Raw genomic sequence first — 57671 nt, forward strand, 5'->3', positions numbered from 1 at the left:
ATACTTAGCTGGACGGCCATTCCAAGCCACCTTAGTGAGTTCCTTGGCCCAACCCTTGGCATTGGTTGATAATTGACCATAATGCTCTTCAATTTCAAAGCTAAAATCTGCCATAATTCTACCTCCTAGTCCTGAGTTTTTAAATCTTGGAAAGTCACCGGAATTACTTGTTCAATTGCCCGGGGCGCCACCTGGACTGAAAAACCTCGACGGCCACCCGAAAACTTAATGGTCTCAAATTCTAAGGCCGATTGATCAAAAACCGTCGTGAGTAATTTTTTCATACCAATCGGTGAACAGCCGCCATGGACATACCCGGTTAAGGGGAGAAGTTCTTTTTCTTTAATCATTTGTATATTTTTTTCTGATACAGCCTTAGCCGCCTTTTTTAAATCCAATTCATGGTCGACCGGCACCACAAAAACATAATTCTGACCACTTTTGCCAACCGTCACCAAGGTTTTAAAAACATCAGGCTGAGCATGGTCTTTCTTAATAGTTTCTGAATCCCATTCAATAGGTTCATAATCAATCTTATGTTGATCTAAGACCCGCATCACATTAGTTTTATGTTTTTTAGACATTCTTTTCCTTCTTTACTGACTATTCAAGGCTAATCTTCAATCATCTCAATATCCGCTCCGAGTGCTTGGAGCTTGCTAACAATATTAGCATAGCCGCGGAGGATATTGGTCACACCTGAAATTGTGGTTTCACCCTCAGCAATTAAACCAGCAATCACTAAACAAGCACCGGCTCGTAAATCAGAAGCTTCAACTGGGGCACCTGATAATTTACATGGACCTTCTAAGCGAATAATATCACCATCCACTTTAATATTAGCCCCCATCCGATTTAATTCAGGGATATGTTTGACTCGTTGCGGATAAATTGTATCAGTGATAGAACCTCGACCTTCTGCTAACAGTAAGAGCGGGGTAATTGGTTGCTGTAAGTCTGTCGCAAAACCTGGATAAGGTAGGGTCTTGATGGTTGGCATGGTTAAAGTATCTTGGGGATGAACAAAAACATAATCTTCCCCAATTTCCAATTTAGCGCCCATTTCATCTAATTTAGCAATATAGGATTCAATGTGTTCATATAAGACATTATTTACCTTAACTCCCCGGCCCATGGCCACAGCCGCAGTAATATAGGTGCCGGCTTCAATCCGGTCTGGAATAATCGTATGGTTGGTCCCATGTAATTGGTCAACCCCTTCAATCCGAATCACATTGGTCCCTGCCCCTTTGATTTTAGCGCCCATCTTATTTAAGAGGGTCACTACATCAATAATCTCCGGTTCACGGGCGGCATTTTCAATGACTGTTTTACCCTTGGCACAAACTGATCCTAGGATTGCATTAATGGTGGCCCCCACTGAAACCACATCCATATAAATCCGACCCCCTTTTAAGCCTTGGTCTGATTTAAGCGTTACTACCCCATATTCTTCAGTCACGTCAGCGCCTAACATACGGAAGGCTTTTAAATGTTGGTCAATTGGACGTGGGCCAAGGAAACAACCTCCCGGTAAGCCAATCACACCATGACCAAACTTACTTAAAGTCGCTCCCATGAAATAATAAGAAGCACGAAGTGATTGAATCTTACCCGTTGGCATTGGAATTGAAACCATGTGGGTCGGATCAATTTTTAAGGTACCATCGTTAAATTCTGTTTTTACATTGAAATCATTTAAGATATCAAGCAAAGAATACACATCTTGTATATCTGGTACGCCTTCAAGCACTACCTCAGAATCGGCAAGAACAGCAGCGGGAATTAAAGCAACCGTAGAGTTCTTAGCGCCATTAATTGTTACTTCCCCTTGTAATTTCTTACCACCACGGATACGTAATTTTTGCATATAATTTCTCCTATCTTTATTTAGACCCCTAGGCCTTGCTTAATTTCTTTATTAATCTTTGATAAAGCATTTAATTGATCTTGGTCTTTTAAATCGGCTAGGGTCATTAACTCACCTAACAAATGATTAATTTCCTCAAGCGATAATTGACCACGTTCTTTAACCCAAGCTTGATCCACAAATACAACTTCATGGGCTGATAAGTTACGTACATATTTTTCCACCGCCCGCATCCGGGTGGCCTTAGCAACAAGATCCTTATCTTGGCTATGGTCGGTGATTAGTTTTAGCAGATGACTTGAGGAAAGATATTGGTCATAGTTAAAATGGTCACCATAATATCTATGAAAAGTTTGATTAACGATATTATCAGAAGCTTCTACCCGACTCTGTTTCCACTGCAAACCTCGGTATAGGTGGCGACCATCGATATCCTCTTTCTTGATAGGTTCAATGAACTGATCTAATTGTGGCATAACTCGTTTTTCAAAAATTAAACGAAAAATATTAACCAAAATTGGGGTTAAGGCACGGAAATAATCGCCATATTCTTGTCGTTTCAATTGAATCTGTAAAGCACGGTAAGCCGCATAAGTCGCTTGTTCTAATGCCTCAGGGCGTAAGAGTTGGTCTTGGTCTAGTTCCTGGGCAAGTTTATCAATGACTGGTAGGTTGCCTTGGACCAAGGCCTGGCCTAAGCGGGCAAAAGCTTGTAAGCTAGCGGGGGCTCCTTCTTTTTGCAAGAGTTTAACTAGCATTGCATAGTCATGCTGGTCTAATAAATAGTCTAAGAGTCCTAAATTTTCTTCTTTTATATGTCCCAATCTGGTCACCTCAACTGTATCTTAGTAATATCTATGATACTATAATTAAGACTTGAATTCGAGTGGATGAACCTACCGCCTATTTTAGCAAGTTTTCCCTGTCATTCTCAACTATTTTTTAGAAAGTGTGATTTAATGCATCCGGAAATTAAAAAAATCTATCAAAATTATCCGCAAATCCCTTATATTAATCCCCAGAGGGACCTCAATACTTGGCTCAAGGACCTAAAAATCGGTAAGGCCAAACTGGTTCCTAAACGCAATATGGAAACGACTCCTGACGGCCTTTTACCCGGCGACCTTATTTTACTCTGGCGAATTGCCTTTGGTACTTTTACCAATAAATCTTGGTTTCCTAAATACTTTGAATATGATTATGGGATCGATGCTCCTAGTCATTTACAGAATTTGCTTGACCAAGGCTACGCCTATATCGAAAGCCCCTTCCAGTCATTAGACCACATCACTGCTGCTGAAGTTAAGAATATACTAAAAAAACATGGCATTAAAGGGTATTCTAAATTAAAACGTGACCAACTTGATCAGCTCTTACAAGCAGAAATCACAGAGGCAGAGCTTGATCAAGAATTTACCGTTCGTGGCTTAGCTCTCACAGAAAAAGGCCAAACAGCCTTAGACAGTAACCCCGACGTTATTGACCGTCACCCTAAGAAAAAGTATTAACTTTAACTATAAACACTAAATAATATAGATAAAAGCGGACCTACTACCTGAAAATCGCTGATTTTCAACAAGTAGATCCGCTCTTTTGCTTTATTTTTTAATTAACTGATTTATATCAGAAATATTTTGATGCTCCGTAATAATTGTGACATGATCGCCTACTTGGATTTGATCAAGTCCTGAAGGGATAATTATTTTTCCTTGGCGATAAATCCCCATAATTAAAGTATTATCCAAGAGATCTAAATCCATTAATCGAGCTCGCGTAATCTCAGCCTCTTGCAAGACCTCAAACTCCATGGCCTCAACGTGTTGATCTTCATCTACTAATTTATACAAGTTGACCACCGATGAATTTTGAGTCGCTTTTAAGGATCGGGTTAAGCGAATAATCCGGTCGGCCACCAATTGTTTAGGTGTGATAATGGTGTCCAATCCTAAGTAGGATAGAGGCTTAAGTAAGTATGGTCGATCAATTTTAGTAATAACCTTAGGAACTTGACGTGACTTAGCATAAAGAGAAACAATCATATTTTCTTCGTCGTTCTGATTAATGGAGACTACGGCATCATAACGGTCGATTCCTTCGGCATCTAAGACTTTTTGGTCAGTATTATCAGCGTGAATCACCTCTACCTTTGGGAAAGCCAAAGCGAGCCGTTGACAATTTTCTAAATCATTTTCAATAACTTTTATTGCTTTCTTCCGTTTACTTAATTGTTCCAATAAGAAATAAGTTAATTGCCCGCCCCCGATGATAAGGACGCTTGAAGCGGTTTTCTTATTAAATTTAAGGGTATTATATAGGTCTTTTAAATCTTTGCGGGCTGCCGTCACATGGATTTCATCCCCACTTTGAATTCGAAAAGATCCATCCGGAATGATAATTTGATTATCGCGTTTCACCATACAAACCAACATAGCGTGTTTGAAGCTACTATTGAACTCATTTAAAGTTTGGCCTTGAATCACACTTTTCTCTTTAACGGTTAGACCAACTAATTGAATATTGCCCTTAGCAAAACTCTCAATACTATTAGCAGTAGGATAAGTTATAATTTGATCAATTAATTTAGCCGCATCCATCTCAGGGTTAATCATTTCTGAAATACCAATGGCTGACTGCATAAATTTAACATCCTCTAAATATTCAGGGTTCCGCACTCGACAAAAGACATGTGGTACCCCAAATTTTTCGGCCATCATGGCTGATATAATATTGGTTTCGTCAGAAGAGGTCACCGCAATAAACAAGTCAGCGGTATCCATGCCAGTTTCATGCATAGCCCGTAAGGAAGTGCCCGAACCTACGATGCCTTGTATATCATAGGTTGAATACAAGTCTTCGACCACCGTATCATCTTGGTCAATCAAAACAATATTGGCCACTTGCCATAAAGACTCACAAATCGCAGCGCCGACCTGGCCACCACCACAGATTACAATTTTCATGGTTCACTCCTTATCCTTTGGCCCAGACTTTATAATTAAACAAAATTAGCACAGGGTATATTTCCAAACGCCCAATAATCATTAAGAAAGTGAGTACAATTTTACTAATCACAGTAAAACCAGCATAAGAACCTGTCGGTCCGACCACACCCATGCCCGGCCCTATATTATTCAAGGTCGCCGAAACTGCTGAGAAGGCGGTCAGGAAAGGACCTTGGGAAACTGAAACAACAAGGACGCCGATAATGAATATTAAACCATATAAGCCGAAATAAAAGAATGTTTGTTTAACATAAGATTCCGCAAGAATCTCCCCATCAATCGTGATGGGTAAGACCCGACGCGGTTGTAAATTCAAGCGTAATTCTCTAATTATAGTTTTGCCATAAATCAATAAACGTGAGACTTTTAACCCGCCTGCCGTCGAACCAGCCATACCCCCGGAAAACATTAAAATCAATAGAATCACATGGGTGAAGAGTGGCCATAAGGCAAAATCCACAGTAGCATAACCAGTAGTAGAAATAATTGTAGAGACTGTAAACAAGGTATCTCTGAATAATACTTCCAAGCTATCATAAGAACCCGATAAGCTAATCATAATTCCGATTATGGCCAATCCTATAATTAAGAGAAATAATCTTAATTCTTCATTTTCAAAAATATCCTTGATTCGACCCAGCATCATAAAATAATAAAGGTTAAAGTTAAAACCAAACAGAATCATAGCAATCGATAGGACATACTCAGCTGCCGGATTATGAAAGTAGGCCACGGATTCCGCTTTGTTAGCAAAACCACCGGTCCCTGCAGCCCCAAAAGCATAAATTAAGGAGTCAAATAAAGACATTCCTGTCAGCATTAAAATTAAGACTAAAACAGCCGTCATTATTAAATAAATCTTATAAAGCATAAAGGCATAATTTTCATTCTTAGCAACTAATTTACCGAATTTTGGTCCCGGTACTTCCGCCCGCATGATATTAACCGTACCCTGACCTTTTTGCGGTACGAAGGCAAAAGCAAAGACTAAGAGACCCATCCCCCCCACCAAATGGGAGAATGAACGCCAAAACAAGGCAGATTGACTTAAAGCTTCAACATTAATTAATATACTAGCTCCTGTGGTCGTAAAGCCAGAAGCCATTTCAAAAACAGCATCGACTAAAGAAGGAATTTGACCTGAGATATAAAGGGGTAAGCCCCCAAAAAAAGAAAGAAAAAGCCAAGCAAGTGAAGTAATGGCTAGACCATCTACAAAAGTATATATAGCCTGATCCGGACTAAGTTTTCTAAGAGCAAAGCCAAGCAGAATAAGGATTGCTTGCACCCAAACATAGGCGGATAAACTTGCCAAGCTTTCACGATAAATTAAGCCTACAATGATTGGGAAAACTAACAAGCCTGCTTCTAAATAGGCAATATTTCCTAAAAAACTAAATACTAACCGTTTATTCATAGTTACTCCTTATCTATGACATTTTCATAATGATTCTAGTGTACCATGATATTTAACTTTGTAAACTCTTAGCCATAAATTAACTTTTACTCCTAAAATTTTAAAAATAACAAAAAAATAGGCAAGGAAACTAGTCGACTAAGACTAGTTCCTTCCCTATCATTTAATAATTACTAAAGCTATTAAGCTTTATTTGAAGAACCAAAGATATCCATGGTTTCTTTAGTTTTAGCAACAATCGCATCAAAACCTGGTTTGATAATTTTACGTGGATCATAAACATCAGCATCGTTATTTAATTTTTCACGCACTGCTTTTGTCCATTGTTGTTGTAATTCAGTATTCACATTGATTTTAGCATGACCACGTTTAATAGCTTCTTTAATTTGATATTCAGGAATACCAGATCCACCGTGTAATACTAATGGAGCACCTGTTAATTCAGAAATTTCTGACATTTCATCAAAACCTAAAACAGGTTCACCAACGTAGTTACCATGAACTGAACCTAAGGCAGCAGCTAGACAGTCAACGCCACCTTCTTTAACCATACGTAAACATTCTTGAGGGTCAGCATAGTTTACACCACCCGTTACGCCATCTTCCACACCGCCAACAGTACCAACTTCAGCTTCCACAGAAACGCCTTTAGAATGAGCATATTCAACAATTTCTTTGGTCATTTCGACGTTTTCATCAATTGGGAAGTGAGAGTGGTCAAACATAACAGATGAGAAACCTGCATCAATATATTCTTTAGCACTTTCAACAGAAGAACCATGATCTAAGTGTAAAGCAACTGGCACAGTAATATTCATTGTTTCTAATAAAGCATTAACCATCGCTGCGACCACTTTAGGTCCGCCCATGTATTTACCAGCACCTTCAGATACACCCAAAATAATTGGTGAATTGTTTTCTTGGGCAGCTGTTAGGACAGCTTGTGTCCATTCAAGGTTATTAATATTGAATTGACCGACTGCATATCCATTTTCTTTGGCTTTATTTAACATTTCCGTCATACTTACTAAACGACTCATTGATAAAGTCCCCCTTAAAATTTTTTCTTACTACATTTCTTATTATAGCTTAAACCTTATAAGATAGCTAGAAAAACCCATTGAAAACTAATCTTTATTTTATATTAATAAGTTCTACTATATTAGACTTATTCAATCTTTCAAATTGATTAAAAATAGAGGATCTCTTTTTATATCTGGACACAAAATGTCCATGTTAGCAAAAAAATTTATTTCAAGTATTTAGATCAAATTTAACCACTAAAAAAGCCAAGTTATTATACCAATAACCTGACTTTATAAGTTTATTTTTATCAATGGAAGCTAAAGAATAAATTAATCTTCTTCCACTTCTTTATCTACGTACTCTTCTTCGTCTTCTTCATCATACTCGTCATCGAAGTCTTCATCCGTTTCAGCTACAAAGTCATCATCGATCTCTTCATTATCAGTACCGAGCTCATCTAAATCAGATGCATAGGCACCTAACTCAGTATCTTCATCTTCAAGGTCTTCATCAGCAACAATTGTTAAATTATCACTAATCTCATCTGCTTCATCTTCTTCATCATCGTCATTGGTTTCATAGACTTCATCTTCATCGATTTGATCATAAATATCATCCACATCTTCAGGATCATCATCATTATAATCAATCATATCTTCATCATCAGAGAAGGCATTCAACTTGCTCTTATTCTTACGACGACGGTGACGTGGTAAATCTTCATCATCTAATGAATTGACAATTTCTTCGTCAATCGCATCAATCGCATACCAAGCTCGTAAGCCCCAACGATTTTCTCCTAGAGAGATAAAACGACCATCAATATTTAAATCGGTATAGAACCGAGCCATTTTTTCTTCTAATTCACTTTCAGATAAGTTTAAATAATCTTGGATTTTAATGAGTAAATTGGTAAATTCATGAACATCACTAGTTTCCTCTAAGATTGCATAAGCTACTTCCACCATGGATAATTCATTCAAGTTTTCACCTTTAAACGCTTGCAATTCCATCTTGCACTTCCTTCCTTACATACCCTTATATATTACCTATTTATCCTTGATAAATCAATTGATAGTCATAATTTCCTATTAAATGTCCCTGATTATATATCCGATACTTTAAGACTACCTGAATTTTATCGGCCACCTCCACTATTTGCAAATGGTCGGTTTGGATTTCTAACCCTAGGGCACCGGCTGGAGACATATAGGTCACCCGTTTTTTTTCACTTGGATCAAAGACCATCCGTCCTTGAGTCTGTCTCATCTCCAAGCTATAATTCTTGTCTGCCTTATCTTGCCATTTTAAATGGACCGTTAAGCCATTTATATCTTGATAGCTTAACTTAGAATAGGTTGACAATTGATAATAATCTGCCTGGGTTTGATGTTGAAAATGGTCACCACCCGCTTGTTCAGCATAACGAATATCTTGTTGTACCAGAATGGCAATTTGTTTTTTCTGCATAAAATCTTCTCCCAGCCCTGATTTAGACTAATATTACTATCAAATATTTGCTATAATTCAATCATACCCTAAGTTAGGGCAAAAGAAAATGAGGAGGCCTAGAATGGCACTTAATTTTTTTAAAACAATCAAACTTTTTGAATGGCAAAGATTCCATGATTTTGATAATCCGGAAAAGGACGACCCTAATAGTGGTCTAGCCTATCAAGATGCCTTTATCCGTTACCTCCCCCAAATCAACCAGGCTCAGTCAAACCAGCCTCAAGCCATTCTACACTACTATCCTTATAACCAAAAAGCCGTCCTCCTAGGTGGTAAAGATACCCGTCTCCCTCAGCTTCAGGCAGGTATTAATTATCTTGAGTCTTTGGGTTACCGCGTCGTTGTTCGGCCTCATGGCGGACTAGCAGTGGTGAATGACCCACAAGTCCTCAATATTGCCATGGTTTTAGATAAAGATTATATTGATTTAACCATTGACAATGCTTATCAACTGATGATTGACCTAGTCCAAGTTTCATTAAACTTACAAGGCTATGCTCACATTAAAATCGAAGCCTATGAAATTGTCGACTCCTACTGTCCTGGTAAATTCGATATCGTGGTCGCTGGCCAAAAAATCGGAGGAATTGCCCAACGTCGCTTCCGCTCAGGTACCACCGTCGCGGCCTATATCTCTATTGGGGGCAACCAAGACCAACGCAGTCTTGATATTAAAGAGTTTTATGCCCGTAGCCAGGCTGACCTTTCTTATCCCCAAGTCAATCTCAATAGTATGACCAGTCTTAGCCAAGTTCTGGGACTAGACATCAGCCTAGCCCAATATACCGCTTGGCTAGACCAAGTTTTTCAAAGTAAAGTTAATTTAACAACGGGAAACTTTAATCATCCCAGCCTTGAAGAAATCTATCAATACCGTTACCAACAAGCCCTTAAACGCAATCAACTCGGTTAACCAGTAAAGGAGTATGCTATGGATCACATCCAAAAAACTAAGAATGAATTAAGCCGTGAAAAAGTCTTCCGTGACCCGGTTCATGATTATGTTCATGTTCGTGACAGCATTATTTTAGACCTCATTAATAGTCGGGAATTTCAACGCCTCCGCCGGATTAAACAATTAGGCACTTCCTCTTATACCTTCCATGGTGCCGAACATACCCGCTTTAACCACTCTTTAGGAGTATATGAACTAACCCGTCGGATTATTAATAATTTTGTGCGCAACTATCCTACCCAAGAACCTGGTGATGGGCTTTGGGATGACTCTGAACGAATGGTCGCCCTCTGTGCAGCCCTACTCCATGACATTGGTCATGGACCATTTTCTCATACCTTTGAGGGTATCTTTAACACCAATCATGAAGCCATAACCCAAGAAATCATCACTTCCCCTACCACTGAAGTTAACCAAATTCTAGCCAGCTTTGACCCTGACCTCCCTTTAAAAGTAGCCCAGGTAATCAACAAAACTTATGCCAATCAACAAGTGGTTCAACTGATTTCGAGTCAGATTGATGCTGACCGAATGGATTATTTACTCAGGGATGCTTATTATGCCGGTGTTTCTTATGGACAGTATGATTTAACTCGGATTTTACGGGTCATCCGTCCCTATGATAACAAGATTATTTTTGACTTCTCGGGCATGCATGCGGTGGAAGATTATATTGTTTCCCGCTATCAAATGTATATGCAAGTTTACTTCCACCCCGTTTCCCGCGGAATGGAAGAGATATTACAAAATCTTTTCCAACGAGCCAAATATTGTTACAGCCACAAGGCTGACCAAATGAAATTCTCGATTAATTTCTTGGTACCATTCCTTAATGACACATGGACCCTGGATGATTATCTTAAATTAGATGATCATCTCATGTCTGCTTATTTTACCCAATGGTTAGAAGAAAACGATCCAATCTTAAAAGATTTAGCCTATCGTTTTCTCAACCGACATCCTTTTAAGTCACTCTTAGTGAGTCAAGAAGACCGGGATGAACTCATGACTGCCTTGCAAAAAGAACTCGTGGCCAAAGGCTATGACCCAGAATATTACTTAGGTGAAAATTCATCCTATGACCTACCATATGATTATTTCCAACCCTATAAGACCAATAGCCAAAAGTCACCAATTGAATTAATCACCAAGAATAACCAAGTGGTCGAACTTTCCCAGGTTTCTGCCATTGTTAAATCACTCGCTGGACGGGAACGGGGCGATTACCGGCTCTACTTCCCACGTGAAGTCTTGCATGCCATTCAAGCTGCCGACCCAGCCAGCCATGATGCTAACCAAGCCAAAATCCTCCAAGCTCACTTGGAAGAAAGTAACGATGTAACTTACCATATTCAACAACGACTATTCTAGAACTAAACTGTTTAAATCAGTACCTAGAACAAATAAAAAGTGACCCTCAAATCTTGGAAAAATGTCCAAGTTTTGAGAGTCACTATTTTTTATCAAGTTTCTTATTAGATAGAAATTAAGGTAAGTGCTTTACACTTAATTATTCTTCACTAGAAGATTCTTGACTTTCTTCTGCTTGACTAGCAGACTCATCACCGGCTTGGTCTTGGTCTAAATTCAAAGGATATTCATCATTTTCAGTCCAAGCTGGTAAGTCAGCCCCATCAGAAACTTCAGCTAATTTATCGCTTACTTCTTGTGAATGATACAATTCGGCTACATGTTTATAAAGCTCATTATCTTTATCAGCAGACCGAGTCGCAATCACATTTTTATAATCAGCCGCTAAACTTTCGATATCATCACCGTCAGAGAAAATCGCATCATCCACTGACAGACCCGCATCCAAGGCAAAGTTATTATTGATGAAAGCTGCGGTTACATCAGGTAGGGCTGCGGCTAATTGGGCCGCATCTAATTCTTCAAATTCAATTTTCTTATCATTCTTGGTGACATCTTTAATAGTTGGTAAAACCCCAGCGGCATCATCGACTTCAATCACACCAGCTTGTTCTAAGGCTAGCAAGGCCCGGCCACCATTGGTTGGATCACTTGGAATCGCAACAGTATCGCCTTCAGCTAATTCATCTAAAGATTTTATTTTTTCAGAATAAGCACGGAGAGGGGCAACATAAGTAAAGGCTAAGGGAACCAAGTCACCTTCATTTGATTGATTCCATTCATTTAAAAAGGCAATATGTTGGAAGGCATTTAAGTCAATCGACCCATCTTGGAGGGCTACATTGGGTTGAACATAATCGGTAAATAAGACGATTTCTAAATCAATGCCTTCTTCTTTGGCCTTTTCTTGCACAACTTTCCAGACATCTTCTTCATATTCAGAAGCGACCCCTACGGATACTTTTTCACCATCAAAGACTTTTTCTTCTTGAGCCAAAGTGGAAGGGGCTAATAAGCCAGCGGCTAATAAACCAGCGGCAGATACTTTAATAAACTTTGCTAAAAATTTTTTCATGATAATGTCTCCTTTTCTTTTTTTGCAACCAAACAACAACCAGGGGAGTAACTTATTCTATCTATTGGATCGTCACCCAATAAAAAACTCCCGTCCTAAGCAAAAGGACGAGAGTTGAACTTCGTGTTACCACCTTAATTTGTTGCCCCATCACTAGGACAACCTCAACCGCTGCAGTTAACTTTTCTCCATTAACAATAGCGGGGCCAGACTAACGGGGGCAACCGTTCAAACTTATTGCCGAAGCATTCAGCTTGACCACTCCGTGGCCATTTTCAATCGCATTCTCCAACTTACTTCCACCAACCGTAAGCTCTCTATCTGGGTCCTTTGATTTACTTTCCACATCATCGTGTTTATTTATCTATATTTTATATCATAAAGCATGCTTTGGTATTTGTCAAAGTTTTTATGAAATTTTTATTATTTATTTTTAATTTTAATCCAGTTTAAATGAGCCTAATCTCATTTATTATGCTGGGTCCGCCGGATTAAGAGGTTAAAAATAACTTGGCTCACCAATACAATAATCAAAATAAGAATCGTGGAAACAATGATAATGTCCATCCGACTCCGTTGATAACCACGGGCAATAGCCATGGTTCCCAAGCCACCCCCACCGACAGAGCCTGCCATGGCGGTCAATCCAATCACTGAAATAACAGTAGAGGCAGATACTCTTAATAAGGCAGCCAAACCTTCTCTGAGATAAACTCGGAAGATAATATCCCAAGGTGATAGTCCCATGGCTTCAGCAGCTTCGACCACCCCACGATCGACTTCCAAAAGGGCAATCTCAACTTGGCGGGCAAAGAAAGGAATAGTTGAGGCCACAATTGGAACAACAGCCGCGGTTGGACCAATCGTGGTCCCAACAATCCCCCGAGTCACCTTAATCAATAAGGCAAGTAGAATAATAAAAGGAATCGACCGGAAAATATTAACTAAGGCATCTAAGAATTTATAGAATCGTTTGGATTCTAAAATTCCGCTCGGACCGGTCACCGTCATAATAATACCCAGAATGAGCCCGAGGCCACCGCCAAAGAGAATGGTAAGTAAAAGCATATAGATACTTTCCCAAGTGGCTTGCACAAACTCTTCGCGGAGATCCCAAGCATAAGGCAATAGTTCTGTCATTTTAGCATTAAAGCTCTCTGAAAATAAGAATAAGGATGTCATTAGATTTTATCCTCCTTTAAGGCTTGAGCCTCGATTAATTCAGATAGGGTCTGAATACCCACACCATGTTCTTCTAAGTAAAATAAGGAAGCCTTAATATCTTGGTCGGCTCCGGTAATACCGACAAAAAGATTACCTACGGGAATGTCCTTTAGAATTTCGACATGGCCAAACAAGATATTAACCTGGACATGATAGTCTTGGACTAACTTAGTAATAAAGGGTTGAGTCGTTGTATCCCCGACATAAGACAAACGAACTAACTGACCTTGTTCACGTAAGCGATTGGTCGATTCGTGCCCAATAACCAAGGCTAATTCTTGGTCCAAATGTGTAGCAGTATTAATAAACTCCTTGGTTAAAGCTTCTTGGGGTTGGGTAAAGATTTCTACAATTGTTCCTTGTTCTAATAAGCGCCCATCCTCCATGACTGCTACCCGGTCACATAAGTCCTTCACCACATTCATTTCATGGGTAATAATCACAATTGTAATATTTAATTGTTGGTTTAGTTCTCTTAGTAACTCTAAGATAGAAGAAGTCGTTTTAGGGTCCAAAGCCGAAGTAGCCTCGTCACAGAGTAATATATCTGGATCATTGGCCAAAGCTCGGGCAATGGCCACCCTTTGCTTTTGTCCGCCTGATAACTGACTCGGATAGGCATCTGACTTATCTCTTAAGCCAACTAAATCCAACAATTCTGCCACCTTGGCCGCCCTTTCTTGCTTATTTAAACTTGAACCTTTTAAAGGAAAAGCCACATTCTCAGCAATGGTCCGTGACTCCATTAAATTAAAATGTTGGAAAATCATGCCGATTTTTTTACGAGCTTGGCGCAATTCACTGGCGGATAAGGCTAACATATCTTGGCCATTCACCTGCACACTGCCCTTAGTCGGTCTTTGTAAGAGATTAATGGTTCGGACTAAGGTTGATTTTCCTGCCCCAGAATAACCTACTATACCAAATATTTCCCCCGCTTGAATATCAATTGATACATCTTTAACTGCAGAGACAACGCGCTTATCACTATGGAAAAGCACATCAATATCTTTTAATTCAATCATGTTCTGAACTCCTTACAATTATTTAAATAAAAAAAGCGTCCTCCTAAAAAGGACGACGTGAATTCGTGTTACCACCTTAATTTGCTATAGTTATCGCTAACTATAACCTCAACCAGTACAAAAACTATACTGCGACCCAACTAACGGGGGCTCCCGTTCACTATTTCAAGTTTGTCATAGTGACCGCTCCATGGCCATTTTCAATAAGCTTCTCATGTTCACTTGCAGCAGATGTGAACTCTCTTAAAAAAGAATCCTTATTTACTTTCCATTTCATTGCGTTTCGATATAACTTATGTGTTAATATTACTGTAAATATGATAATTGTCAACCATAATTATTAAAATTATATCATAAATTTTGTTGACCCTTATCCTATGATCCTAGAAAGGTGATGCATCATGTCTTATCCATTCAATTCAAAAGTCGCCGCTGCTAAAGGCAGTCCCATCCGAGCCTTCAATGAGGAAATCGCTGGGATTAAAGACTTAGTTAAATTCTCTTTAGGTGAGCCCGACTACCCCGTGCCAGCAAAGGTCAAAGCAGCTCTCATCCAAGCAGTCGAAGATGACCTCTCTTCCTACACCCATTCTCGAGGAACCCTCGAATTACGCCAAGCCATCAGTCGGTATATAGAACGACACTACCATACCCATTACCGGCCCGAAGATGAAATTATTGTGGCCCACGGTGCCACAGGCGCTCTTTTTTCAACCTTAACTGCCCTCTTAAACCAAGGCGACCAAGTGATTGCTCCGGCGCCTTACTATGTCGCTTATAAAACCCAAGTAGAATTAAATCGCGCTGAGTTTATTCCTTTAGATACCAGCCAAAATAACTTCCGCTTAACTCCAGCCGATTTAGAGACAGCCATCCAAGCCCATCCCAGAACCAAGCTGATCCTTTTAAATCACCCGTCTAACCCGACTGGAGTAACTTATAACCGCCAAGAGTTACAAGCCCTTGCCCAAGTGATTCAAAAGCATGACTTATTAGTCGTTTCCGATGAAATTTATGCCCAATTGACCTATGACCATGCCCATATCTCCATGGCTGAACTCTTACCTGACCAAACAATCCTCATTAATGGCGCTTCTAAATCCCACGCCATGGTGGGTTGGCGAATGGGGATTATCGCCGGACCAAAAGTTTACTTAGATCAAATCTTTAAAGTACAACAAGCTTCCATTAATACACCCGTCACACCCATTCAAAAAGCAAGCATAGTCGCCTATGACCAGTGTGATGAAGACATTCAAGCCATGGTGCAAGCCTACCGCAAGCGACGCGATTATCTCCTCAAGGCTCTTGCTCCTTTAGGCTTTGCCGCAACGGAACCCCAAGGTGCCTTTTATCTCTTTGTCAAGGTGCCTGACTGGTTTAAAGGAACAGACTATGACTTCTGCTTACAAGTCGCCCAAAAGGTTGCCGTGGGCTTAACCCCTGGTTCTTCATTTGGAGAAGCTGGACAAGGTTATTTTAGAATTTCTTATGCAGCTAGCATGGAAAACCTACATTTACTGATAGATCGGCTCACTCAATTTCAAGACGCTTACCTACAAAGCAATCAATAGAAAGTGAGATGAATTCCCATGACCCAAAAATCAATCGCCATTGTTGGCGGCGGGATTGTCGGGGCAACTGCGGCCTATTACTTAGCCCGCCAAGGTTATCAACCCGTCCTATATGATTGGGGACAAGGACAAGCGACTAAGGCAGCCGCTGGAATCATCAATCCCTGGTTTTCTTTAAGGCGTAATCAGGCTTGGTTCCAATTAGTTGCCCATGGGGCTGAATTCTACCGTCAATTTATGGAAGACCTCAAACAAGATGGCTATCCCCACCAGGCAATTTTCCAAGTTGATGGCGCCCTCATGATTCGTCATTCTGATAAGGGATATGCCAGAGATTTAAAGCAAGCCCAGAAAAAACTCCCCCTATGGCCCGCCATTGGTCAAGTTAAAACCGTTAAGGCTAGAGATTATTTTCCTTTCCTAAAAGATGATTTAAAAGCAACCTATGTTGAGGGGGGTGGCCGGGTTGACGGTGAGCAACTGATTCGAATTCTTCACCGTGCCATTCAAGATCTCGGTGGGACAATCCACTATCAAGCAGTCAACTTGAACCAGAGGAATAATGGTTTAGAAATACAAGTTGAGGGTCAAAGCAAAACATACGACCAGGTCCTACTAGCAGTGGGTGCTTGGTTACCTATACTATTAGAACCCTTAAATTATCAGGTTAAGATTCACCCCCAAAAGGGGCAGCTCTATATTATCCAGGATGCTAACTTTAAAAATCAACATTGGCCCGTGGTCATGCCGCCCGGCTTAGGGGATATCATTCCCTTCAATGATGGCCGGATCATTATTGGCGCCACCCATGAAGAGGACCAAGCCTATAATTTAGACCCCGACCTTTCTCAACTCGAAGCGCTGCGTCAACATGTCAGTCAAATTGCCCCTGACCTCGCAGCCTATCCTATCCAAACATATAAGGTTGGGACTCGAGCCCAATCACAAGATTATTCAGTCGTTCTGGGGCAGGTTCCAGGTCTCAACCAAGTGTGGACCGTTTCAGGATTAGGGTCTTCTGGTTTAACCTCTGGTCCTTACTTAGGTTATCAATGGGCTAAACTGGTAAGTCAAGGTAAGTGGGATATTGACACTACCGCTTATCCAATTGAAGCTTATATTCAAAAACTTTAAAAATTATTTAAATAACGTTTTCATAATGCATTTAATTATACTTTCCCCTCGATATTTGCTATATTGACTAGTGGACGAAGGTTCATAATAAGAAGAAGGAGGAAATTTAATGTTTAAAGAGTTTCGTAATTTTATCGCTAATGATAATGTACTAACTATGGCGGTTGGTATCATCATGGGTTCCGCATTCACTGCTATTATTACAAGTTTAGTTGAAGATATTTTTATGCCAATCATTGCTGCCCTAACTGGTAAGGCTGATGTAACTGGAATTGCCTTAACTATTGGTAACACCCAAATCGGTATTGGTTTATTCTTACAAGCAATTATTAACTTTATCTTAATTGCTTCTTTACTATTCCTTACCCTTAAAGCTTTAGAAAAAGCTCAAGGTAAGAAATTAATTGCACCAGATGAAGAACCAGCTGGCCCAAGTGAAAGTGAACTATTAGAACAAATTTTACTTGAATTAAAAAATAAATAATTTAATAAAAATTTTCAGCCCTGAGCATCTTTGTGCTCAGGGCTTTTTTTACGAAAATAGCTGATTCTATTTGTTTATCTAAAATCGCAAGCTAGGTCATGGTCATTAACCACCCCAATAGCTTGTAAATAAGAATAAATTGTGACTGACCCAATTTGTTTAAAACCATATTTCTTCAAAGCCTGGGTCACCTGGTCACTTAAAGGTGTCCGCTTAGGAACAGGTGTACCTGTCTGACGTTTAACCACTTTTTTCCGGCTAAAGGACCAAATAAACCGGTCAAAACTGCCATAATCCGCTTGAACCTTTAAGAAAGCTTGGGCATTCAAAACCGCTGATTCAATCTTGCGGCGGTTCCGTATAATCTTAGGATTATCACAAAGTTCTTCTAGTTTAGTTACATCATATTGGGAGATAGCTTGATAATCATAATTATCAAAAGCTTGTCTAAAATTGGCTTCCTTGCTTAAAACAAGTTGCCAAGAAAGACCTGTATGAAACATTTCTAATAAGAGCCATTTGAATAAATCATGATCATTATGGCAGGGATTCCCCCAAACCTGGTCATGGTAAGCTATATAGAAATCAGGCTTCCCTTCTACCCAACTACACCGATGCATCCTTTTCCTCCTTAATAAATACCGTAGATAATTTGATACAGCCATACCAGAAATATTAATAATAAATACAGATAATTCAAATGTTTAACCACCAGGAGAAAACCTAAGTAGTCACGAATTAAATAATAAGGCCATAAGTACCAAGCTACCCGCGTACCACGATAAGTAGCCTTCATCCCACTCGCTTGGCCGTAACAATAGGACCTTAGTACATGAAAACGACTGGTAAAAACAATGACTGGGGCAGCTTTTAAAGGACCCACTAGTAGCTCGCGCCCATAATAAAAATTTTGAAAGGTATTATGAGCCAAAGGCTCAAGAATAATTTTATCGCCCGCTACCCCACGTTCTATTAGATAATCGCGCATTTCTGCTGCTTCGCTGGTGTCTCCCCAAGCAATGGGACCCCCTGTAACAAGGAAATAAATCTTATTTTGGTCTGACAAGGGCTGGGCAATGTAGTAGGCCAAAGCCTGGTCAAGCCGACGGGCTAATAGCCGCGGAAACTGTTGGGGATTATCAATTTTTTGCCCCAAGACCATTAAGACTTGACCCTTAACTTTCAAGGGAAAGACTTGTAGAACCCAATTCAATAAACAAAAAGCAAGAAAATTAGCAATAAAATAAAGGGTAATTTCAATGACCATATCAATATAATTTTCAAAGCGAATTTCTTGTAAGTTAAAAGCTCCCCAAACCATAAAAATTATAGCTGCACTTAAAAGCATAACCATCAGGCCCGTAATCACTCGATACCATGCTTGTTCATGTTTTTCCTGCATATCCTTAAAGAGAGTCCCTAAAAGAACCACCAAAAAGATAGGAAGAAAGGCAATCACAAAACCAGAGGCAATATAGACAAACAATCGAATTGTGGCAAAAAACCGCATCGATGAGGTCACCATAAAACCAGTTAAGAGACTCGTTAAGCCATAGAAAATCCACACCATATCAGGATAGGGACCTTGTTTTTTACGGTAAAAAAAGAAAGCCAGACCAAAGAAGATGACTGCTAATCCATAATACATCATCTTCTCCACCTCGCTTACTAATCCTCAATTTGATGATAGGCGTTATAAACGTCTTGTTTTTTAACCTGTCTTTGTTTAGCTACTTTTTTAATTGCATCCTTAGCTAATAAGCCTTCTTGAGCCATCAACATCTCCACTTGCTCTTTATAGGGTAATAATACTTGGTCTGAGACTTGATTGGCTAAGTGCCCCCCTTGAATCAAGACCACTATTTCGCCTTTTAGACTTTCTTGGTCTAGATAAGTCGCTAACTCAGTCTGCGTTCCCCGTAAGAAAGATTCATATAATTTACTCAATTCTCGCGCAATCACCATTTTGGTTTGCGGTCCTAAAACTTGGCCAACTTGTTTTACAAGGTCTTTGACCCGGTAAGGTGACTCATAAAAAATAGCCGTTGCTTGAGCCTGACCCACTGCCTCTAAGACACGGACTTGATCTGACTTATGGCGTGGGAAAAAACCCCAATAGGTAAAACTCGCCGCCTCAAGTCCTGAGGCCACTAGCCCAGTTAAAGCTGCATTGGGACCCGGAAGTGCAATCACTGGCAAGTCATCTGCTAGCAAGGCCTGGACTAAAGGGTGACCCGGATCATTAATCAAAGGCATTCCAGCATCAGATACGAGCGCTAAACGTTTACCTTGGCCAACTTCCTGGCATATAGCTGCAACCCGGTCCTCGCTCGAATGATCGTGGAAACTTTTTAGGGGCTTTTCGATATCATAATACTGTAAAAGCTTAATCGTTTGCCGGGTATCTTCAGCAAGAATATAATCGATTTCCTTGAGTATCTTTACAGCTCGATAGGTCATGTCGGCTAAATTACCTATTGGAGTCGGGACTAAATATAAGCACCCACGGGACAAGTCTTTATAACTTTGTTGAATCTGCATTGACTTCCTCCTTATAGGCTGTCTCCTTGAGTCTTGAGACAAAAATACGCTGACCACTGTTGATATCCCTTTGGCCATGCTGGGCTAAATAAGCTAGTTTCTGTGAGCGACTTTTTTGTTTAAAATAATACTCTGCTTGCATGGCAAGTGACTTGGTCGCCCATTCTTCCGCATAGACCATGGTAACCGGACGACGACTTTGCAAACGGGTGTATTTTGCCCCCTTACCCTGATTGTGGCTTAATAGGCGGGCATCTAAATCAACCGTATAGCCTGCATATAAACTCTGGTCCTGGCATAACAAGACATAAAAATAAAAACCGCGGCCCTGATCAGCCATAATAAATCGCCTGCATTTCTTCACTATAAACATTGGGAGCTTGATAAACAATTAGACCAGGCTCAACTTTGACACCATGACGGCCCCCTTGGTAAATCGCTTCAATTAGAATAATATTTGCCTGACTTCCTACTTTGGGATAGACAAACCGTAACCGGTTGACCGCAAAGCCATATTTTAAAAGGGTCGTAAACAAATCGTCGAGCCGGTCTGGCCGGTGAACAATATAGAGTTTACCTCGGTCACGCATCACTTGCTTAGCCTTAAGTACCCAGTCATCCATGGTTAAGAGAATTTCATGGCGGGCGATAGCATGACTAGACTGATGATGAACTTCTTGTGAGTTAGCCACAATAAAATAGGGTGGATTACAGGATACAATGTCATATTGAATCCCTAGTGGGCGCGTAAAATCCTTGAGGTCCCCTTCAATAAAAGAGACTTTATCGCCTAAATCATTTAATGCAACTGACCGTCTGGCCATATCCACTAGTTCAGATTGAATTTCCAAACCTGTCAAAGGAGAGTGGCTCTTACGCGCTAAGAGTAAGGGAATCACCCCATTGCCACTGCAAAAGTCAATATAATGAAAGGGACGACTATGAGGTAGTTTAATAAAGTCAGCTAATAAGACTGCATCTAAGGAAGAAGCAAAGTAAGCCTTACTTTGGATAAGATGAATATTCTCCCGTTTAAAATAATCTAACCGTTCTTGGTCTTTTAATGGGACTTGCTTTTGAAGAGCCATAAGTGTTATTGCTCCTCAAGACTATCTAAAACGGTCTGACAAAAAATACAAGATTCATCCGAATGACGCGGTGAGCCAAAATACAAATGGCAAATATGGATTCCCTCATCATAAAAGGATTGTAGTCGGGCTTTACCATTAATCGCCGGAGCCGCTGGTTGAGTATCCCCTACCGATAAGTCAGCTAGTTCTTGATTGTTTTGTTCTGGATTTAAATCATTTTGTTTGGCTTCTATGAGTTGGTCATTCAAAGCATGGTTTCTCATCCTTAATTGATTATTTTCAGCGTTTAAGTCATCAATGGCCTTTCTTAATTGAGCAACCTTATCATTTAAACGAATTAAATCGTTCTCGGCCTCATCTAATAAATTAATTATTACTTGATTATCCATGGACTCCCCTCCTTCTATGTCGGCTGTCCTGCTGCTAGGGCTAAATATTCATAAGCCAATTGTGGATTCACATTTGCTTGTATTTTTTCTTTTAAATCTAAGATTAAGCGATTCATTCGAAAAAGTGCCTGCAGAGAGAATTTCTCTTCCTTGAGCCAAGACTTTAACATATAGGTCCCAACTAGGTCTTGTTGATCTGCCCAATCCGGATTGGTCATTAACATAATTAAAGCATGATTTAAGAGCAATAAATAATCCGCACTTAATAGTGCCCTACGATAATTCAAGGAATCATTCCGTTTATTGATAAAAGGCTTTAGACCAGTTTCAACTTGAACAAAGGCTCGTCGGTCTTGCAAGAGGAGTGATTTATAATAATAATGGACTTGCTTCAACCATTTCTCGAAGTCATTGGCTTCATAAGCAGCTACAAAGTTTTCATCAAATTGAGGGCTGAGTCGGGCTAATAAAGCTGCGTGGTCTGTTTGAACACCAGCCGCTAACCACTTGACTTGCTTGGTAGACCCACTTTCTTCTTGGAAATAAATTGCTTGGACTCGCGATTGAATTGTTGGCAGTAAATCCTCAAATTGTTGACAAAATAAAATAATATACACTTGGTCTAAAGGTTCTTCCAAGAAAGTCAACATAGCATTAGCAGAAGAAGCATTTAAGAGTTGTGCCTGGTCTACCACGGCCAACTTGAAATCAACTTCAACAGGTGAGAGGGAAAGCCATTGCTTTAACTCACGTACTTGATCAACTTGAATATTACGCCCATTCGGACTTAATTGATAAAAATCCGCAAACTGACCCTGATCAATCCGCGCATGTAAACTGGCAACTTGATCAGGGTCGGAAAAATCAGCATTAACTAATTCTTTTAGAATGTGACGAACCAAGTCAGATTTTTCCTCATAGGCCAAACCAACAAATGCATAAGCATGGGCTAAATTTTGTTGGGCAATTAACTGGCTAAAGTATGCATCTAACATAGTTCCTCCTTAAGTCTTAGAAACGGTGAAATTCATCAATTGGCATTACAAAGACAATCGCACCACCGACATCTACTTTCACCGGAAAAGAAGCAGTCATATCTAAGTTAATATCATAATTGGCGGGTGTTGCCACATATTGTTCTCTTTGACGGCAGTTATCTTCAATAATGGATAAAACATGTTTCACTTTATCATCTTCAGTACCCACTAAGAAGGTAGTATTGCCAGATTTTAAAAATCCTCCTGTGGTTGATAATTTAGTTGCACGAACATTAGCTTCACGGAAAGCAGAGCCTAAGATAGATTCATCCTGATCTTGAACAATTGCAATAATTAATTTCATCCTACTCACTCCTTTAATATAATAAACCTGAGCTCTTAAGTACTTGAAAGGCATCTTCTACTACCTGGTCAACCGCTTGCCGCGCATCAATCACATGAATTCGATCTTGGTCTGCGGCTAAATCAAGAAAGGCCTGTCGAACCTTATTATGAAAGCTTAGATCTTCTTGGTCTAGGCGGTCAAACTGCCGTTGATTACGTGCTTGATAAATGCGTTTGAGTCCAACTTCTGCTGGGACATCTAACAACAAGGTAATATCGGGTAAGTGACCTTGGATGGCATATTGGTTTATATTCCAAATATCCGTCTGACTCAAATTCCGTCCGACCCCTTGATAGGCCAAGGAGGAATCCACAAAGCGATCAGAAATTACAACTTTACCAGCTGCTAAAGCAGGTAAAATTGTATCTTTTAAGTGTTGTCGTCGCCCAGCTGCATACAAGAGTGCTTCGGTCATGGGATCCATGGCGGTATTATTCACATCTAAAATCACTTGACGAATCTGTTCAGCAATGGGCGAACCCCCAGGTTCCCGGGTTAAAACTAGGTCAAAACCATCTTGGCTTAACCGGGTTGCTAGTCCTTGAATGGCAGATGATTTACCAGAGCCATCCGGGCCCTCAATACTAATAAATAAACCATTTTTTGGCACTTACTCACACCCTCCCTGTCTTAAGCCTTACAACTCCCGACGTCCCTCAATCGCTCGATATAGGGTCATCTCATCGGCATATTCAATATCAGAGCCTACAGCCAAGCCATGCGCTAAACGAGTTACCTTGATACCGGCAGGCTTAATTAGGCGGGCTAGGTACATCGCCGTGGCTTCACCTTCAGCTGTGGCATTGGTTGCAATAATCACTTCTTCAATGGTTGGATCTTCAAGGCGTTTAATTAAAGAAGCTATATTCAAATCATCGGGCCCTGTTCCTTCCATCGGTGACAGGACACCATGTAAAACATGGTATAGTCCATTATATTCTTGCATTCTTTCCATAGACATGACATCGCGGGCATCTTCAACCACCAGAATCTCCTTATGAGATCGACCAGGATCCTGGCAAATAGGACACGGATCTGAATCAGTAATATTGCCACAAACGCTACAATAGGTCAGCTCACGTTTCACATTGATTAAGTTCTGGGCAAACTCTAAGACATCCCGTTCTGGCATATCAAGCACATAAAAAGCTAGACGGGCAGCTGTTTTAGACCCAATACCTGGTAGCTTAGTAAAGGAATTAATTAATTTAGCAATTGGTGCTGGATACTGCATAATCCCCCTGCTTTCTAAGGTCTAAAAAGGTAAGTTTAAGCCTTGGGTAAACCGACCCATTCTTTGTTCGGTCGCTCGGTCCACTTGTCCTAAGGCGTCGTTTACTGTCGCAATGACTAAATCTTGCAACATATCAATATCATCTGGATCAACTAAATCTGCTGCAATATTTAATTCTATAATTTCTTTCTTACCATTTACTTTTACCTGTACTAATCGGTTGGTATCTTGGGCTTCAAAGACTGAAGCTTCGAGATTAGCCTGTTCGGCTTGCATTTCTTTTTGCACCTTTTGCATTTGTTTCATCATGCCTTGCATGTTTCCCATATTTGGCATACCTTTCATGGTAGTCCTCCTCTAATATGATAATTCTTCTTAATCTATAACTAATTATAACATGAAATCCCAACTAAGACTTATCCTGTTGACTTTCTTGCGTCCGTTTTTTCCGGGCTGCTTCATAAGCTTGATAATTCATCTCACTTGCTTGGTAATCCTCATAAGGGTCATACTGGAAGCTTTGCCGGTCTTCCCGCAAAGCCCGCGTATTTTCTTTTTTATTCTTAGCCAGTAAGCGACCAAAATAAGACCGTTGTAAATACCAGTCCTCACTAGAATCCATCTCCATTTGGCGACCCCGCCTTCTTAAGTCATAATTAACCCAGGCAAATACCCCGATGGCAATCACTAAAAATACATAGATCATTGGTCGTCACCTCCTGCTTTTAATCATAAATAATATTAATATTGTCTTCCCCAAAAATATCGATAGCTTTTTGAACCGACGCGGGTAGTGGCGCAGCTGGTTCTGGTTTAGCCTGGTCTTTTACTTCACTGGCTGTTTCAGCAATCGATTCTTGACTACTAGATCCTTGATCATTTTGGTCTAACTGCAAATGATCTTGTCCAGACAAGTCACTGTCTTGCGCTGACTTAGCTTCTTGATTTACTTGAAGGGCTTGATCAGTATAAACATCCGTCCACGACGTAATTTGAGCAACCGAACTCGTCGCACTGGTAGGCATCTCATATTCAATGGTTAATTTTTGATCCTTATAAGGACTTAAATCCACTTGTTTATCCTTAGCACTAGCTAAGATTGTCGTATAATTTCGCCGCGTGGTCGGCCAATCTGCTTGCTTAATAAAGACTAAATCTAAAGTCATCTGCAAGGTTTGTTGGATTCCCGCCCGTAATTGACCAGCTAAATGAGCATTATGTTGCAATAAACCACTATTTTCTTCATTTTCAACACTAATCAAGACCGCGTGGTCATTGGCCGCTAAAGGTTTTGAATTTAAAAGTGGAACCCGATCCTGAGGAGACAAATCTTGAATAATTTGATTCCATTGCTCTTTAATCGCCTCAATGGCTTCCCGGGTCGCTTGATTTAAAACCCCGTAGATTGAATAAAGATCTAAGTGATACTGACTTTGTCTCGTTCTAGGTCTTGGGCGCGGCCGCAGCTTACTAGGCTGAGATACATTTTCCTGAGCTGCTAACTTGTTTTCATTGATTGGATTAACCCGGACTTCTAACTTAGCCCTTAAATCTTTAATCAAGTCTGCTTGGTCGTTCACCACCTGACGTAAGTGGGAAAACTCAGCCTGGAGACTATCAAAAGCTTGTTGAAAGTCACTAGGAATGCTGGTCTCTCCGGTAGAAATACTAGCGGTTTGAGGCTGACCATAGGCTAATTCGACGGTCATCACCTGTAAAAAAATATCCGCTTGGGTTGAGAACCGCATTTGTTGTTGGGCCTGATTTAATTGGTCAATCACCCGGTAATAATAGTCTACAGGAATTGTATCCTTAATTAACTTAAGTTCATCGGCTTTCAAAAGTGTTTGATTGGTCTTGGTATGGAGACTCAAGAGCATATCCCGAGCAAAAACAACCAATTCTTCAATAAAACGATTGGCTTGCTTACCTTGAGCCAATTGTTGATCTAAAAGCTCTAAAGCATGTTGAGCTTGCTGGCTATAAACGGCCATTAAATATTTAACAAATTCTTGCTGGTCCATTGATCCTGAAACCTGCAAGGCATTCTCCACAGAAACTTGATCTCGGTTATAAGATAGGGCCTGGTCTAAGAGACTGAGACTGTCCCGCATACCCCCTCTAGCAGCCCGAGCAATAATTTCTAAGGCCTCTTGGTCATAGGCAATCTTGTCGGTATCGAGAATATAAGCCATCCGGTCAATCAAGTCTTTGTCCGCAATCCGATGAAAATCAAAGCGTTGAGTCCGTGATATAATCGTTGCCGGGATTTTATGCGGTTCAGTTGTCGCCAGAATGAATAAGACATTTGCTGGGGGTTCTTCCAAGGTCTTTAGTAAGGCATTAAAGGCCCCGGTTGTTAACATATGGACTTCATCAATGATATAGACCTTGTATTTTGCTTGACTGGCTGCATAGCGGACATTATCTCTTAAGTCGCGAATTTCTTCGACCCCATTATTAGACGCCGCATCAATTTCAATAATATCTGACATTTGACCTTCATTAATTAACCGACAGGCTTCACACTCATTACAAGGGTTACCATTTTGAGGATTTTGACAGTTAACCGCCTTGGCCAAGATCTTAGCCGCTGAAGTTTTCCCTGTTCCACGCGGCCCCGTAAACAGATAAGCATGACTTAACTGCTGATTCATGACCGCATTTTTTAGGGTTTGTTGGATGACATTTTGGCCAATCAGTTCGTCAAAGGTTTGCGGCCGCCAAACCCGATATAAGGCTTGATAACTCATGATAACTCCTTCCAATATAAGCTATGATAAATAGACTTGATCCAAAATAATAATAGTTTAATTATACCAAATTAGGCACTTAGAATCTTACTTTCAAGCTAAGAAATTGATCAATTCGGTGGATAAAAAAGCTACCATTACTTCTCAATTAGACAATAGCGTGTACTATTTTTATTATAAATTATTTTAGTAAAAAGCAACACTAGAAATCTTAATAATAAGAAAGGGAGCTGGACTTTTAGTCCAACCCCCACTTAATAAACAAATAAAGGCACATGGCTTTGTTACTTATAGCTGCTACCTTCCGGTCCTGACTCGATTCGTAACGCCACCATTGCCGTTCCTTATTATACAAGAAAATTTTTTTGTTGGCAAGTCATGGTTTCCGAGAGCCCTTTCACGTCAGTCAGCCTCTATTTAAGCCTTAAACTAGCATTCTTTGTGCACAAGTGAATACTTATGCACAGGTTTGCCTAGACTTATGCACAGGTTTACTCTTTATGTTCAGTTTGTCTGGCCTTGGACATTTTTTTACGTTGGCGCAAGTCTTTAAAAAATTGGGATAATTTATGACTACATTCCTGCTCTAACACACCTTGAATAACTTGGGCTCGGTGGTTAAAGCGGTCTTCTTCTAACAGATTCATTAAAGTACCTGCACAGCCTGCCTTTAAATCACTGGCGCCATAAATCACTTCTTTAATTCGGCAATTCATCAAGGCCCCAGCACACATAGGGCAAGGTTCTAAGGTTACATATAAACTAGCCTCTTCAAGTCGCCAATGGCCCAATTGCTGATTAGCTGTCTCAATCGCCATTAACTCAGCATGACCCAAGGCACGTTCTTGACTTTCCCTAACATTATGACCGCGGCCAACGATTTGACCTTGATAAACCAGCACCGCGCCAATAGGCACTTCATCAAGTACCAAAGCCTTATCTGCTTCTTTTAGTGCCTCTTGCATCCATGTCTCATGGTGAATTCGGTCGGCTTCTAGTAACTGATCAACATGAATCATAAGCAACCCCCTTTCAATTTAAGATAAAAAGAGTGAGACCAAGAGAGCGGCAACAAGCCTAACCCTTTAAATCTCACCCATGTTAGTTAAAACATACTATTTAAAGTAATCTGCGACCTTATCTGATACTTGATTACCAGCTGCTTTAGCTCGGTCAATAAAATCACTTAAAGAATCTACCGCAGCGTCTTTAGCATCCGTAGCAGAATCGGACAACTTCACTAGGGTAGTAATTTCGGCATCCGATAATTTATCTACCGCATTTACTAAAGCTGGCGATCCATTTAATTTGTTACGAATAAAATATTTTGCTTTTTCACGGTTAAGCGCCCCTTCAACTTTTTCACGGGCAGATTCATCAAGATACAAGTATAGGGCAGCCCCTGCAATCACAACAGTGGCACCTAGAAAAATACCAACTAATTGATATGAACGTTTACTCATAATTTCTCACTCCTTTTCTTTATTATAGCATAGCTTCCGACCCCTAGGCGAACCAGAAGCATTTTACTGGGACACTCGGGGCAAAGCGACTAAGTGCCTCAGTAGTTGAGCGAAGCGACTTAGTGGTCAATAAAAAAAGAGCGGGCATTTCACCCACTCTTATGACTAAATTATTTTGATCGGTTATTAATATTGATTTCGCCTTGGCGGCCACCAATGGTAATGGCATCCCCCAGTTCAATTTCACCTTTTAATAACATTTCACTTAATGAATCTTCAATTTGTTTTTGGATAGCACGACGGATTGGACGAGCACCATATTCTGGGTCAAAACCAGCTTCAGCAATAATATCTACTGCAGTATCAGTAATACGTGCACCAATTTCCATATCACTCAAGCGAGCAATGACTTCTTTGGTTTGTAACTTAACGATTTGACGAATTTCTTCCTTGTTCAAGGCATGGAAGACAATAATTTCGTCAATCCGGTTAATAAATTCTGGTCTAAATCCACGTTTCACTTCTTCCATAATCCGACTTTGCATTGCTTTATGATCTTGTGATACATCTGAAACTCCAAAGCCAACTGACTTATCATCTCTTAGAGCGGTTGCTCCCATATTAGATGTCATAATAATAATCGTATTTCTAAAGTCCACCTTGCGACCCTTACCATCCGTAAGATGACCGTCATCAAACACTTGCAAGAGAATATTAAAGACATCGGGATGGGCTTTCTCTACTTCGTCTAACAAGATAACAGAATAAGGTTTTTGACGAACTTGTTCAGTTAATTGACCCGCTTCATCATAACCAACATATCCTGGAGGGGCTCCCACTAACCGAGACACGGTATGTTTCTCCATGTACTCAGACATATCAACCCGAATCATATTATCTTGAGAACCAAACATAGCGGAAGCTAAGGCTTTGGCTAATTCGGTCTTACCGACCCCGGTTGGACCTAGGAATAAGAAGGAGCCGATAGGGCGGTTTGGATTTTTCAATCCGGAGTAGGCCCGACGGATGGCCCGTGAAACAGAAGATACGGCTTCTTCTTGCCCAATCACTCGTTCGTGTAATTCTTCTTCTAGATGTACAAGACGTTTAGATTCTGTCATCTTCATTTGTTGAACTGGAATACCTGTCGCAAGAGCTAAAACTTCTGCGACATCATCCGCAGTAACTACTTGACGATTATCTTTATCATCACTAGCATCTTTTTCAGCGGCAGCTTCTAACTGGGTTTCAATGTTTTGTTCTTCTTGACGAATGCTAGCAGCCCGCTCAAAATCACGGTCTAGGATGGCAGATTCTTTCTGTTTAGAAAGCTCAGCCAATTGCTTTTCAAGGGCCTTGTATGAAGATTCGGCCACAGAATTATCAATCCGGACCTTAGCGGCGGCTTCATCAATTAAATCAATGGCTTTATCAGGTAAGCGGCGTTCAGATTGGTAACGCACAGATAATTTAACCGCAGCTTGGAGGGCATCATCCGAAATACTAACATGATGGTGGTCTTCGTAACGTTCTTTTAAACCAGCAATAATTTGCAGACTTTCATCCACACTTGGTTCATCAATTTGAACCTTAGAGAAACGACGTTCTAAGGCAGCATCCTTTTCGATGTATTTTTGATATTCATTGAGAGTAGTTGCACCTACCACTTGAATTTCACCCCGGGCTAAGGCTGGTTTTAAGATGTTCGATGCATCGATAGCACCTTCAGCCCCACCGGCTCCGATTAAGGTATGGAGTTCATCAATGAAAAGAATGACATTACTGTCTTCATTTAATTCATCGATAATTTTCTTCATCCGTTCTTCAAATTCGCCCCGATACTTGGTACCAGCCACGAGCGAAGCAATATCTAGCATAACGAGACGTTTCTTAGCAATATCTTGAGGCACTTGGCCACCCACCATGCGTTCAGCTAAACCTTCCGCAATGGCAGTCTTACCAACACCTGGCTCGCCCACAAGAACAGGATTATTCTTAGTCCGACGACTAATAATTTGAACCATCCGTTTAATTTCAGTATCACGGCCCACAACCGGATCTAGCTTATCTTGGCGAGCCAATTCCGTTAAATCACGTGACACAGCGTCTAAGGTTGGGGTTTTACTTTGAGCTTCGGCCTTTTCTTGTTGACGGCGATGGCTGTTGACTGAACGACGGTCTGTCTTATCTAAACCAATCATGTTGTAGGTTTTCTTACGTAAATCATTTAAATCAATGCCTAAGTTCTTTAAGAGGACTGTTGCATAAATTTCTTCCTTCAACATACCTAAAAGTAAGTGTTCAGTCCCAACTTTAGGAGCCCCTAAACGTTTTGCATCATTGGAGGCATTCATAATAATTTTCTTGGCCCGTGGAGAATAAGGAATCACAATTTCCCCTTGCATTCTCGGCACGGCCGTTTGTCCTTGGATAATTTCTAGTTCACGGACTAAGGCATCATAAGTTGCCCCTTGTTCCCGTAAAACTTTACCAGCAATGCCATCCTCTTCTCGGGCTAGCCCCAAGAGGATATGCTCTGTTCCAACCGCTTGGTGGCGTAATAGATAAGCCTGCTCAGCGGCAAAAATCATGGCTTGTCTGGCAGATTCTGTAAATAATTCTTCAAACATATTCTTCACCTCTTATTGATAGGTATATTTTAATTCTTCTAAAACGTGTTTCAAAAAATAGGCTCTGACTTCTTGTTCCTGTTGCGTAACGGGTTGTAATGTAGCCTTGTCTAGGAGGGTCAAAACCAAGCGTCCTTCTCTAGAGGTCAGGATTTCTTGCTTGATTAGCGTTTCAATCATATTCTCAGCCTTACGGTGACTAATCCGATCTCCGACTAATTCAATCATACGATTTAATTGGGCCACATCATCGCTTAATTGAATTTTGAGGATACGGATATAACCGCCACCTCCCCGTTTACTTTCAACCACATAGCCATGCTCTTGGGTAAAGCGCGTATTAATGACGTAATTAATCTGCGAAGGAACACAATCAAAATGTTCCGCAATATCACTGCGCTTAATCTCAAGCTCTTTTTGATTCTTCAAAAATTCTTTTAAATACAACTCAATAATATCGGACATATTCCGACTCATAAGCACCCTCCTTACTAACATTGACTATCTTTGACCATTATATCAAACCCTAACTTAATTACAAGTCTTGTGCTTAATTTTTCGACCATTATTCGTGAAATTATTAATAAATTTTCACTCTCTCTAAGCTATACTTAAAGGTTCATGTAAGCATTCTCTTTATTGTTATACTTGGTTTTATTGTTTTGAAATTATTTCGAAAACGGTTTATTTTCTCGGAAATCCTGACATAATTATAGTGAAAATTTTCTTATAATGTGCTATGCTTCAATTATCAAAATTTTTAGGAGGCGTTTTTTTTTATGCATAAATTTTTAAAAGTGTCATTATCATGTGTGGCAGCCTTATCAATGGCTTCTGCTAGCATGGTAGTCGTACAACCTGGTCTATTTGGAACTAGTATTGTTGCTGCTCAAGAAGGACCAGTTACCTTATACCAAAAATATGGTGCCCCTCATGGTGACAAATCATTTGCTTCTGCTGTTGTAGCAGTTCAAGGTGATAAAATTGTTGCCGTTGACATTGACGAATATCAATTTGTTGAAGGTGACGGCTGGACTGCTGTTCCTAATGCAGATGGCGAATTTGGTAAAGCTTTTCCAGAAGGCCAAACTTTAATTTCTAAAGATGCTAACTCTGATAAATATTCAGAATTAATGGCCGAAAAAGCTCAAGCCACTCAAAAATTATCTGATAACAAACAAGCGATCTATGACTTTGTTAAAGGTAAAAGCATCGATGAATTACAAGCAACTGTTGATGAATTAGCTGGTTTAGGCGAAGACGGCAACGTCTCTGACGTTGTATCTGGTTCTACTTTAGCTGATACAGGCGGTTACATCCAATTAATTATGGATACCGTTAAAGAAGGCCGTTCATATGAAGGCGCTGAAGGATCAGATATCACCCTTAAACAAGGTTTAGCAGCTGCTCATGGCGACAAATCATTCGCTCAAGTAACTGTTGCAATGGCTGGTGACACAATTGTAGGTTCATTCATCGACGAATTCCAATTCGTTGAAGGTGATGGCTGGACTGGCGTACCAAACTCTGACGGTGAATTTGGTAAAGCTTATCCAGAAGGCCAAACTTTAATTTCTAAAATTGATAACAGCGAACAATACTCTAAATTGATGACTGAAAAAGCTCAATCTACTGTAGCTTATGCTGACAACCACAAAGCAATCGCTGACGCTGTTAAAGGTAAAACTGTTGAAGAAGCTAAAGCTTTAGCTGAAGAAGTTAAAGGCCTAGGTGAAGACGGTAACGTATCTGATATCGTCTCAGGCGCAACCCTAGCCGATACCGGCAACTACATCCAAGCAATTGTGGATGTTGCAAGTAAGTAATGCCAAGGCAAACGTAGGTGAGCCGTGGTTCATTAAAAAGACCTCCTCAAAATTGAGGAGGTCTTTTAGCTTTAGCGAGTTACAGACTCAGTTCCAAGGCAAATGCAGGTTAGCCGTGGTTCCTTGTTAAAACCCTGTTGGGAAAGTCTCTCAATAGAGTCTTTTTATTTTGCTTTACTAACATTATATGAAACGCAGTGAGCTACACGTGCATCAAAATTTACTTATCTCTCTGCTCCAACCTTTTGGGGTCACCATAAGCTTCTTGAAAGGATATTTTTTTAAAGTATTAATTTATCAACCTAATAAATATACTAAAAAGATTAAATCCTATATCATATCTAACTCATAAGATTTTTTAAAATTATAACAATTAATTGATATAACTATATATATTAGTCGTACTTATAATGCCTATCCAAAATTATTATAATAATTATTATTGATACGGAAAAAATAGCATATTATAATATATTCGATCCTAGCGATCATATCCTTAAATGAAAGTAGGTCTTTGCTTTGAATAATGATACATGTCACTCTATCGATTTTGCTTTACTCAGAACAAAAATACTACAAGAATATGGTTCTCTAAGTCAATTTTCTCGCGACACAGATATCAATTATAAGACACTCTATAATATTTTACATCAGAAGCATCTACCTAATCATCACATTGTTACCCGTATAAGTGAAATTCTTGATTTCGATGAAGAAACCTATATTGCAGTCTTTGCACCATACATTCTCAATCGACGAAGTCCTTATCCTAGATTACAAATAATTCCTCTCCCAAAAAAAGATAAAGAAGACTGATTAATATAAGCCAACCAAGTCCCAGCCCACCCCGCTGGCCAACTCGGTTGGCTTTTCAATTTATCTAATAATACGCCTCCCCATTCGCCTGCCGCCACAAGACAACTTCCCCTTGCCGCAAGCTCTCAGGAACATTAATAATCTTTTGATTAGATGACCCCCGAAACTGTAAGCTTAAATCCTTCTTATCAATCTCAAAACGACCATCCACCAAGACATCAATCAAGGATAATAACTCTAACTTATCCTCAGAATCGACCATCAACTCTTGCCAGGTATAACCTGTCCAAGACCAAATATCTTTACTAGCACCAAAGCGGTCACGCACCGCCCGGCATAAAGGAATCAAGACATTGGTATTCAACATGGGTTCACCACCCAGTAAGGTTAAACCCTGACAATAAGGAGCCCCTAAATCATCCAAGATTCGTTCCTGCAACTCCAAGGTATAGGGCCTACCATAATTAAAGTTCTGGGCCACCCGGTTATAACACCCCTTACAAGCAAAGGGACAACCCGACACATAAATAGAACACCGGACGCCTTCGCCATCCACGAAATTATAGGGTTTATAATCAGCAATCTTGCCCATACTGAGTTCACTGGCCAACCATTCTTTTGGTTTAGGATTATTCATAGGCCAGCTCCTTCCTATAGGGTCCGATGATCATCAGCCTCTTTGGCTTTTTGATTTCTTAATTGTGTCACTTGACTAGAAGACATATGTTTTACCCGGGTTGAAATTTCTTTATGGCGACCATGCACCATTGGGCGTTTTTGTGGGTTACCTAGATAACCACAGGTCCGTTTAACCACATCACAAGTTTCAGAATTGTGGTTACCACATTGTGGACACTTAAAGCCAAATTCTGTTGGGGTAAAGTCCCCGTCAAAGCCACATTCATAACAATGATCAATTGGTGTATTTGTTCCCAAATAGCCAATCTTATCATAGGCATAATCCCAAACGGCTTCCAAAGCTTTAGGATTTTGCCGCATATTAGGGTATTCACAGTAATGGATAAAGCCACCGCCACAATATTGGGGATAATCTTTTTCAAAATCAATCTTTTCAAAGGGGGTTGGGTTCTTCCGAATATCATAGTGGAAAGAATTGGTATAGTACTCCTTATCGGTAATATCTTTGACCTTCCCAAATAATTCAGTATCCAAACGACAGAAGCGGTCGGTTAAAGATTCGGATGGGGTTGAATAAACGGAGAAATGATAGCCATATTGGTCCCCTAAAGCATCGGCTTTAGCCTTCAACCGTTTCATGATTTCTAAAGTAAAGGCCTTGGCTTTGGGATTATGCTCCCAATCAGGGCCGTAGAAGACCGTTGCCACTTCATAAAGACCAATATAACCTAAAGAAACAGTAGCCCGTTTATTCTTGAAGAGTTCATCCACGGCTTGATCAGGACGGAGCCGTTTGCCAAAGGCCCCATATTGATAAAGAATGGGAGCCATTTCAGGGGTCGCTTCTTTAACCCGTTGGACCCGGTAAACCATAGCATCCGCCACAATATCCAAACGTTCTGCCAATAAGTCCCAGAAAGCGGCTTGGTCATGAGCAGTTTCTAGGGCAATCCGCGGTAAGTTTATGGTAACTACCCCTAAGTTCATTCGGCCATCATTGACTTCATGACATTCTTCATCCTTCCAACCTTGTAAGAAAGAACGACATCCCATCGGCACTTTAAATGACCCGGTAATATCAATAATCTTGCCATACATCAAGACATCTGGATACATCCGCTTGGTGGCACATTCCAAGGCTAATTGCTTCACATCATAGTTAGGGTCTTTAGGGCATAAATTAACCCCATCTTTCAAAGTAAAGACCAGTTTAGGGAAAATAGCCGTCCGTGCTTCCTTACCAATCCCTTTAATCCGGACTTGTAAAATCGCCTTTTGGATTTCACGTTCGATCCAAGAGGTTCCTAAACCAAAGCCAAGAGTCGTAAATGGCGTTTGACCTTGTGAAGTATACAAAGTATTAATTTCATACTCTAAAGACTGCATAGCATCATAAATATCTTTTTTGGTCTTAGCTACCGCAAATTCCTCTTGTTTTTCTGGATTGTCAATCCATTCTTGCGCTAATTGACGGTTTTTTTCTAAATTCAGTTGAGCATAAGGAGCCAAGACTTCATCAATCCGATTAGCTGAGGTTCCACCATACTGACTGGAAGCCACATTGGCAATGATTTGGGCCATTTGGGCGGTTGCCGTTTGAATAGACTTAGGTGGTTCAACCTCCGCATTCCCAATCGTAAAGCCGTTTTCGAACATATTCTTAAAATCGATTAAACTACAATTTGACATGGGCATGTAAGGATGATAATCCAAGTCATGGTAGTGAATTTGACCCTTTTGGTGGGCATTAGCCACATGGGGCGGTAACATTTGTAAGCCAATCGCCTTGGCTGTAATCCCAGCGGTTAAGTCGCGCTTGGTATTAAAAACCCGACTATCCTTATTGGCATTTTCATTAACCACGGTCTTATCTTGATCTAATAAAGACTGGATACGGTGATTAATATTCGTGGCATCAGCCCGGGCAAAATCTTGCTTAACCCGGTAGTCAATATAGGCATGAGCCACCTCAGGCATATTTGATTGTAGTAAGTGTTGTTCAACAATACTTTGTATTTCATAAATATTAATATCGCGTGTAAATCGTTCTTGAATCGTCGTCAAAATTTCGGCCACCAAAGCTTCAATCTCGACCAAACGTTGGCTTGATACTTGACCTTCCACTTCAGTGACAGCTTTTTCAATGGCCACTTGAATTTTAGACGCATCAAAGGCAACCTGCCGCTTATCCCGTTTAATCACTTGCATTGAAGCTAAGCCCATGTAAGTTTCTTTTCTATCTAATAATTCCATCTTAGCAAACCCCTATATCTTGTGTTTTTATTTTTATATAACATATATATTGTGGTTCATCTGGAGAATAATGTCAATACAAGATTGCGTTTTGTTTTACAACTATAAACTTACCTTATACAGGGTTAACACTTTTTTATTGACCATAAAACGCTTACAAGTTACAATAACAATAGTTTCAACTTGTGAACTAAAATTCTATATATTCGAAAGGAGATATGTAATATGGATATTGTTTCACGCGTCCAAGAATCCTTTGATCGTCAGACCTTTTTAAAGAGTATGGGGGCACGATTGGATACTGTTGAGGAAGGAAAAGTTTCAATCTATTTAGAAAAAAATGAAAACTTGACTCAACAAACAGGCTTCCTCCATGCCGGTGTAACCACTTCTATTGCAGATTCGGCCGCTGGGTATGCCGCCCTGACCATGTTACCTGAAGGTTGTGAGGTTCTCAGTATTGAGTTCAAGGTCAATTTGTTACGCCCTGCCGCCAGCGATCGGTTTCTGGCCACCGGTCGAGTGATTAAAGCGGGCAAGCAAGTCTCCGTTGTAGAAGCCGATGTGGTTGATTTAGACTCTGGCAAACAAGTGCTTCAATTCCAGGGGACCATGATTGCGGTTAATCCTTAATTAGTAGGACTCAGTCTTTTAAAGCAGTTATAACCATCATCACTGCGCTAAAACATCTAATATTTAAGTATATAAACGGGACTGGGCATTTTTGCCCAGTCCCGCCCTATTTATTTGCTTATTTTATGCCTTAATTTACTTTTGCCCTCGTTTAAATAAACGTTTCAAAGAAAAGACTGGAACATTGCGGACAATTTTCTCATTGCCTAAATAAGTTCGCATAGCTTTCAAACTTTTACCGGCATCCTTCACAATAAAGTTGAAGCTGACACCTTGGTCTGTATCAATAAAGAAGCCTCGAATATAACGGTCGCCAAAGAATAATTGGGCTCTGACTTTTTCAATACTGACCCAAGGAATCTGTAGAAAGGATTCCGGATTACGTTCATTATAGAATTCAAAGGCTTGGTCCCCAATTAAAATATCGCCATGTTTACTGCCAACCCCCCCTGACATAAGATTGGCTTTGGTGTTAAAATCGACCTTTCGGTTAAGAGATTGTACCATTGTCATGCTCCTTTACTAAGCTTTATTTTAGCATAGGCCTGGTTTAATTTAAATATCCCTCAATGAAAGAAAACCTCTTGTCATTCTGACCCAAGAAGTCAGACGACAAGAGATTTTTATAGAATAGAGAAGTTTCTAGAAGATACCTACTAAGTGGCCTAAGATACCAATGGCAAATAAACCAAAGATAATAATGATTGGAGAAACATTTTTCTTCAACAACCACATACATGCAAAGGTTAGTAGTAAGGCTGCGAAACCAGGAATTAATTGGTCTAAGTTATTTTGGAGCGTCGTTACCTTTTCAGGTGAAATAGACATTCCAGAAGCAACTTGACCTAAGATTTCTTGTAATTTACCTCCATCCACGGCACCATCAGGGAACTCAACATAAGCTCCTTCAGATAAAGGCACGCGGGAAACAACCATTGGGAAGTTAATTGAGGTCCAACGTTGTACCAAGATACCCATGATAAACATACCTAAGATAGAAGCGCCTTTGGTAATCGTTTGAAGCAACCCACCAGAAAGGTCTTTGGTAATTTCAGAACCAGATTTGTAGCCTAATTCTTGGGTATACCATAAAAAGGCCATCCGGATAATGTTCCAAGCAATAAAGAAGAATAAAGGTGCAATAATAGATCCACCGGTTGCTAGAGAAGCGGCAATTGCTCCTAGAATTGGCCGTACGGTAAACCAGAAGACTGGGTCACCAATACCTGCTAGCGGACCCATCATACCGATTTTAACCCCTTGGATGGCTGCATCATCAATATCAGCTCCATTTGCTTTTTCCTCTTCAATCGCTAAGGTTACCCCTAAGATTGGCGAAGCTAAGTATGGATGAGTATTAAAGAATTCCATGTGACGTTTTAATGCCGCTACTGCATCATCATGTTGTGGATATAATTTCTTTAACGCTGGGATTAAAGCATAAGCCCAACCCCCATTTTGCATCCGTTCGTAATTCCAAGAACCTTGGAGGAATTGAGAACGTAACATAACGCTACGACGGTCTGCTTTAGATAAAGTAATACGTTTTTCTTCAGTCATCTGTCTTTTCCTCCTTAATAATCATTTAAAATATCGCCTAATGGGTCACCTGAGTTAGATGAACCACCGTTACCGCCATCACCTTTATTCTTGCTTAGGTTTAAGTAGATAATTGCCAAGCAGAGACCGATAATACCAGTTGCAATTAGAGTTAATTCATTTAATGGAGCTAAGGCAAAGCCTAAGAAGAAGAAAGGCCATACTTCTCGGGTTGCCATTAAGTTAATAACCATAGCATAACCAACCGCTACGACAAACCCACCACCAATCGTCATACCAGAAGTAAACCATACAGGTAATGAACCTAAAACTGATTGAACCGCAGCAGATGGAATGAAGAGCAAGGCACCTGCAGGTAAAGCAATCCGAAGACCTTGACATGCTAGAGCAATATAATGCCATAAAGACACACCATTAAAATCACCTTTTTCAGCCGCTTTGTCTGCTTGGTGAACAATCACCACAGATAAAGTCCGTACAACCATAGTTAAGACTAAACCAACAGTTGCTAAGGTAATGGCAGCTGCAATGGCCACATTCCGGCCATCAGCTGAGAAGTCGCCCGCTTTAACAAAAATAATAGCAGAAGCCACAGAGGCTAAGGCAGCATCGGGTGCGATTGCCGCACCAATATTAGCCCAACCTAAGGCGATTAATTGTAAAGCGCCCCCTAAGATAATACATTCAGCTAAATGACCAGTAGCTAAGCCAACTAAAGAACAAGCAATAATTGGTTGATGGAATTGGAATTGGTCAAGAACCCCTTCCATCCCAGCTAAAAAAGCCACAATTAAAACTAAGACAATGGATAGTAAATTAAAGTCCATTTTAATCCTCCTTCTAAAGTGCTAAGCCAGAACCAGCTTTATCAGCGATTAATTTGAATAAGTCGCCTGATTTATCTGCTGGAACTTTACGAACATCGAATTTAACGCCGTAGTCTTTTAATTTCTTATAAGTATCCACGTCAGCTTGATCAACGGATAAAACATTATTCAACATGACTTTACCAGTTGAATGGGCCATGGAACCAACATTAATCGTTGGAATCTCAACACCTTTTTCTACTGCTTCTAATGCATCTTGCGGTGTTTCGAACAGAAGCATGGCACGAGTGGCTCCGAAACGAGGGTCCTTATAAACTTGGACCAACTTATCGACCGGAATAACGTGAGCATGCACCCCTGCAGGGGCTGCTTGTTCGATTAGCTTTTTACGTAAATCATCGTGAGCTACACGGTCAGACACCACAATAATCCGGTCTGGATTGGTAGTCTTTGTCCAAGATGTTGCAACTTGACCATGTAAGAGACGAGTATCAATCCGGGCAAGGACAAATTTAATTTGACCATCACCAAGAACAGTGCCTTCTGGAATTTCACCTTCAGCTGTTGTAGCTTGAGCCACTTCTGCTTCTGGGGCAGCCTCAACCACATCAATTGCTTCCGGTCTTACCTTAACTCCTTCGCGCGCTGTCTTAAGAATCGCACTTGCAACTTCATGGGCCGTATTCATACTGAACCGACTGGCATAGGCTTCAATTAACATTGGCAAGTTCAAACCAGCGACAATGGCACGTTTTTCTGTATCTTTTTCAAATAAAATATTGGCTTGATTGAAGGGACTGCCGCCCCATAAATCAACTAAGAACAGAATTTCGTCACCATCTATCCGGTCGATTGCTTCCGACAATTTCTTTTGCAAATCATCGGGTCCTTCATTTGGCATAAAAGTAACTGATTCAACATTTTCTTGTTCACCAAAAATCATTGAACCAGATTGCTTAATGCCATCTGCAAATTCACCGTGACTTGCGATGATAATTCCTACCATCAAATTACCTCCTTTTTTTAAATAATGAAATAAATAATTCCTCTCATATTATAGCACTTCCACTCAGGCAGACAAGTATAATTTTTTCACAATCACTTTCAAGCAAACTTCCTTTAGAACAGGATTTTAATAGAAAAAAAACAAAGACTTGTCTAATTATTTTTAACAAAACTCATGGTTTAAAGGCAAGGATAACCTCCACAAAAAAAGAATAGAAAAGGCATATAAAACATCTACCTTTTCCATTCTTTACCTATAAATTTTATGAAAATTTCTTTGTTTTAGAGAGGTCTAACCACGGTGTAATCTTGCCCAAGATAGCTGGTTGACTGGCTCCCGTTACCGATGGGACATTCGAAGGCCGCCCATGGAAGGTCTGGTTACCTAAAATCACAAAGGCAATGGCTTCTTTAGCTTCAGAAGAATAACCTAAGTCTTCTTGCCGAATAACTTCCACTTTCGGCATTAGCTCTTTAAGATACCGGATTAATTGCGGATTATAAGCACCGCCACCGCTCACAATTAATCGGTCAACTTGAGGCACCGCTGGAATATGTCCATCTAAATGAAAAGCAATACAAGCGGCACTATACCAAGTTACTGTAGCAATAAAATCAAGTGGACTAATTTGAGGGAAAGCATCAATCAATTCTTGCGTGAAGGCTCGACCAAATAGCTCCCGCCCGGTTGATTTAGGTAAGGGGGCTTGCAAATAAGGATGCGCCATGAGATGCTGGGCTAATTTTTCTTGTACTTGACCTTGGCTAGCCCGGTTTCCATCCTTATCATAAGTCTGATTAAATAAAATTTGCATGGCTTCATTAATCACCATATTCCCCGGCCCTGTGTCAAAAGCCACCAGATCCGATAAACGCCCACTCTTAGGTAGAATCGTTACATTCCCAATTCCTCCAATATTTTGTAAGGCTTGAGTCCGACTTGGATCCTGATACAAGACCCATTCAGCATAAGGAACTAAGGGCGCACCGGCACCGCCTAAGGCCACATCCATGGGCCTAAAATCACTAATCACGGGACACTGGCACAAGGCCGCAATTTCACTGGCCTCCCCTAATTGCAGGGTATGGCGGATATTATTTTGATTAGACGTATCATGGTAAAGGGTTTGACCATGTGAAGCAATAAAAGCTAAGTTTTTACTGTCTAAGTCATTTTGCTGACACACCCTTAAGACTGCTTGACCGAAAACTTGTCCTAATTCAACATTTAACCGACTGATATCAGCCAAGGACACTTGGTCACGATTTAATGCCTGGCTTAGGTTAGCCAAAGTTTGTGGTTCAAAGGCGATAGTATCAAATGCCAGCAGCTTAACCTGGGTCTTTTGGTCAAGACCTTCAATCTCACAGATAGCCACATCGATGCCATCTAAGGATGTCCCTGACATAATCCCTGCAGCAAGCATAAGTCACCTCACTTAATATTATTTACGATTTCCCGACTAGCTAGTAAACTGGCCTTAGTCTCATCTAAATGCCGGGTCACTAATCCATAGTATAAAATATCCGTTATAATCAAGGAAGCAAACCGTGATTGAATGGCACCTAAGCGAATATTACCTTCCTTGGCTGGAATATACAAGGAACAATCAGCCAATTTAGCCAAATAAGAATTCAAATGGAAACCCGTCACGGCAATTATTTTTGCTCCCTTAGCCTTAGCTTGGTCAGCTGCCACTGTCACTGTATTGGTCATACCCGAATAAGAAACCGCCAACAAGACATCATCCTGATTAATATGGGCAAACTGAGCGAGTAGGATATGATGGTCTGGATTATGAATTACTTGTTTGCCCATGCGGGTTAGTTTATGCAAGAAATCTGTCACCACCACACTGGAACCGCCTACCCCAACCATATAGATACGTTGGGCTTGATCTAGCCAAGTAATCGCTTGGTCTAAGTCACTCTGGTTTAACAAGGATAAGGTACCTTGGAGACTTTGCTCCACTAATTGACCCTCTTTTTGAATTAAACTCGTAACCGATTCATTGGCTTCTAGTATATTAGCAGGATCATTCTTTACTTGTTCACTACGAGCGAGTGCTATCTTTAAGTCACGAATGCCACTATAACCTAATTTGCGGGCAAAACGATTCCAGGCTGAAGGAGAAGTACTCGTTAGATGAGCAAGGTCGGCTGAAGATGACTCAACGATTTGATTCGGTTGAGCTAGAATAAAATCAGCTATTCTAACTTCCGTCTCTGTCAACTGATCATAGGATTGTTTAATCCGGTAAATTGTGCTCAACAGCCTCATCCTTCCTAAATTAAATCTTTAGCAATTAAATAAGCACCATATTCAGGCGCTTGTAAGGGCGCTTGTAACTGAAATTTCGACGCCAAACTAGTCTGAAAGGCTTGGCGTAAGATGTCTTTACTTTCCCAAAGTCCTCCAACCGTTGAGACAGGACAACCCTGAGGAAAATGACTGGCTAAGGCTTGGACTAATCGTCCCAGTTCTAAACCAGCTTTTTCAAACAGGTCTTGCATATGTGGGTCACCTTCTTTAGCGAGTTTGGCTGCATCTTTAGCGAGTTGAGCAACTTGACTACGATGACCTACAAAATGATCATTACTGTATTTAATTAAATCTAGAGGCTCATTCAACTGAAACTTATCCCATAAGTAGTCATGGAGAATCGTTTTTTCTAGCCGTCCATCCAACTGTTGGCTAAAAAGTTCTAACAAATGCTGGCCAATCCAATAAGAAGAACCTTCATCGCCAAAGAAATATCCCCAACCGCCGGCTCTTAAAATTTCTTGGCCGACTTTGGCATAGGCGATTGACCCTGTACCCGCAATGACAATAATTCCGTCTTGACCACCCAAAGCACCATATAAGGCAATTTCAGCATCACTCACTAAATGATAAGAATAGGGAGACAAAGCCGATGCTGTAACTAATTCAAGTTCCCGCTTCATAACTTGGTTGCCGTAACCAGCTAAACCTAAAGAGATAAATAAATCTTGCGGTGAAATATCTAAATCTTTGATTAAGTTTTGCACGCCTTGATATAAGGTGAGACGGGCCTGATTTTGGCTCACTTGCATTAAATGGCAAGACCCACTTTGAAAGGTTTTTAGGGGAATCCCCATTACATCATAGAGGACAAACTTAGTCTTGGTCCCGCCCCCATCCACTCCAATGATATATTTCATAGCTAAGCTCTTTTCAATTTAAATTTCTGCCATGGTTTGATTTCATCCAAAATAAAAACTTCCTCAGGACGAATATGACCGACCACATTAGATTTACCAGAATTCTGCATGTCCTTCAGCGCAATCTGTAATTCACCGGCATAATGACCGTATTCAGAACTTTCGATGATGACATCGCCCCGTTTAATCGTATCCACGGCGTTAAAAACAGGGAAGTCATAGCCTTTATACTTAACTCGACTTTGGGTGGACCGTAAGAAGTATTGACTTTGATCACCTCGGTTGAAATGAAATTCATCAAAGAGAATCTTACTTTCGATATCACCTAAAGAAGCCACTGGATCTACATCGAGGGTAACCAAAGACAAGTCTAATTGACCCACTGCTTTTAGTTCTTCCTCTGAAGCATAGCAATTAGATATCAGAATATCATCCACCGCATTCATAGCTAAAAGGTGTTTTACTTGTACATCCAAAGGTAAATGACGGTGGCCTTCTAAAGTAGGTAGTCCATCTTCCACCGGCCAGGGACCAAAGCTGTTTTCTACCTGACTGGTCACAAAAGCAGCCGTCCGCAGACCATAGTGTTTGAAACGTTGGCTGGTCCGTTTAAAAAAATCTAGTCCCAAACCAGAATAATTATGGGGATAAAAGTTATGACAACCGTACAATTGATAAGCATTAGGTTGGAAATCCATAATCGTATCAATCGTATGAACATCATTGGACATATTTATTTCGACTTTTAGCCCTTGTGGATTAAAGGTCATCATGGCTTCTTCCGCCCCAGAAAAACCGGCATCCAACCGTAATCCATCCGCCCCAATTTCCCTAAAGAAGGACAAATCTTGGTAAGAAATCCCTAATTGACTAAAAATCCGCGGGGCAATATCCACAATCACTTCAAAGCCCTTAGCCTTAGCATAATCATTAATTTCTTTAAAATTAGCTTTTACAAGGTCTACATCACCATCCACTTGTAAGAGGGAGGAAAAGACCCGGCTAAAGCCATATTTGGCGGCTAAGTCCAAATACTCTTTCACTCGTTGTGGTTCACTTTTTTCAGGATAAATTGAAATTCCTAATTTTCGCATAATAAACTCCTTTTTGATAAAAAACGGGTAATGAAAAGAAGAGTCTAGGACTATCTTTTTATACCCGTTCTTACTTCGATTAACTTACTCGGCTTATTCTGCCGTGATATCTTGGCCGGCTTCTTCTTTTAAGAGTTGACGGTCATAAATTTTAACGAATGGATAGTATCCAACAACGGATACAAGAATTAAAACGATACTCAAGATAATGGCTCGCCAGTCGGTACCGGTTGCCAAGAAAGCCCCAATTGGACCAGGCAAGGTCCAAGCTGGACTAGATACCACTGGATTCACCAAACCTAATTTAGTGGCAAACCAAGAAATAACTAATGAAACAAGGGGTACTAAGTTAAATGGAATAATTATGGTTGGGTTCAAAACTATCGGTAAACCAAAGATAATTGGTTCATTGATATTAAAGATAGCTGGCACAATCGCTGTCCGACCTAAAGTCTTCAAGTATTTAGATTTGGCCATGAAAACTAAGAGAATGGCCAAGCCTAAAGCAGAACCAGCGCCACCAATCCAAACAAACCATTGATAGAAGGGTTCAGCGGCAATATTTGGAATCGTTGTTTTATCGGCAAAAGCTTGAATATTTTCATCTAAGAGAATGAGCCAAACTGGACGTACAAGCGAACCTACGATGGAAGCACCGTGGATCCCAAATGACCAGAAGAAGGTAGTCAAGAATACAATCACGATGGCAGATGGCAAGGTATCAGAGGCATGAACTAAAGGTGTAACTATCTTAGCCACAATACCATGCACATCAATGTCTAAGAACATGGTAATTGTTGCAACCACTAAAAGGATAATTGCAGCTGGGGTTAAAGATTCAAAGGACCGCGCCACAGAGGCTGGAACTTGCGGTGGCATTGAAATTTTAAAGCCAGATGTTTGCGTAAGTCGGTAAACTTCAACCGCAAAGAAAGCCGCCAAAATCCCTATGAACATCCCGGCTGAACCTAGGTTTGGCATCGGAATCACTAAGCCAGCTGGCACCTGTGCCACAAAATCAGCTAACTCTTGGTTGTTCTCAGCTAATTTAGTAATGCCTTCGGTCACAGCAGGACTCATTTTAGGAATAATAGTAAGTAAGAAGGCTAGTTCAGAAAGAATCCCACCTGAAAGACCATCCAAATCATAAGAGCGTGATAGAGAGAAACCAATGCCAAAGACCGCATAAAGGGTCATGATGTACATAGACATCCGGTAGGGTAAAAGAATCTTAAATTGGTTTTCCATAATAAATTGAGTAAAACCCCACTCCGCCGGTAATGAATTCGGTAAGAAAGCGATAACCATAAACATAGACGAAACAATAATTAAAGGTAAAGTGGCGACGATACCATCCCGAACCGCTCTAAGGTGGCGTTGTTCCGCTAACTTAGCCATCGGGGTTGAAAACTTAGTATCTAGAATATCTGCTAATTTTTCAAACATTGACTTTCCTCCTAATCTAAAATGTCACCGAGTTCATCGGTAATTTGTTTTAATAAGAATTTGCCGCCAATTGGAGTATAACCCTTAGGGGCAACAAGAAGAATTGGCACATTATTTTGATCAGCCAACTCTTTTAAATGATCAAAGCGATGGCGAATTTGTGGAGCGACTAAGGCTAAGACATAATCCTTAGTAATCTCCTCTTCAAAAGCTTGACTGGATGTTTCATGAACTTCAACATCCTTACCGGCCGCTTGGGCCGCATCTTGTAACGATTTAGCTGCAATGGCAGATGACATCCCACCCGCACAGGCTAATAATACTTTCTTCATTTGTATCCCTCCTACATAATAATGCCCGCAAAGGCAAAGATAAATAAAATAAAACCACACACTAGACTTGCCGCCCCAGCCAACAGATAAAATTGTTTATCTAAGGGCTTTTTTAATACTAATCGATATTGACTAAATACTGTTCCAAACCCTGCCAAAAGGCCACCTAGGATAACCGTCCACCAATTATAATTTGAGGTGACTTGTTTAAGTGCCAAAGGCACCAGGGTAACCGCTAAAATCAGAAACAGTAACATTAAAAGTGAACTTTGATAAGAAAAACGTGGCAGTTCATTTTTTGCCCTATCTTGTGGCTTAGTGTTTTTAGTCATGTCCTTGCTCCAAGGCATAGAGACGCTTGTTCATCTTGATGATGTTTTCAGCCAAAGATCTAACTTCTAAAGAAGTCATCAAATGGTCTTGGGCATGGACAAATAAGACCGTCACCTCATGGTGTTTACCGGCTGCCTCTTCTTGAATCAAATTGGTTTGAATTTGATGGGCGCCCTTGAGCTCTTCATCAGCTTCAGCCAATAACTTATCGGCAGCTGCAAAATCACCTGCTTCTGACTTAGCAATCGCTTCATAAACCAAGCCTTTGGCGTTCCCTCCCTTAGCAATAATTTCAAAAATAATTAATTCCATATCTTCCATTTTTTCACCTATTTTCTAAAATTAACCGAACATGACCGTCTTTAGCCGCCAATTCAGCTTGGGCTTGGGCCCGATCTACTTGTAATTTATGCATAACCAAGGCTGTCTTAACATGATAATCAGCTGCTTCTAGTAAAGCCTTATAATCTATATCTTCGTGAATCAGGGCTTTTAAAATATTAATGGCCCGCTTTTCAAGTTTCTGGTTGGAGGTTTTTAAGTCTACCATGTAATTCTGGTAGGCCTTACCACTTCTAACCATGGCTGCCGTAGAAATCATATTTAAGACCATTTTCTGCGCAGAACCGGCCTTTAGCCGGGTTGAGCCAGCCAAAACTTCCGGACCTGTAACAACCTCTACGGGGAAATCAACCAAACTTGAAACTTTAGCTCCCGCCACGCAGGAAACTGATCCAGTAGAAGCACCCACTTCTTTAGCATAAGAAAGGGCTCCTAGGACAAAGGGGGTTCGGCCACTAGCTGCTATACCAATGACGATATCTTGAGCTGTCATGCCTTTGGCCTGAAGAGCTTCTTGACCTGCTTGGGGACTGTCTTCCACGCCTTCCTTGGCTTTAAAAATCGCTTCCTTGCCCCCGGCAATCACACCTTGGAATAGTTGAGCTGACACTCCAAAAGTAGGCGGACACTCGGAAGCATCTAAAATACCTAACCGTCCAGAGGTACCCGCGCCAACATAAAAGACCCGCCCCCCAGCCTGTAAAGCTTGGTAGGCCGCTTCAGCTAAACGACCTATCTGGTCCTGGGCCTCATGGACCGCATCGATGACAGCCTGGTCTTCCTGATTCATCAGGGCTACGATTTGCTGACTGGTCATTTGATCTAGGTCACGCGAACGCGGATTATTCCCCTCAGTATTCAAACTTTCAATCACTTCATTTTCCATACGCCACCTCTTTTCTTAATAGCGCTTTCAAAGATACTCATACTATACCATACTTTACAATTGATGAAAATAATTTCTTGAAATTTAATAAATAATTTGGAAAATATTTTTAGAAGTCTAATTTACTTTCAGGCTCTTACTCGTAATATAAAAAGAGCTAGGGATACATTATCCCTAGCTCTTTAAGTCTATTTAATTTATTCATTTAACTTGCTTTTACCAAGCTTATGCACCGTCAGAAAGTATTAATAATAAAACAAAATCAATTGTGGCTGGACAAGGAAGCCCAGCTCTTCTAGCCTAACATTTACATTTAGGTCCTTCAATGGCTAATAAATCAGATTTCATTTGCACCCCACCAGCATAGCCCTTCAAATCACCATTTGATCCAACCACCCGATGACAAGGAATTAGCATCAATAGCTTATTATCCCGACAAGCAGCACCCACCGCGCGAACAGCATTGGGTTGACCAATTATTTCAGCCACTTCTTGATAAGTCTTTGTTTGGCCGTAGGGAATATCTAATAAAGCAGACCATACTTTCTTTTGGAAGTCTGTTCCGTCTAACAGGTAAGGTAGGTTAAATTCTTTACGTTTTCCTTCCATAAATTCAGATAACTCAATAAAAGCCTGATCAGACAAGGAGCTCGTTTGACTAGAACCATCAAAATTATCAACATTCGCAATGGATAGTATTTGATCCTCTGTGTATTCAATTTGTAATAACCCATACGGAAATGGATAAATAGCAATTTGGTTCATGGTAATCTCCTTAAACTCAATAAAAGTTATCACTATTACTATAACAATTTACGTTGAATAATCAATAAGTTTTCGCAGATTACAGAAATATATTTAAGGTAATTTTGCTTTTATTCTGCCTTTTCTTGAGCTTCTTTCACTAAATCCCAAGCCGCAATTGATCCACCTTCGGTAACTTCTTCAATTTTCTTAGCCACATCATCGGTTTGGAAAAGTTCAACAACTTTTTGATATAAGGGATTATCTTTATCTTCTTCCCGCGCTGCAATAATATTCACCCGGTCAACATTTATAGTTTCTGGTGTATCCCCATAAACATAGATGGCATCACTCGGTTTAAAGTTAGATGCTGATAGGAATGAATCATCAATAAAGGCTGCATCCACATCTGGGACAGAAGCTGGAATTTGAGCGCCATCTAATTCAATAATATCTAAATGTTTAGGGTTTTCTTCAATATCAGACACAGTTGGTAATAATTCCCCATTATCCTTTAAGCTAATTAAACCAGCCCTTTCTAAGGTTTGTAAATTATAACCTAGACTAGTTGGCGCAGAGTTCACAGCGATTTTTGCCCCCTCAGGAAGATCATCAAAGGATTGATATTTTTCTGAATAAACCCGAGTTGGTACCGCAACTGTATAACCTATCGTTACGATATGACCATCATTTTCTTTATTCCAATTTTCTAAGAAAACTTCATGTTGGAAGGCATTTAAATCGATTGATCCATCGGTTAGGGCGGTATTTGGAATATTATAGTCAGTTAATAATACGACCTCAATATTAATTCCTTCTTCTTCCTTAGCTTTTTCAGCGACATACTTCCAAATATCTTCGTACAGTTCACCTACCACACCGACTTTAACGGTTTGACCCTCAAATTCTTTATCCGCTGCTTTGACACTGGCAGGCGCAAAAATTGAGACTAAAACAGCTAAACTACAAATAAATGAAATAATTTTTTTCATATTAATCCTTCTTTCTTTATTCTCAACAACAAACAACAAAAAGTGGAAAATAAAAAGAGAGACCCATCCAAAAGGACGAATCTCTCGTGTTACCACCTTTAATTTATTATAACATCACTGTTATAACCTTCTTAAGTACTGCCATCATACATAGATCGCTAATACTCGTATTCAATATCGGGAATACCCGCACACCTTTTACTGCAGCTCAAGGCATGACCTCTCCAAGACCATTTTCGTTTAATTATCACCATCTGTTTCCACCAACCACAGACTCTCTAAAGGTTGCCTTAAACTACTTATCTCTTCAATGAGAAAAATATTAAATTTATGCTTATAAATTTAACGGTTTTTATCATCATTGTCAAGGAAAATTTTCATAAATTTATTTAGGGACTCCAATCTAACTCAAATAAAAAAACCCCTTCACTTTTATGAAGAGGTGTTTGTCGTCACTTATGCCAACTGCAGGAATCGAACCTGTGACCTACGCGTTACGAGTGCGTTGCTCTACCTACTGAGCTAAGTTGGCATTCATTTTAAAAGCGTAATATAAAAAGCAAATGAGCTGTACAGGGCTCGAACCTGTGACCCTCTGATTAAAAGTCAGATGCTCTACCAACTGAGCTAACAGCTCTTAAATAATTACGACTCATATATGATAAATTAAAAAGCCTTGTTGGTCAAGGCTTTTTATGATTAATCTATAAACTAGCCTAATCTACCTTATGACGTTCAATAAAGTCAACTCGACCAGACCCTACGGAATAACGTTGGTAATGGGCGCGATTTTTTTGGTAGAAATTTTGATGGTATTCTTCAGCTTCATAAAAAGGCTGGGCTGGTTCAATCGGTACAACAATTGGTTTTTGATAGCGTCCGCTTTGGTCTAAGGCTTCTTTGGAAGCTTGAGCCTGGGCCTTTTGTTCTTCGGTGGTATAGAAGATTACTGGCCGGTAAGAAGAGCCTCGGTCCCCAAATTGACCGTCAGCATCGGTAGGATCCATGCTCGACCAATAAATATCTAACATAGTTTGATAGGAAATTTTTTCTGGATCATAGACAATTTTTACCGCTTCGGTATGGCCTGTTTTACCCGTACAGACTTGTTCATAGGTCGGATTTTCAACATGGCCACCGGTATAACCTGACCGCACCGACTCTACCCCATCCCATTGGTCAAAGGGATGAACCATACACCAAAAACATCCTCCCGCAAAAATTGCAACTTGTTTGTCACTCATCAAATCATCCTCTCTAATTAAATAAGTTAATGAAGAAGGCTCTCAGCTCCCGCATCAGGTCATCAAAACCAGCTTTCAAACTCCGCCAGAATTTAATCCAAGCTGAGGCCTCTTCGATATCTTCTGCCACCACAATATCAGTCGCATTTCCCTTAGCCGATGGTAGTGAAGCCAATGGCTCACTCTTTTGGGCTTTGACTTGCATCTGGCCTACCACGGTTTTATGATTAACCGGAGCGACTAGGAAACCAGCTGGATTAAAATATTGATAATCAGGTAAAAATTCATAACTTAACTGAGGCGCTGTATCAATAATTGGAACCACCAGATTAAAATCTTGGACATATTTGAAAGCCGTGGTGGTTTCGACCCCACCTTGGACCCGAGTCTGATTAATATGGTCTGCTGGGTCCCCCGCCTTCGCAATGGCTTCTAAACGATAGGCTGAAAAGCTTTGATTAAATAGGTCTATCATATCTTGATACATAGCTACTGGGTCTTCTTGGCCTAAACTGATTCCAATCACTCTTAAGCCATCTTTTTCAGCAGTGGCTACTATTGACGCTTGGGCTTCATGGGAGTCATCCACCATTAAACCATCGGCCAAATCATAGTTATACTCACCACCCGAAACCAGTAAATTAGCATTATTCATATCAAAGGCATCATCACTGTCTTTCACAAAGACATCCACATCTTTTTGACTATAATTTAAGATATCAGGATAAACATCCATCAAATGATAGACAATCGTCGCCACGACCTCGGTCGACATCCGATTGACTTCTTTATTTTTCTCACGGTCATCTGTATAAGGCGCATACGAGTCATTAATTTGTGTCTGGGTCATACCAGTTGCATTGAAGATTTCAAAATCATTCAAATGCCACTGACTCAGTTGCTGGCGCATCAATTCAACAAATTTACCCTCATCCGGCTCAATTAATTGGGCCAGAGCTAGGGTGGCACCATTTGCAGACTGAATGACCACCGCTTGGATTAAGTCTTCCACCTTATATGGATAATCTTGACGGAGGGGAACATTGTTAATATCGTAATTTTGGCTAATATAAAATGCCTGATCAGAAATGGGTACCTCGGTATCCATCGAAATATTCCCTTGTTTGACAGCATCCAACACCAAATAAAGAGTTAATAATTTACTTAAATCACCAACTTCAACCAATTTATCTGTGTTTTGTTCAAAAAGTATCTGCCCATTATGGCCTTCAATGACCATGGCAGATAGATCTTGGTCCACATTAAAGTTATCAAATCGGGCTTGAGCAAATGTTGTAAGGGGGGAAATAAATATGGTTATGATTACACTGACAAGGGTTAACCATTGATAAATTCGTGCCATTTCAAGCCTCTCTTTCCTAATTACTTAACTTTTATTGTAGCATGTTTTGCAAAAGCATAACATGCTTTATTCAAATTGTTATAAAAAGGCAAAATCTAGCCTTTAATTCCAAAAAAGAAGCGGGCAAACCGCATGAAAACCAGAGATTTTCTACTGCTTGCCCGCTCCCAAATCTATTGACGTGAATAATTTGGTGCTTCCTTGGTAATGTTAACATCGTGGGGATGAGACTCAATGAGTCCAGCTCCTGACATCCGAATAAATTGAGCTTCTTCTCGTAACTCGGCTAAGTTTGCCGCACCCACATAACCCATACCTGACCGGATGCCCCCAACCATTTGGAAGACAATATCTTGGACACTTCCCTTATAAGCGACCCGGCCTTCGATTCCTTCAGGAACTAATTTATTGGCTTCAGTTTGTGATTGGAAATACCGGTCACTTGATCCTTTTTCCATGGCTGCTAGAGACCCCATGCCCCGGTATGATTTGAACCGCCGACCTTGATAAATTTCAAATTCACCTGGCGATTCATCGGTACCAGCCAACATAGATCCCATCATCACCGCATGACCCCCAGCTGCCATAGCCTTGACCATGTCGCCAGAATATTTAATTCCACCATCCGCAATAATGGTCTTACCAAATTCTTTAGCAGCATGGGCGGCATCATAAACCGCGGTTAATTGTGGTACACCAACACCGGCAACTACCCGGGTAGTACAAATAGAACCAGGACCAATCCCAACTTTAACCACATCTACTCCTGCTTCAAATAGGGCTTTGGCGCCTTCATAAGTGGCTACGTTGCCTGCAATAATGGTTACTTCTGGGAAGGTTTTGCGAATTTGAGCAATTTTACGGAGGACTCCGGCAGAATGACCATGAGCGGTATCCACAACAATGGCATCCACTTGAGCTTGAACTAAAGCTTCAGCTCGTTCAAAGGTATCATTGGTGATTCCAACCGCGGCAGCAACCAATAAACGTCCGTGTTGGTCCTTAGCCGCATTCGGAAACTCAATTACCTTTTCAATATCTTTAATGGTAATTAAACCAGATAATTTACCTTCTTGATCAACCAAGGGTAATTTTTCAATCCGGTATCGATCTAAAATATGTTCGGCTTCCTCTAAGGACGTCCCAACTGGAGCGGTAATTAACTCTTCTTTAGGTGTCATCACATTTTCAATGGCTTGGTCAAAATTTTTGATAAAGCGCATATCCCGATTGGTAATGATTCCCACCAAGGTCAAATCACTTTCAGAGGCTACCAAGGGAACCCCAGAAATCCGATAACGACCCATCAATTCTTCAGCTTCTCGGACCATATGTTGGGGCGTTAAATAGAAAGGATCTAAAATAACCCCATTTTCTGACCGTTTAACTTTACGAACTTCTTCTGCTTGGGCTGCAATCGACATATTTTTATGAATAACGCCTAAGCCTCCTTGACGCGCCATCGCAATCGCCATTGGTGCTTCGGTCACGGTATCCATACTAGCTGAAATAATCGGCACATTTAATTTCAAATTGGGTGCTAATTCAACGGATAAGTCTACATCATTCGGTAAAACGTCACTCTTAGCGGGGACCAATAACACATCATCAAAAGTATAACCTTCACGGGCAAATTTGCTTTCCCAAGCAGTCATTCAATCGACCTCCTATAATAATTAATTTGCTGCTTTGAATATTTTATCTAAAGTACCACTTTTATGATAAGGCTTCAAGTGATTTCTAAACTTTATTTAAGATTTGCTGTAATCTGTTCGAGTAAATCAATTTGGGTGAGGGTTTCTTGGTCTTCGACCAGCTTGGCCTGGCCATGAACTAGACTTTGGTATACTCCATCATAAATTCGGCCATAATCACCCACTTCTGAAATAACCTTCTCTTCATGGTAATTGTCTTGGTCATCAACATAAGTGAGCGTCCCATAATGTTCTGGTAAATCCACCCCAAAATCTTCATGACCTGGACCTGGTAAATAAAATAATTTCAAATGTTCTTCTTGTCGGTCTTTGCTGGCTTTCACAAACATTCCTTTAGAGCCATAAGCAACAAAAGATGGACGTGCTTTAATTCTAAAGTAAGAAGACTTGACCGAAACCTTCAAAGGGAAGTCATAATACATATCTACATCAAAATAATCATTCATTCTACCAGATCCCAATAACTGTTTAACATCATAATGGACCGCTTGCGGCCGACCAAAATAAGAAATCACCTGGTCTAGGGTATGACAAGCATGCCCATAAACAAAAGAATTAATCCGCTCATAGTGGTCAACTGATTGGGGCGTTTGCGGGCGGAAATAATCAAAAGACATTTCAATCTCATGCAGGTCACCAAGTTTACCACTTTCAATGACTTTTTGTAGGGTTAAAAAGTCCGAATCAAACCGTCGATTTTGGTAGGCTTGAATAAATAGACCCTTGGCTTGGGCTAAGTCAAATAAGTCTTGGGCTTCCTGGCGGGTTTCGGTGAAAGGTTTTTCTAAGAGAACATTTTTTCCTGCTTCTAAAGTTTCTTTCGCCAGTTGAAAATGGGTAGGTGAAGGGGTGGTAATCACCACCAAATCAATCTCTGGATCTTGATAAATAGTCTGGAGATCATGGACATAATTAACACCCGGAATGGGCATCCAAGTTCCTTTATTCGTTCTTGAGTAAATTGTTTTAACCTTAAAGGTGTCGGTCCGAGTCAATACAAAGGGTAAATGATAGCGATTAGTTGATTTACCATTCCCAATATAAGCTAGTGTTAACATAAGTTCCTCCTTACGAACTTTGAAAAAAAGAACCAGACCACGACTTTCAAACTGGGTGGGCTAGTTCTCTATATAAGTTTAAAAAACAGTTCCTTTGATATTTAACTTTTTCTTTAGGTAGAATCGTAATGCCAAAGTGACTGCCCCTAGGACAATATAAACTGTACTTGGTAAGATTGGATTAATCACTTTTGGTAACAAGGCTCCGGAGAAGGAGACTGCCGCAAACCAAAGCATCATCGTTGAAACTGAAATCAAGAAATAACGACCGTAACCTTTTTGCCCCTTAGGCGCATCAGGATTCGGCAAGTTTTTGGCGGTCATCATCATAGCAAAACCAGCCACTAAATAATTCAAGATTAAGGTGATGATGCCCATATGCACAGCATTGGGAGCCTGTTGGGGCCGCATCATAGAAAGACCCGTTAAAAGGGTAAAGACAGAGCCTAATAAGAGGGCACCATCCAAAAATAATAACTTGTCTTCCGATTGTTCCTTGCTATCCGTTTCCACCTTAAGGTCTTTACCACTAATGGATTGGATGACCTCTGTGGGAGTGCCATAAATTTGTTTAGCTGTTTGGCCACGTTTTTGGCCGTCTAATAGGGTCTCTACCATCTCTTGGTAAACATTACCCCGCACTTCATAATGAGTATCTTGGGCTAAGTGGCGATCAATGGTCTTCATAAACTGTTGGTTCTTCTTAGTTAATTGGAAGAAATCTTGGTTAGGGACACCTGCTAAAACTTGGGCCGCTTGGTCAAGGGCCGCTTGGACTTCTGGTTCAACCCCAACTTGGTCTTCATTTTCAACTTCTGCATCTACCAATTCAACTTCTTCCACCGTGGCTGCCGGTCCTTCTAATTGTTCTTGGCTATCTTCCACGTCTTGCTTTACTTTAAATTGTTCTTCGGTCATCCTGGTCCTCCTTAATTAAACATTAAATCTAAAGAGCATAATGTCGCCATCTTTAACTACATATTCCTTACCTTCAGATCGATAATGGCCTGCTTCTTTGGCTGCTTGAACAGACCCATAAGCCATTAAATCATCATAATGGAGGGTTTCGGCGCGGATAAAACCTCGTTCAAAGTCAGTATGGATAATACCAGCAGCTTGGGGAGCCTTCATACCTTGTTTAAAGGTCCAAGCTCTTACTTCTTGCTCCCCAGCAGTGAAATAAGTTCCTAAACCTAATAAGTGATAGGTTGCCTGAATCAAACGGTCTAAACCAGATTCAGGCATCCCAAAGTCTTCTAAGAAAGCCGCTTTTTCCTGATCATCTAAGACGGCAATTTCTTCTTCTAAAGAGGCACACACAGGTACGACTTCAGCTCCTTGACTGGCCGCTAATTCTTGGACTTGAGCTAGGAATGGATTGGCTGATGGATCCGCCACCTCTTCTTCACCAATATTGGCAACATACAGCATTTTTTTTCGGGTTAGTAAGAAGAGGTTACGAACGATTGGTTCTTGTTCTTTAGTGAATTCTAAGGCATTTGCCATTTGGTTGGCTTCCAAACCAGCTTTTAGTTTGGTTAACACTTCTAACTCTGCCATGGCCTCTGCATCTTTGGTCTTGGCTTGTTTTTCTACCCGGCCAATCCGTTTATCAATGGATTCTAAGTCAGCCAAGATTAATTCCAAATTAATCGTTTCAATATCAGAGATAGGATCAACTTTACCCGAAACGTGGGTAATATTCCCATCTTCAAAACAACGAACTACATGACAAATGGCATCCACTTGCCGGATATTAGACAAGAATTTATTTCCTAAACCTTCCCCCTTTGAAGCCCCTTTAACAATACCGGCAATATCAGTAAATTCAAAGGTAGTCGCAACGGTTTTCTTAGGGTTAACAATTTTGGTAATATCATCCAGACGTTTATCTGGAACTTCTACCACCCCAACATTAGGGTCAATCGTAGCAAAAGGATAGTTAGCGGCCTCAACACCAGCTTTGGTAATGGCATTAAATAAAGTTGACTTACCCACATTGGGTAGACCAACAATTCCTGCGGTTAATGGCATGAATTCACACTCTTTCTTTCTAAATTAAGCTTCACTTGAATCTTGATGTTTAACCAAGACTTTTTTTAATTTCTTATCGAAATCTCTCCGGGTCAGGGTCACCACGTGTTGACAATTTTCACAGCGGATTCGAATATCCATTCCCATCCGGATAATCTGCCAGCGATTGCTTTGACAGGCATGGGGTTTCTTC

The 57671-nt window shown here is 40.4% G+C and carries 61 protein-coding genes, 2 tRNA genes, 1 other RNA gene and 3 other annotated features (2 of these 67 only partly in view); of the genes, 8 read left to right on the forward strand and 56 right to left on the reverse strand.

Annotation, left to right across the window (positions count from 1 at the left end; translation table 11 throughout):
- The 4 genes in view from HMPREF9257_RS07555 to HMPREF9257_RS07570 are tightly spaced (at most 29 nt apart) and all read right to left on the reverse strand, a layout consistent with a single transcriptional unit that may run on beyond the window.
- Window positions 1–114, reverse strand: the 5' portion of a protein-coding gene (locus HMPREF9257_RS07555; RefSeq protein WP_006418847.1) for a YdbC family protein. The gene continues 111 nt to the left of window position 1, outside the view; only the first 114 of its 225 coding nucleotides appear in the window; it begins with the start codon at window positions 112–114; its stop codon lies off the left edge, out of view.
- 11 nt (window positions 115–125) lie between these two features.
- Window positions 126–584: an aminoacyl-tRNA deacylase gene (locus HMPREF9257_RS07560; RefSeq protein WP_006418941.1), complete on the reverse strand. Its 459-nt coding sequence runs from the start codon at window positions 582–584 to the stop codon at window positions 126–128.
- Window positions 585–613: 29 nt separating this feature from the next.
- Complete coding sequence (locus tag HMPREF9257_RS07565; RefSeq protein WP_006418728.1) at window positions 614–1870, reverse strand: UDP-N-acetylglucosamine 1-carboxyvinyltransferase; 1257 nt, start codon at window positions 1868–1870, stop codon at window positions 614–616.
- Between the two features lie 20 nt (window positions 1871–1890).
- Window positions 1891–2694: a hypothetical protein gene (locus HMPREF9257_RS07570; RefSeq protein ID WP_006418836.1), complete on the reverse strand. Its 804-nt coding sequence runs from the start codon at window positions 2692–2694 to the stop codon at window positions 1891–1893.
- A gap of 135 nt (window positions 2695–2829) precedes the next feature.
- Between HMPREF9257_RS07570 and HMPREF9257_RS07575 the strand changes: the two genes are divergently transcribed.
- Window positions 2830–3378, forward strand: coding sequence for a hypothetical protein (locus HMPREF9257_RS07575; protein WP_006418968.1), 549 nt, complete (start codon window positions 2830–2832; stop codon window positions 3376–3378).
- Window positions 3379–3468: 90 nt separating this feature from the next.
- Here HMPREF9257_RS07575 and trkA read toward each other — a convergent pair whose 3' ends face one another.
- From trkA to HMPREF9257_RS07600, 5 genes are all read right to left on the reverse strand, one after another.
- A complete protein-coding gene (gene trkA / locus HMPREF9257_RS07580) occupies window positions 3469–4830 on the reverse strand; it encodes a Trk system potassium transporter TrkA (protein WP_006418771.1) in 1362 nt (453 codons plus the stop codon).
- A 10-nt stretch (window positions 4831–4840) separates the two neighbouring features.
- Entirely contained in the window at window positions 4841–6289 is a 1449-nt protein-coding gene (locus HMPREF9257_RS07585; protein ID WP_006418818.1) for a TrkH family potassium uptake protein, read from the reverse strand.
- Between the two features lie 182 nt (window positions 6290–6471).
- Window positions 6472–7329: a class II fructose-1,6-bisphosphate aldolase gene (gene fba, locus HMPREF9257_RS07590; RefSeq protein WP_006418899.1), complete on the reverse strand. Its 858-nt coding sequence runs from the start codon at window positions 7327–7329 to the stop codon at window positions 6472–6474.
- Window positions 7330–7644: 315 nt separating this feature from the next.
- Complete coding sequence (rpoE, locus tag HMPREF9257_RS07595) at window positions 7645–8328, reverse strand: DNA-directed RNA polymerase subunit delta (protein WP_006418838.1); 684 nt, start codon at window positions 8326–8328, stop codon at window positions 7645–7647.
- A gap of 40 nt (window positions 8329–8368) precedes the next feature.
- Window positions 8369–8785 (reverse strand): YwiB family protein, encoded by a 417-nt coding sequence (locus tag HMPREF9257_RS07600; protein ID WP_006418775.1) that lies wholly within the window; start codon window positions 8783–8785, stop codon window positions 8369–8371.
- 103 nt (window positions 8786–8888) lie between these two features.
- On the opposite strand from HMPREF9257_RS07600, the gene HMPREF9257_RS07605 reads away from it, so the two are divergent.
- Both HMPREF9257_RS07605 and HMPREF9257_RS07610 read left to right on the forward strand, forming a co-directional pair.
- Window positions 8889–9740: a lipoate--protein ligase family protein gene (locus tag HMPREF9257_RS07605; protein ID WP_006418835.1), complete on the forward strand. Its 852-nt coding sequence runs from the start codon at window positions 8889–8891 to the stop codon at window positions 9738–9740.
- An 18-nt stretch (window positions 9741–9758) separates the two neighbouring features.
- Entirely contained in the window at window positions 9759–11153 is a 1395-nt protein-coding gene (locus HMPREF9257_RS07610) for an HD domain-containing protein (RefSeq protein WP_006418870.1), read from the forward strand.
- Window positions 11154–11292: 139 nt separating this feature from the next.
- Here the strand turns inward: HMPREF9257_RS07610 and HMPREF9257_RS07615 are convergent, their stop codons facing one another.
- The 3 genes from HMPREF9257_RS07615 to HMPREF9257_RS07625 form a co-directional block, all read right to left on the reverse strand.
- Window positions 11293–12228, reverse strand: a complete 936-nt coding sequence (locus tag HMPREF9257_RS07615) for a MetQ/NlpA family ABC transporter substrate-binding protein (RefSeq protein WP_006418945.1) — start codon at window positions 12226–12228, stop codon at window positions 11293–11295.
- 100 nt (window positions 12229–12328) lie between these two features.
- Window positions 12329–12588, reverse strand: a binding site (T-box leader).
- A 105-nt stretch (window positions 12589–12693) separates the two neighbouring features.
- Window positions 12694–13410 (reverse strand): methionine ABC transporter permease, encoded by a 717-nt coding sequence (locus HMPREF9257_RS07620; RefSeq protein ID WP_006418758.1) that lies wholly within the window; start codon window positions 13408–13410, stop codon window positions 12694–12696.
- Window positions 13410–14477, reverse strand: coding sequence for a methionine ABC transporter ATP-binding protein (locus HMPREF9257_RS07625; protein ID WP_006418964.1), 1068 nt, complete (start codon window positions 14475–14477; stop codon window positions 13410–13412). Before HMPREF9257_RS07625 ends, HMPREF9257_RS07620 begins: the two co-directional genes overlap by 1 nt.
- 45 nt (window positions 14478–14522) lie before the next feature.
- Window positions 14523–14763, reverse strand: a binding site (T-box leader).
- A gap of 115 nt (window positions 14764–14878) precedes the next feature.
- Between HMPREF9257_RS07625 and HMPREF9257_RS07630 the strand changes: the two genes are divergently transcribed.
- From HMPREF9257_RS07630 to mscL, 3 genes are all read left to right on the forward strand, one after another.
- Window positions 14879–16051, forward strand: a complete 1173-nt coding sequence (locus HMPREF9257_RS07630) for an aminotransferase class I/II-fold pyridoxal phosphate-dependent enzyme (protein ID WP_006418788.1) — start codon at window positions 14879–14881, stop codon at window positions 16049–16051.
- Window positions 16052–16069: 18 nt separating this feature from the next.
- A complete protein-coding gene (locus HMPREF9257_RS07635; protein ID WP_006418714.1) occupies window positions 16070–17185 on the forward strand; it encodes an NAD(P)/FAD-dependent oxidoreductase in 1116 nt (371 codons plus the stop codon).
- Between the two features lie 109 nt (window positions 17186–17294).
- Entirely contained in the window at window positions 17295–17669 is a 375-nt protein-coding gene (gene mscL / locus HMPREF9257_RS07640) for a large conductance mechanosensitive channel protein MscL (protein WP_006418747.1), read from the forward strand.
- 74 nt (window positions 17670–17743) lie between these two features.
- Here the strand turns inward: mscL and HMPREF9257_RS07645 are convergent, their stop codons facing one another.
- From HMPREF9257_RS07645 to HMPREF9257_RS07725, 18 genes are all read right to left on the reverse strand, one after another.
- The gene (locus HMPREF9257_RS07645; protein ID WP_006418978.1) at window positions 17744–18289 is read right to left on the reverse strand and encodes a DNA-3-methyladenine glycosylase I; all 546 of its coding nucleotides are present in this window, start codon (window positions 18287–18289) and stop codon (window positions 17744–17746) included.
- An 11-nt stretch (window positions 18290–18300) separates the two neighbouring features.
- On the reverse strand, window positions 18301–19320 hold the full coding sequence (locus tag HMPREF9257_RS07650) for a YdcF family protein (protein ID WP_006418880.1): 1020 nt from the start codon (window positions 19318–19320) through the stop codon (window positions 18301–18303).
- A 17-nt stretch (window positions 19321–19337) separates the two neighbouring features.
- Window positions 19338–20210 (reverse strand): 16S rRNA (cytidine(1402)-2'-O)-methyltransferase, encoded by an 873-nt coding sequence (rsmI, locus tag HMPREF9257_RS07655; protein WP_006418783.1) that lies wholly within the window; start codon window positions 20208–20210, stop codon window positions 19338–19340.
- The gene (locus HMPREF9257_RS07660) at window positions 20188–20550 is read right to left on the reverse strand and encodes a GIY-YIG nuclease family protein (protein ID WP_006418961.1); all 363 of its coding nucleotides are present in this window, start codon (window positions 20548–20550) and stop codon (window positions 20188–20190) included. Before HMPREF9257_RS07660 ends, rsmI begins: the two co-directional genes overlap by 23 nt.
- Window positions 20543–21298 (reverse strand): tRNA1(Val) (adenine(37)-N6)-methyltransferase, encoded by a 756-nt coding sequence (locus HMPREF9257_RS07665; protein ID WP_006418937.1) that lies wholly within the window; start codon window positions 21296–21298, stop codon window positions 20543–20545. Before HMPREF9257_RS07665 ends, HMPREF9257_RS07660 begins: the two co-directional genes overlap by 8 nt.
- 5 nt (window positions 21299–21303) lie before the next feature.
- Complete coding sequence (locus HMPREF9257_RS07670; RefSeq protein WP_006418817.1) at window positions 21304–21690, reverse strand: initiation control protein YabA; 387 nt, start codon at window positions 21688–21690, stop codon at window positions 21304–21306.
- A gap of 14 nt (window positions 21691–21704) precedes the next feature.
- The gene (locus HMPREF9257_RS07675; protein ID WP_006418781.1) at window positions 21705–22685 is read right to left on the reverse strand and encodes a hypothetical protein; all 981 of its coding nucleotides are present in this window, start codon (window positions 22683–22685) and stop codon (window positions 21705–21707) included.
- A 16-nt stretch (window positions 22686–22701) separates the two neighbouring features.
- Window positions 22702–23031 (reverse strand): cyclic-di-AMP receptor, encoded by a 330-nt coding sequence (locus HMPREF9257_RS07680; protein WP_006418956.1) that lies wholly within the window; start codon window positions 23029–23031, stop codon window positions 22702–22704.
- A gap of 13 nt (window positions 23032–23044) precedes the next feature.
- The gene (tmk, locus tag HMPREF9257_RS07685) at window positions 23045–23683 is read right to left on the reverse strand and encodes a dTMP kinase (protein ID WP_006418887.1); all 639 of its coding nucleotides are present in this window, start codon (window positions 23681–23683) and stop codon (window positions 23045–23047) included.
- Between the two features lie 27 nt (window positions 23684–23710).
- A complete protein-coding gene (recR, locus tag HMPREF9257_RS07690) occupies window positions 23711–24307 on the reverse strand; it encodes a recombination mediator RecR (protein ID WP_006418767.1) in 597 nt (198 codons plus the stop codon).
- Between the two features lie 21 nt (window positions 24308–24328).
- Complete coding sequence (locus HMPREF9257_RS07695) at window positions 24329–24643, reverse strand: YbaB/EbfC family nucleoid-associated protein (protein ID WP_028124838.1); 315 nt, start codon at window positions 24641–24643, stop codon at window positions 24329–24331.
- A gap of 73 nt (window positions 24644–24716) precedes the next feature.
- The gene (locus tag HMPREF9257_RS07700) at window positions 24717–25013 is read right to left on the reverse strand and encodes a hypothetical protein (RefSeq protein ID WP_006418979.1); all 297 of its coding nucleotides are present in this window, start codon (window positions 25011–25013) and stop codon (window positions 24717–24719) included.
- Between the two features lie 19 nt (window positions 25014–25032).
- Entirely contained in the window at window positions 25033–27060 is a 2028-nt protein-coding gene (dnaX, locus tag HMPREF9257_RS07705; protein ID WP_006418795.1) for a DNA polymerase III subunit gamma/tau, read from the reverse strand.
- A 252-nt stretch (window positions 27061–27312) separates the two neighbouring features.
- An RNA gene (gene ffs / locus HMPREF9257_RS09030) (signal recognition particle sRNA small type) lies at window positions 27313–27407 on the reverse strand.
- A gap of 144 nt (window positions 27408–27551) precedes the next feature.
- Window positions 27552–28079: a tRNA adenosine(34) deaminase TadA gene (gene tadA, locus HMPREF9257_RS07710; RefSeq protein ID WP_006418834.1), complete on the reverse strand. Its 528-nt coding sequence runs from the start codon at window positions 28077–28079 to the stop codon at window positions 27552–27554.
- Between the two features lie 96 nt (window positions 28080–28175).
- Window positions 28176–28523 carry a hypothetical protein gene (locus HMPREF9257_RS07715; RefSeq protein ID WP_006418914.1) on the reverse strand — a complete coding sequence of 116 codons (348 nt, stop codon included), beginning with the start codon at window positions 28521–28523 and terminating at the stop codon, window positions 28176–28178.
- A gap of 170 nt (window positions 28524–28693) precedes the next feature.
- Window positions 28694–31153, reverse strand: a complete 2460-nt coding sequence (locus HMPREF9257_RS07720) for an ATP-dependent Clp protease ATP-binding subunit (protein ID WP_006418729.1) — start codon at window positions 31151–31153, stop codon at window positions 28694–28696.
- 12 nt (window positions 31154–31165) lie between these two features.
- Entirely contained in the window at window positions 31166–31630 is a 465-nt protein-coding gene (locus HMPREF9257_RS07725) for a CtsR family transcriptional regulator (RefSeq protein WP_006418791.1), read from the reverse strand.
- 302 nt (window positions 31631–31932) lie between these two features.
- Between HMPREF9257_RS07725 and HMPREF9257_RS07730 the strand changes: the two genes are divergently transcribed.
- Window positions 31933–32979 carry a hypothetical protein gene (locus HMPREF9257_RS07730; RefSeq protein ID WP_006418920.1) on the forward strand — a complete coding sequence of 349 codons (1047 nt, stop codon included), beginning with the start codon at window positions 31933–31935 and terminating at the stop codon, window positions 32977–32979.
- An 880-nt stretch (window positions 32980–33859) separates the two neighbouring features.
- Here HMPREF9257_RS07730 and nrdG read toward each other — a convergent pair.
- Both nrdG and nrdD read right to left on the reverse strand, forming a co-directional pair.
- Window positions 33860–34432 (reverse strand): anaerobic ribonucleoside-triphosphate reductase activating protein, encoded by a 573-nt coding sequence (nrdG, locus tag HMPREF9257_RS07740; protein ID WP_006418801.1) that lies wholly within the window; start codon window positions 34430–34432, stop codon window positions 33860–33862.
- Between the two features lie 14 nt (window positions 34433–34446).
- Window positions 34447–36687: an anaerobic ribonucleoside-triphosphate reductase gene (nrdD, locus tag HMPREF9257_RS07745; protein ID WP_006418942.1), complete on the reverse strand. Its 2241-nt coding sequence runs from the start codon at window positions 36685–36687 to the stop codon at window positions 34447–34449.
- Between the two features lie 225 nt (window positions 36688–36912).
- Between nrdD and HMPREF9257_RS07750 the strand changes: the two genes are divergently transcribed.
- Window positions 36913–37320: a PaaI family thioesterase gene (locus HMPREF9257_RS07750; RefSeq protein WP_006418980.1), complete on the forward strand. Its 408-nt coding sequence runs from the start codon at window positions 36913–36915 to the stop codon at window positions 37318–37320.
- Between the two features lie 135 nt (window positions 37321–37455).
- Here HMPREF9257_RS07750 and HMPREF9257_RS07755 read toward each other — a convergent pair whose 3' ends face one another.
- The 24 genes from HMPREF9257_RS07755 to HMPREF9257_RS07870 all read right to left on the reverse strand — a co-directional run.
- A complete protein-coding gene (locus HMPREF9257_RS07755; RefSeq protein ID WP_006418773.1) occupies window positions 37456–37827 on the reverse strand; it encodes a DUF956 family protein in 372 nt (123 codons plus the stop codon).
- Window positions 37828–37962: 135 nt separating this feature from the next.
- Window positions 37963–38880, reverse strand: coding sequence for a PTS system mannose/fructose/sorbose family transporter subunit IID (locus HMPREF9257_RS07760; protein ID WP_006418927.1), 918 nt, complete (start codon window positions 38878–38880; stop codon window positions 37963–37965).
- Between the two features lie 14 nt (window positions 38881–38894).
- On the reverse strand, window positions 38895–39707 hold the full coding sequence (locus HMPREF9257_RS07765) for a PTS mannose/fructose/sorbose transporter subunit IIC (protein WP_006418850.1): 813 nt from the start codon (window positions 39705–39707) through the stop codon (window positions 38895–38897).
- 13 nt (window positions 39708–39720) lie between these two features.
- Window positions 39721–40713, reverse strand: coding sequence for a mannose/fructose/sorbose PTS transporter subunit IIA (locus HMPREF9257_RS07770; protein ID WP_006418823.1), 993 nt, complete (start codon window positions 40711–40713; stop codon window positions 39721–39723).
- A gap of 262 nt (window positions 40714–40975) precedes the next feature.
- Entirely contained in the window at window positions 40976–42139 is a 1164-nt protein-coding gene (gene anmK, locus HMPREF9257_RS07775) for an anhydro-N-acetylmuramic acid kinase AnmK (protein WP_006418759.1), read from the reverse strand.
- A gap of 8 nt (window positions 42140–42147) precedes the next feature.
- Window positions 42148–42984, reverse strand: coding sequence for a MurR/RpiR family transcriptional regulator (locus tag HMPREF9257_RS07780; protein WP_006418915.1), 837 nt, complete (start codon window positions 42982–42984; stop codon window positions 42148–42150).
- A gap of 14 nt (window positions 42985–42998) precedes the next feature.
- The gene (locus tag HMPREF9257_RS07785; RefSeq protein ID WP_006418787.1) at window positions 42999–43895 is read right to left on the reverse strand and encodes an N-acetylglucosamine kinase; all 897 of its coding nucleotides are present in this window, start codon (window positions 43893–43895) and stop codon (window positions 42999–43001) included.
- Between the two features lie 2 nt (window positions 43896–43897).
- Window positions 43898–44989 carry a DUF871 domain-containing protein gene (locus tag HMPREF9257_RS07790; RefSeq protein ID WP_006418872.1) on the reverse strand — a complete coding sequence of 364 codons (1092 nt, stop codon included), beginning with the start codon at window positions 44987–44989 and terminating at the stop codon, window positions 43898–43900.
- 93 nt (window positions 44990–45082) lie between these two features.
- Window positions 45083–46435, reverse strand: a complete 1353-nt coding sequence (locus HMPREF9257_RS07795; RefSeq protein WP_006418789.1) for a PTS sugar transporter subunit IIC — start codon at window positions 46433–46435, stop codon at window positions 45083–45085.
- 11 nt (window positions 46436–46446) lie between these two features.
- Window positions 46447–46767, reverse strand: coding sequence for a PTS sugar transporter subunit IIB (locus HMPREF9257_RS07800; protein WP_006418800.1), 321 nt, complete (start codon window positions 46765–46767; stop codon window positions 46447–46449).
- A gap of 11 nt (window positions 46768–46778) precedes the next feature.
- A complete protein-coding gene (locus tag HMPREF9257_RS07805; protein WP_006418724.1) occupies window positions 46779–47099 on the reverse strand; it encodes a hypothetical protein in 321 nt (106 codons plus the stop codon).
- On the reverse strand, window positions 47092–47421 hold the full coding sequence (locus HMPREF9257_RS07810) for a PTS lactose/cellobiose transporter subunit IIA (RefSeq protein WP_006418910.1): 330 nt from the start codon (window positions 47419–47421) through the stop codon (window positions 47092–47094). The genes HMPREF9257_RS07805 and HMPREF9257_RS07810 overlap by 8 nt, the downstream gene beginning before the upstream one ends.
- 4 nt (window positions 47422–47425) lie before the next feature.
- The gene (gene murQ / locus HMPREF9257_RS07815; protein ID WP_006418852.1) at window positions 47426–48328 is read right to left on the reverse strand and encodes an N-acetylmuramic acid 6-phosphate etherase; all 903 of its coding nucleotides are present in this window, start codon (window positions 48326–48328) and stop codon (window positions 47426–47428) included.
- A gap of 300 nt (window positions 48329–48628) precedes the next feature.
- Window positions 48629–49093 carry a methylated-DNA--[protein]-cysteine S-methyltransferase gene (locus HMPREF9257_RS07820; protein ID WP_006418723.1) on the reverse strand — a complete coding sequence of 155 codons (465 nt, stop codon included), beginning with the start codon at window positions 49091–49093 and terminating at the stop codon, window positions 48629–48631.
- A 110-nt stretch (window positions 49094–49203) separates the two neighbouring features.
- A complete protein-coding gene (locus tag HMPREF9257_RS07825; protein WP_006418830.1) occupies window positions 49204–50064 on the reverse strand; it encodes a MetQ/NlpA family ABC transporter substrate-binding protein in 861 nt (286 codons plus the stop codon).
- 68 nt (window positions 50065–50132) lie between these two features.
- Window positions 50133–50384 (reverse strand) — a binding site (T-box leader).
- 139 nt (window positions 50385–50523) lie between these two features.
- A tRNA-Thr gene (locus HMPREF9257_RS07830) sits at window positions 50524–50596 on the reverse strand.
- Window positions 50597–50628: 32 nt separating this feature from the next.
- Window positions 50629–50701: transfer RNA gene (locus tag HMPREF9257_RS07835), tRNA-Lys, on the reverse strand.
- A gap of 79 nt (window positions 50702–50780) precedes the next feature.
- The gene (gene msrA / locus HMPREF9257_RS07840; protein ID WP_006418894.1) at window positions 50781–51308 is read right to left on the reverse strand and encodes a peptide-methionine (S)-S-oxide reductase MsrA; all 528 of its coding nucleotides are present in this window, start codon (window positions 51306–51308) and stop codon (window positions 50781–50783) included.
- Window positions 51309–51321: 13 nt separating this feature from the next.
- On the reverse strand, window positions 51322–52671 hold the full coding sequence (locus HMPREF9257_RS07845; RefSeq protein WP_006418949.1) for a D-alanyl-D-alanine carboxypeptidase family protein: 1350 nt from the start codon (window positions 52669–52671) through the stop codon (window positions 51322–51324).
- A gap of 173 nt (window positions 52672–52844) precedes the next feature.
- Window positions 52845–54326: an IMP dehydrogenase gene (gene guaB / locus HMPREF9257_RS07850; RefSeq protein ID WP_006418757.1), complete on the reverse strand. Its 1482-nt coding sequence runs from the start codon at window positions 54324–54326 to the stop codon at window positions 52845–52847.
- A gap of 92 nt (window positions 54327–54418) precedes the next feature.
- On the reverse strand, window positions 54419–55444 hold the full coding sequence (locus HMPREF9257_RS07855) for a Gfo/Idh/MocA family oxidoreductase (RefSeq protein WP_006418869.1): 1026 nt from the start codon (window positions 55442–55444) through the stop codon (window positions 54419–54421).
- Between the two features lie 78 nt (window positions 55445–55522).
- The gene (locus HMPREF9257_RS07860) at window positions 55523–56362 is read right to left on the reverse strand and encodes a DUF1129 domain-containing protein (protein ID WP_006418806.1); all 840 of its coding nucleotides are present in this window, start codon (window positions 56360–56362) and stop codon (window positions 55523–55525) included.
- A gap of 15 nt (window positions 56363–56377) precedes the next feature.
- Window positions 56378–57478: a redox-regulated ATPase YchF gene (gene ychF, locus HMPREF9257_RS07865; protein WP_006418748.1), complete on the reverse strand. Its 1101-nt coding sequence runs from the start codon at window positions 57476–57478 to the stop codon at window positions 56378–56380.
- A 24-nt stretch (window positions 57479–57502) separates the two neighbouring features.
- A protein-coding gene (locus HMPREF9257_RS07870) for a DUF951 domain-containing protein (protein ID WP_006418745.1) crosses the window boundary here: on the reverse strand, window positions 57503–57671 show its 3' portion. Its footprint extends 41 nt past the window's final position; only the last 169 of its 210 coding nucleotides appear in the window; the start codon falls outside the window, past its right edge — the gene reads right to left on this strand; the stop codon is at window positions 57503–57505.

This window comes from Eremococcus coleocola ACS-139-V-Col8 (assembly GCF_000183205.1).
In the GTDB taxonomy this organism is placed as follows: domain Bacteria; phylum Bacillota; class Bacilli; order Lactobacillales; family Aerococcaceae; genus Eremococcus; species Eremococcus coleocola.

Coding starts and splice junctions, on each gene's coding strand:
- HMPREF9257_RS07560 (WP_006418941.1), bottom strand. CDS start 584: ATGTCTAAAAAACATAAAACTAATGTGATGCGGGTCTTAGATCAACAT.
- HMPREF9257_RS07565 (WP_006418728.1), bottom strand. CDS start 1,870: ATGCAAAAATTACGTATCCGTGGTGGTAAGAAATTACAAGGGGAAGTA.
- HMPREF9257_RS07575 (WP_006418968.1), top strand. CDS start 2,830: ATGCATCCGGAAATTAAAAAAATCTATCAAAATTATCCGCAAATCCCT.
- trkA (WP_006418771.1), bottom strand. CDS start 4,830: ATGAAAATTGTAATCTGTGGTGGTGGCCAGGTCGGCGCTGCGATTTGT.
- HMPREF9257_RS07585 (WP_006418818.1), bottom strand. CDS start 6,289: ATGAATAAACGGTTAGTATTTAGTTTTTTAGGAAATATTGCCTATTTA.
- fba (WP_006418899.1), bottom strand. CDS start 7,329: ATGAGTCGTTTAGTAAGTATGACGGAAATGTTAAATAAAGCCAAAGAA.
- rpoE (WP_006418838.1), bottom strand. CDS start 8,328: ATGGAATTGCAAGCGTTTAAAGGTGAAAACTTGAATGAATTATCCATG.
- HMPREF9257_RS07600 (WP_006418775.1), bottom strand. CDS start 8,785: ATGCAGAAAAAACAAATTGCCATTCTGGTACAACAAGATATTCGTTAT.
- HMPREF9257_RS07605 (WP_006418835.1), top strand. CDS start 8,889: ATGGCACTTAATTTTTTTAAAACAATCAAACTTTTTGAATGGCAAAGA.
- HMPREF9257_RS07610 (WP_006418870.1), top strand. CDS start 9,759: ATGGATCACATCCAAAAAACTAAGAATGAATTAAGCCGTGAAAAAGTC.
- HMPREF9257_RS07615 (WP_006418945.1), bottom strand. CDS start 12,228: ATGAAAAAATTTTTAGCAAAGTTTATTAAAGTATCTGCCGCTGGTTTA.
- HMPREF9257_RS07620 (WP_006418758.1), bottom strand. CDS start 13,410: ATGACATCCTTATTCTTATTTTCAGAGAGCTTTAATGCTAAAATGACA.
- HMPREF9257_RS07625 (WP_006418964.1), bottom strand. CDS start 14,477: ATGATTGAATTAAAAGATATTGATGTGCTTTTCCATAGTGATAAGCGC.
- HMPREF9257_RS07630 (WP_006418788.1), top strand. CDS start 14,879: ATGTCTTATCCATTCAATTCAAAAGTCGCCGCTGCTAAAGGCAGTCCC.
- HMPREF9257_RS07635 (WP_006418714.1), top strand. CDS start 16,070: ATGACCCAAAAATCAATCGCCATTGTTGGCGGCGGGATTGTCGGGGCA.
- mscL (WP_006418747.1), top strand. CDS start 17,295: ATGTTTAAAGAGTTTCGTAATTTTATCGCTAATGATAATGTACTAACT.
- HMPREF9257_RS07645 (WP_006418978.1), bottom strand. CDS start 18,289: ATGCATCGGTGTAGTTGGGTAGAAGGGAAGCCTGATTTCTATATAGCT.
- HMPREF9257_RS07650 (WP_006418880.1), bottom strand. CDS start 19,320: ATGATGTATTATGGATTAGCAGTCATCTTCTTTGGTCTGGCTTTCTTT.
- rsmI (WP_006418783.1), bottom strand. CDS start 20,210: ATGCAGATTCAACAAAGTTATAAAGACTTGTCCCGTGGGTGCTTATAT.
- HMPREF9257_RS07660 (WP_006418961.1), bottom strand. CDS start 20,550: ATGGCTGATCAGGGCCGCGGTTTTTATTTTTATGTCTTGTTATGCCAG.
- HMPREF9257_RS07665 (WP_006418937.1), bottom strand. CDS start 21,298: ATGGCTCTTCAAAAGCAAGTCCCATTAAAAGACCAAGAACGGTTAGAT.
- HMPREF9257_RS07670 (WP_006418817.1), bottom strand. CDS start 21,690: ATGGATAATCAAGTAATAATTAATTTATTAGATGAGGCCGAGAACGAT.
- HMPREF9257_RS07675 (WP_006418781.1), bottom strand. CDS start 22,685: ATGTTAGATGCATACTTTAGCCAGTTAATTGCCCAACAAAATTTAGCC.
- HMPREF9257_RS07680 (WP_006418956.1), bottom strand. CDS start 23,031: ATGAAATTAATTATTGCAATTGTTCAAGATCAGGATGAATCTATCTTA.
- recR (WP_006418767.1), bottom strand. CDS start 24,307: ATGCAGTATCCAGCACCAATTGCTAAATTAATTAATTCCTTTACTAAG.
- HMPREF9257_RS07695 (WP_028124838.1), bottom strand. CDS start 24,643: ATGCCAAATATGGGAAACATGCAAGGCATGATGAAACAAATGCAAAAG.
- HMPREF9257_RS07700 (WP_006418979.1), bottom strand. CDS start 25,013: ATGATCTATGTATTTTTAGTGATTGCCATCGGGGTATTTGCCTGGGTT.
- dnaX (WP_006418795.1), bottom strand. CDS start 27,060: ATGAGTTATCAAGCCTTATATCGGGTTTGGCGGCCGCAAACCTTTGAC.
- tadA (WP_006418834.1), bottom strand. CDS start 28,079: ATGATTCATGTTGATCAGTTACTAGAAGCCGACCGAATTCACCATGAG.
- HMPREF9257_RS07715 (WP_006418914.1), bottom strand. CDS start 28,523: ATGAGTAAACGTTCATATCAATTAGTTGGTATTTTTCTAGGTGCCACT.
- HMPREF9257_RS07720 (WP_006418729.1), bottom strand. CDS start 31,153: ATGTTTGAAGAATTATTTACAGAATCTGCCAGACAAGCCATGATTTTT.
- HMPREF9257_RS07725 (WP_006418791.1), bottom strand. CDS start 31,630: ATGAGTCGGAATATGTCCGATATTATTGAGTTGTATTTAAAAGAATTT.
- HMPREF9257_RS07730 (WP_006418920.1), top strand. CDS start 31,933: ATGCATAAATTTTTAAAAGTGTCATTATCATGTGTGGCAGCCTTATCA.
- nrdG (WP_006418801.1), bottom strand. CDS start 34,432: ATGAATAATCCTAAACCAAAAGAATGGTTGGCCAGTGAACTCAGTATG.
- nrdD (WP_006418942.1), bottom strand. CDS start 36,687: ATGGAATTATTAGATAGAAAAGAAACTTACATGGGCTTAGCTTCAATG.
- HMPREF9257_RS07750 (WP_006418980.1), top strand. CDS start 36,913: ATGGATATTGTTTCACGCGTCCAAGAATCCTTTGATCGTCAGACCTTT.
- HMPREF9257_RS07755 (WP_006418773.1), bottom strand. CDS start 37,827: ATGGTACAATCTCTTAACCGAAAGGTCGATTTTAACACCAAAGCCAAT.
- HMPREF9257_RS07760 (WP_006418927.1), bottom strand. CDS start 38,880: ATGACTGAAGAAAAACGTATTACTTTATCTAAAGCAGACCGTCGTAGC.
- HMPREF9257_RS07765 (WP_006418850.1), bottom strand. CDS start 39,707: ATGGACTTTAATTTACTATCCATTGTCTTAGTTTTAATTGTGGCTTTT.
- HMPREF9257_RS07770 (WP_006418823.1), bottom strand. CDS start 40,713: ATGGTAGGAATTATCATCGCAAGTCACGGTGAATTTGCAGATGGCATT.
- anmK (WP_006418759.1), bottom strand. CDS start 42,139: ATGCTTGCTGCAGGGATTATGTCAGGGACATCCTTAGATGGCATCGAT.
- HMPREF9257_RS07785 (WP_006418787.1), bottom strand. CDS start 43,895: ATGAAATATATCATTGGAGTGGATGGGGGCGGGACCAAGACTAAGTTT.
- HMPREF9257_RS07790 (WP_006418872.1), bottom strand. CDS start 44,989: ATGCGAAAATTAGGAATTTCAATTTATCCTGAAAAAAGTGAACCACAA.
- HMPREF9257_RS07795 (WP_006418789.1), bottom strand. CDS start 46,435: ATGTTTGAAAAATTAGCAGATATTCTAGATACTAAGTTTTCAACCCCG.
- HMPREF9257_RS07800 (WP_006418800.1), bottom strand. CDS start 46,767: ATGAAGAAAGTATTATTAGCCTGTGCGGGTGGGATGTCATCTGCCATT.
- HMPREF9257_RS07805 (WP_006418724.1), bottom strand. CDS start 47,099: ATGACTAAAAACACTAAGCCACAAGATAGGGCAAAAAATGAACTGCCA.
- HMPREF9257_RS07810 (WP_006418910.1), bottom strand. CDS start 47,421: ATGGAAGATATGGAATTAATTATTTTTGAAATTATTGCTAAGGGAGGG.
- murQ (WP_006418852.1), bottom strand. CDS start 48,328: ATGGAAAATGAAGTGATTGAAAGTTTGAATACTGAGGGGAATAATCCG.
- HMPREF9257_RS07820 (WP_006418723.1), bottom strand. CDS start 49,093: ATGAACCAAATTGCTATTTATCCATTTCCGTATGGGTTATTACAAATT.
- HMPREF9257_RS07825 (WP_006418830.1), bottom strand. CDS start 50,064: ATGAAAAAAATTATTTCATTTATTTGTAGTTTAGCTGTTTTAGTCTCA.
- msrA (WP_006418894.1), bottom strand. CDS start 51,308: ATGAGTGACAAACAAGTTGCAATTTTTGCGGGAGGATGTTTTTGGTGT.
- HMPREF9257_RS07845 (WP_006418949.1), bottom strand. CDS start 52,671: ATGGCACGAATTTATCAATGGTTAACCCTTGTCAGTGTAATCATAACC.
- guaB (WP_006418757.1), bottom strand. CDS start 54,326: ATGACTGCTTGGGAAAGCAAATTTGCCCGTGAAGGTTATACTTTTGAT.
- HMPREF9257_RS07855 (WP_006418869.1), bottom strand. CDS start 55,444: ATGTTAACACTAGCTTATATTGGGAATGGTAAATCAACTAATCGCTAT.
- HMPREF9257_RS07860 (WP_006418806.1), bottom strand. CDS start 56,362: ATGACCGAAGAACAATTTAAAGTAAAGCAAGACGTGGAAGATAGCCAA.
- ychF (WP_006418748.1), bottom strand. CDS start 57,478: ATGCCATTAACCGCAGGAATTGTTGGTCTACCCAATGTGGGTAAGTCA.